This window comes from Mesorhizobium sp. B2-8-1 (assembly GCF_006440955.1).
Taxonomy (GTDB): Bacteria; Pseudomonadota; Alphaproteobacteria; order Rhizobiales; family Rhizobiaceae; genus Mesorhizobium.
The window spans coordinates 1-57,671 of record NZ_VFTX01000006.1; the positions used below are offsets into that span (position 1 = coordinate 1).

Below are 57,671 nucleotides of genomic sequence, written 5' to 3' on the forward strand. Positions count from 1 at the left end.
GCCAGCATGATCGCGGCGATGGCGGTCGCCGCCGGGTAATTGTACTCCTCCAGCCGGATGACGATCAAAAGCGGCGCGATCTCGGACTTGTAGGGCAGGTTGCCGGCGATGAAGATGACCGAGCCGTATTCGCCGACGCCGCGCGCGAAGGCCAGCGCGAAGCCGGTGACGATGGCCGGCGCCAGGCCCGGGAACAGCACCCGGGTGACGATCTGGAAGCGGCTGGCGCCGAGCGTGGCGGCGGCCTCCTCCACCTCCTTGTCGATCTCCTCCATGATCGGCTGCACGGTGCGCACGACGAAGGGCAGGCCGATGAAGACCAGCGCGATGACGATGCCGAGCGGGGTGTAGGCGACCTTGAGCCCAAGCGGCAGCAACAGCTTGCCGATCCAGCCATTGGGTGCGTAGAGCGTGGTCAGCGCGATGCCGGCCACCGCCGTCGGCAGCGCGAAGGGCAGGTCGACCATGGCATCGACGATGCGGCGGCCGGGAAAGCGGTAGCGCACCAGCACCCAGGCGACCAGCGTGCCGAAGACGACATTGACGGCGGCCGCGACAAAGGCGGTGCCGAAGCTGATGCGGAGCGCGTTGATGGTGCGCCGGTCGGTGGCGATCGCCCAGAAATCGGTCCAGCCCAGCGCCGCGGAGCGCCAGATCAGCCCCGACAGCGGAATGAGGATGATGAGGGTCAGGTAGGCAAGCGAGAAGCCGAGCGTCAATCCGAAACCCGGAATGACGCTCGGCTGTCGAAATCGCCAACCCGCCCGAGCGGGTGCTGTGATCATATCGTCCTGAATATCGACTGCTTACTGGGGCTTGTAGATCTGGTCGAATATACCACCATCGCCGAAATGGTAAGGCTGTGCTTTCTTCCAGCCGCCGAATTGTGGGTCGTCGATGGTGACCAGCTTGATCGGCGGTAGCTTGGCCAGGTCCTCTGCCGACACCAGATCGGGCTTGGCCGGACGATAGTGGTTCTTGGCGATGATCGTCTGCGCTTCCTTGGAATAGAGCCAGCCCAGATAGGCTTCGGCGACCTTGCGCGTGCCCTTGGCATCGACATTGGCGTCGACCAAAGCGACCGGCGGCTCGGCTAGGATCGAGGTCGGGGGATAGACGATATCGAAATTTTCGGCACCGAACTCGTCGAGCGCTAGATAGGCCTCGTTTTCCCAGGCAATCAGCACGTCGCCCAGGCCCTTTTGCGCGAAGGTCACCGTCGAGCCGCGCGCACCGGTATCGAGCACCGGAGCGTTGGCATAGAGCTTGCCGACGAACTCCTTCGTCTTGGCCTCGTCGCCACCGTCATTGGCGTTGGCATAAGCCCAGGCGGCGAGATAGTTCCAGCGTGCGCCGCCCGATGTCTTCGGGTTGGGCGTAATCACCTGGACGCCGTCCTTGACCAGGTCGTTCCAGTCGTGGATGCCCTTGGGGTTTCCTTTGCGGACGAGGAAGATGATGGTCGAGGTGTAGGGTGCCGAATTGTTCTCGAATTTCGTGCGCCAGTCCGGATTGATCTTTTTCGACTTGGAGACGATGGCGTTGATATCGCCTTCGAGCGCCAGCGTCACCACGTCGGCGTCGAGGCCGTCGATCACGGCCCGGGCCTGTGCGCCCGATCCACCGTGCGACTGCTGTATGGTGACCGTTTCCCCTGTCTCGGCTTTCCAGTGAGCGGCGAAGGCCTCGTCATAAGCCTTGTAGAGCTCGCGTGTCGGATCGTACGACACGTTGAGAATGGTGGTATCGGCGAACGCGAAACCGAGCGTGCCGAACTGGACAGACGTGGCGACCAGTGCGCCGAGCAGTCTCCTGAAACGAGGTTTGGTCATTTCTGCCTCCGTTGAACCCGCGTCAAATCTACCGAATTGGTAGAATTTAGATGCATTAAATGTTGCCTTTTTTGTCGTTTTGGAGAAAATCTTGGACCTGATTTCGCGGTGCGGAGAAACATTTTCCCTCAAACGTCCGCTGGCGAATCCCCATCGACCTATCTAGGAACAAGCGGGGCCGAAGCAAGGCTGTGGCATTTGGTCGGCACGCTATCCGGCTGGACTGGGAAATCGAAGCGCTGCTTGGCGGAGGGATCGTGGTTCAGCGTGAAGGTGCCGCCATTCGCGTGCATAGTTCTTGAATCCGGCCGAGTGCATCGCGCCGAGCAGCAGCTTGCGGTTTGCCGTCGCTTCGCTTGCGGTACAGGAAAATTGTCCGTTCCGGCGTAACGGATATCCTGGCGATCGAGGGGCCGGCAACGCGGACGAAGTCGGCGGGCAGGGCGTCGGCGCGGGCTGGGAGGAGATTGCGGGTAAAGGAACTGGCGTCGCGAGTATTGTCGCGAGGCGCCGTACCTCAGGCGAAGAAGCGCAATCCCCTGAATCGCTTGCGCAATCTTATTCAACAAACACCTTCACACTTGCCGCGCGTCCCGCCGCATCGATTACGGTCAAGGTCGAGTAGCCGGTGCCGTCCGGTTGCCATGTCGCGGTGCGCCGGCGGTCGATGCCGGTCAGCGGCTTGCCGTTGGCCAGCCAGCGGAACGGCGCGCGCCCGCCTTGCAGCTTCAGTACCAGCGGCGAGGCGTCGGCCGAGTTGGTGGCGAGATCGACGCGGGCGCCGTCGGGCGGAAAGATAATGGTCGGCGCGGGCTCTGTGGGGGTCGAGGCCTGAACCAGGCCGTCGGACCCGGCGCCGAAGCGGGCAAGCGTCACAGGCAGGTCGTTACGTCGAGGAGTGAAGGCGCCGGGGGGCTTGCCCGGCAGCGGCACGGTGGCGAGACCCGAGCGGACAAAGCCCTCGAACAGAATTGGGGCTGCCGACACATAGCCGGACAGGCCAGGCACCGCGCCTGCATCGGCCCGGCCGACCCAGACGCCCAGCACGTAACGGCCGTCGAAGCCGACCGACCAGGCATCGCGGTAGCCATAGGAGGTGCCGGTCTTGTAGGCGATGCCGCGCTGCAATGCACCCTCGGGCGGCTTGACGCCCGACAGAATGTCCATGATTTGCCAGCTCGCCTGGTCATCGAGGATGGTCGCGGTGGTGCGCTCGGCATCGGCCGGCTCGGTGCCATCATGCAGCGTGTGCGTCTTGCCGCCATTGGCGAGCCCTGTATAGAGCTGGACGAGATCGCGCAGCGTAATCCCAACGCCGCCAAGGCCGATGGCCAGGCCCGGCGCCTCGTTGACCGGCAGGATCGGGTTTACCCCAGCCTGGCGGAATCGGGCCGTCAGCCGCGCGGGACCGACCGCGTCGAGCACGCGGATCGCCGGCACGTTGAGCGACAGTTGCAGCGCCTCGCGGATGCTGACGTCGCCCTGATAGCCCATATCGAAATTCTTCGGCCGGTAGCCGCCGAAATCGGCCGGGCTGTCCTCGATCAGCATTTCCTGCGCCACCAGTCCCTGTTCGAAGGCAAGACCGTAGATGAATGGCTTCAGCGTCGAGCCCGGCGAACGCACGACCTTGGTCATGTCGATCCAGCCGGAGCGGCTGGCGTCGAAGAAATTGGCCGAGCCGACTTCGCCCAGAATATCGCCGGTGCGGGAATCGGCCAGCACCATGGCGACGGAGAGACGCGCCCCAAGCTTGGCGGCGGCGTCGCGCGCTACCTGTTCCAGCCCTTCCTGGACGCTCTTGCGGATCGTCAGCTTGAGCGGCTGGCCGGGAACCGCCTTGGGCAGCATCGCATAGGCGGCGTGCGCGGCGAGCGCCGGCAAGCTACGGCGCAGGCCAGACACATCGTCGAGCGCGGCGCGCGCGGCCTCGCGTTCGCCAAGCAGGCCAGCCGAGGCCATGCGGGACAGCACGCGGTCGCGGGCGGCGTGCGCGATCGCGAGGTTGCGGTCGGGCCGGCGCTTCTCCGGCAGCTGCGGCAGGGCGACGAGAAGCGCGGCTTCCGAGACGGTGAGCCGCTTCGGCTCCTTACCGAAATAGGCGAGCGAAGCGGCGCGCACGCCTTCGAGATTGCCGCCATAGGGCGCCAGCGTCAGATAGCGTTCGAGGATCTCGTGCTTGGACAGCCGCCGCTCGATCTGGATGGCGCGCAGCATCTGCTTGAGCTTGGAGCCGAGGCTGCGGCTGTCGCGCGGCTCGATCAGGCGGGCGAGTTGCATCGACAGCGTCGAGCCGCCGGACACGATGTGGCCACTGGTGGCGAACTGGCCGGCGGCGCGGGCAAGCCCCAGCACATCGACGCCTTCATGGTTCCAGAAGCGCTTGTCCTCATAGGTGACCAACATGTCGACGAACTGCTTGTCGACCTGGTCGAGGCGGGTTTCGAGCCGCCAATAGCCGTCAGGCGTGGCGAAGGCGCGCAAAAGCTGGCCGTCGCGGTCCTGGACTTCCGTCGAGACGGTAAGCTTTTCAGGAAGCGGAGGCGGGAAGGCGCGGTCGAGCTGCCACAGGGTAGCGGCGGAAACAGCAATAACAGCCACCAAGGAGGTGCTAGCGATAGCCGCGCGGCGCAGGAATTTTCTTGAGGGCATGGCGCTGCCCCTCATCCGCCTGCCGGCACCTTCTCCCCGCATAGTGGCGGGGAGAAGGGAGCTGTCGCAATCGTCGGCGCCTTTTCTGTAACGTTGAAAATTGGCGAAAGCCTTGGTGCAGGCCCCTTTCTCCCCGTCACTAAACGGGGAGAAGGTGCCGGCAGGGCAATGAGGGGCAGCGCAAACTTCACGTTCATGTCCGCCTCGACACCTTACGGCGCCTTGACCTCCATCATGCCGGTGGCGGTACGGGCCGAATATTGCGGCCGGTACATATCCTCCACCGTTGCGGCCGGATGGGCGTAGATGCCCGGCGTCACGGCGCGCACGACATAGGCGAGCGTCAGATTGTGGTCGTGGTCGCCGTCGCTGGGGTTGAAGGCGGCGACGAAACGGTCGTCGCGGAATTCCAGATGCGCGGCGTCGGTCTGCGCCAGCCAGGAGAAGTTCGACAATTGCGCGCTGGAGACCAGGCCGGGATTGTCGATCTCGAAGCCGGCCGGCAAAAGGTCGGTAATCAAAAGGCGCGAAGGCCAGTTGTTCTGTTCGTTGACCTTGAGCACGACGACATAGCGTTCGTTCTGGGTTGCCTCCGTCACATTGGCTTCGGTGCCGTCGAGCTTGTAGTAGGTGCGCTCGATAGTGAAGCCGTCACCTCCCGCCGGCAAGGGCTGTACCGGCGACGCCACGGTGGTGACGACGGCCTGCAGCGGGGTCTTGCCGGTGTTGGCGATGGTGAGCGGGCTGTCGGCCAGATCACTGCCGTTGACCTGGCTGGAATAGCCGCCGGAATGCGGCGCGCCATTGACGGAAAGCGTGATCGAATCATTGCCTTCCTTCAGTGCCCGGGCCGCCAGCAGCATCCAGGATTCATCCTGGGTGCTGGTCCAGCGGACCTCGGCGCGTTGTTTGGTCACCAGCTTGATCAATTCCGGCACGATCGTCGGCGCCGGTTTTGATTCCGCCGCCAGCGCCAGCATCGCGGCGCCGTCCCGCAGCGCCGAGCCATAGTCCGACCGATAATAGTCATAGTCCGTGCTCGACTTGGCGAGCCGCAGCGCCGTCTGGAAGGTCGCTTCCGAACGCTGGGCGTCGCCATAGAGCGCCAGGCTCGCCGCCAGCTGGGCGACAGCCATCGGGCTGGTGAAGGCCTCGAGCTGGGTGTCCGCGTAATAGCGCAGATCGCCGATCGAGGCCTTCTTGTTGCGGGCGAGCACATAGAGCGCGTAGGCGATCTCGCTGCCGCGGTCCTGGACGTCCTGATCGTACCCAAGCGAGTTCTGAAGATTGCCCAGTGCCTGGTTCATGGCGAGCGCCGGCACGTCGTATTTCTGCTCGCGCGCCCTGGTCAGGAAGTCGGTGACATAGGCGTCGAGCCACAGATCGCCGGAGCCCGGGCCCCACAGGCCGAAGCTGCCGCCCGAAGCCTGGTGGCTCAGCACCTTGTAGATCGCGTCCTGGATGCGGCCACGCAGCTCGGGATCGCTCTCCATGCCGACGCCCGAGGCCATTTCGTTGACATAGAGCAGGGGCATCGCCCGGCTGGTGGTCTGCTCGGCGCAGCCATAGGGATAGCGGTCGAGCGTCATCAGGAGCGAAGGCACATCGAAGGCCGCCGCCTGCGAAACGCCGACACTGACCGAAGCGCCGTCGAGCAGGCTTGCCGCCAAAAGCTCCTTGTCGACGCGCAGCGCGCCGCCATCGCCCTTGAGGTCGACCACCATGCGGGTGGTGACCGGCAGTTGTGCCGGACGGACCGGCACGTAGAACGTCTGCTCGACCTTGGTGCCATCGGCGTGCGCTAGCTTGATGGTGAGCGAGGCATTGCCTGCCGTCTGTGCGATCAGCGGCACGGTCAGGGTCTGGCGCTTGCCCTGCGCTAGCGTCAGTTTCTGGGGCAGGGGCTTGTCGCCCGTCGAGAGGTCCCCCGTCGTGTCGATCGACAGCGCATAGTCGCCGGCCGGACCGTCGGTGTCCGCAATGTCGAGCCGCATGACGGCGGCGTCGCCGGGCGCCAGGAAGCGCGGCAGGCCGGCGGTGATCACCACCGGATCGCGCACGATCACGTCCGACTGGGCGTGGCCGACCGCTTCCTTGGTCCAGGCGACGGCCATGACGCGAACCGTGCCGTTGAACTGCGGAATATCGAAGTCGACGCGTGCTTTGCCGTCGGCATCGAGCTGCACCGGGCCGGAGAAGAAGGCGACCAGCTTTTCGGTCGGCGGACTGCCCTGCGCCTGCATGTTGGCGCCGTCGCCGCCGGTCCTGAGCTTGCCCATAGTGCCGAGAGAGCCGTCGATCAGGCGGCCGTAGAGATCACGGATTTCCATGCCCAGCATGCGCTGGCCGAAGAACCAGTTCTCCGGGTCCGGCGCCTTGTAGTTGGTCAGGTTGAGGATGCCGACATCGACAGCGGCGACAGTGACATAGGCATTGCTGCCCGGCTCCACGCCGGCGACCGCGACCGGGATCGACAGCTGTTGGCGCGGCATGGTCTTGTCCGGCGGGGTGAGGGTGACGGCAAGCTTCTTCGAGCCCGGGTCGACCTTCAGCCATTTCACGCCGATGGCGCGGGCCGGCATGCGGCTTTCCTGCGCGTCGCCAGGTCGGAACAGGGTTGCCGTGACATAGGCGCCGGCGCCCCAGTCGTCGCCGACCGGGATGTCGACCGTGCCCCCGCCGGCCGGCACCGACGCCGTGACGGTCTTCAACAGCTTGTCGGAACCGATGTTGACCAGAAGTTCGCCGGCAAAGTGCGGCGAGACTTTGAGCCTGGCCACTTCGCCGGCGGCATAATTGTCCTTGTCGAGGGCGATCTCGAGACCATCAGGCGTTTCGGTGGTGGTGGAGGAGACATACCAGCCGCCATCGAACTCATAGCTGGTCGCGGGTCCTTCCGGATCCGCCGTCTCGACCTCGAACCGGTAGCGGCCCCAGTCGACCGGGATCGACACTGTCGCCTCGCCATCGGCGCTAAGGTCGACCTGGCCATTGGCGATCGATTTGGTGAAGGTGACAGGTTCGTAATTCCATGAGTTGTTGGAGCGGTACCACTGGTAATTGCGCTCGACCTTGACCAGCGACCATTGCGCACCTTTCAGCGCCTCGCGCTTGCCGTCGGGGTCGACGGCAAGCAGGCTGAACTTCGCCGTGCCGCCCTGCGGCACCTCGTCGTCAGCGAAATCCGGCCGGATGCCGATCATGTGGCCTTGCGGGCGGATGCCGATATTAAGCGAGCGCTCGATTGCGCGGCCGCCGGTCTCACGCATACGGACCGTCACCTTGGCGTCGATGAGCTTCGTGGTCGACGGCAGTTGCTCGACGGAGACCGGGAAGGTCGCCTTGCCATCCTCGCCGACCACCGGAAGATCGGTGAACGGGGTGACGGTCGGTTCCGACGACTGCTCGTCGGCAAGGCCAAAGGAATAGCCGTTGAAGCGGTCCCAGTCACGCGCGGTCGACAGGGTCAGTTCGCCTTCGAGCGCGAGGCCAGCAGCCGGTGCGCCATAGAGAAAGCGGCCGTCGACGGTGATGTTGGCGGTTTCGCCCTGCGCGATCTCCTGCTTGTCGGCCTTCATGTCGAATTCGATGCGGTCCGGCACGAAATCCTCGACCAGGAACATCTGGCTGGCGACGGCCGGTTGCTTGGGATCGGTATAGATCGATACCGACCAGGTGCCGCGCATGGCGTTTGGCTGGAGCGGCAGATCGACGGCGTGCCCGCCGGCTGACGCGCCATCGCTGACGACGCGGCGATCCTCGACGCCGTCCGGGCGCGAGAAGATGAAGGTCAGCGGCAGGTTCTCGACCGCCTTGGCGGCGCCGTCACGGGCAAGAGCCGCAACATGCACCTCCTCGCCGGCGCGGTAGATGCCGCGCTCGGTCCAGGCGAAGACATCGAGCGCGCCCGGCGCTGCGCGTCCAGTGACGCCGCGGTCGGACAGGTCGAAACCGGCGCGGGCCATGTCGAGGAAGACAAAGTCGTTATCGCCCTGCCTGGCCATCAGCACGGCCGGCACCATGCCGCCGTCGCCGCGCGTCAGGCCGGGATTGAACACGGCATGACCATCGGCATCCGAAGTCGCGGTGCCGAGGATCTCGTTGTTGCGGGCAACCAGCGTCAGTTCGGCGCCCGTTATCGGCTTGGCGCTGCCCAGCGAACGGGCATAGACATTGAGCCCGTCCTGACCGGTATAGGTCGAGAGGCCGATATCGGAAACGACGAACCATTGCGTGGCCATCGAGTTGTAGTCGTCGCTCTTCTCGCTGACAGCCTGGGCAGTCAGCACATAGACGCCGGGCTTGCGCCGCGGCAGCGCCTCGTCGACCGGGAAGGAGGTGGTGACCTCCTTGTTCAGGTCGTTGGCGATGTCGAGCTGGCCTTCCCAGACCGGCTCGCCCATCTGCTCGGAAATGTTTGAGATGTCGTAGCTGTCGAGCTGATGCAGGAACTGGTAGCCGGACAGAAGCTGGGCCAGCGAGCGGTCGCCGATGCGATAGAGCTTCATCTCGGCGGCGTTCATGTTGACGGTGACGACGGGGATGCCGCGGCGCGCACCGGCCGGCAGCACGAAGCTGTCGCCGGTGAAGCGGGCCGAAGGCGCACGGTCCTGCACGTAGATCGACAGCACGACGGGCGCGGCGGTCACTTCGCCGATGGCGGCCGGCAGGCCGGCGCGGAAGGTCACGTCATAATGCTGGCCGTGTTCCAGTCCTTCGACGCAAATCTGCTTGTCCTTGGCTTCAACGCCTTTGGGCGGCTGGTTGTCGACGGTGACGAATTGTGCGTAATCGACGCCGGTCTTGACCAATTCCTCGGAGAATTGGGCGCAGATGCGCGGGGCGCTGGTGTCGGCATCGACGGTGTGGTCGATGACGCGGAAACCCTTGCGAGCCTTGAGATCAGAATAGTCGGCCTGGACCGCAGGCGAAGGTACCAGGGCAAGGCTGGCTTCATAGGCCTGCAGGGCGGGGCGATAGAGGTCGCGCTTGTCGAGGCCGGAGCCGATGAGCGCCAGCGTCTCCGCCCGCGTCCTGGCTGTACGCAGGAGCTTGTAGGCATTGAAGGCGGCCGAAGTACCGTTTGCCGGCAAGGTGGAGGCCTCGGATGTGTTGGCCGCCGGCTGCACGGCAAGCATTTCGCGCGCCAGGTTGAGCCAGAGCTGGCCATCGTCGGGCATGACAGAGACCGCGGCCTCGTATTTCTGCACGGCAGTGCGATGATCGCCGGTGAGCACCGCCTGCTCGGCCGCCGTGGTCAGCGCGGCCATGCCCTCGGTCGGCCTGTCATAGGCCGGGCCGAGCAGCCGGTTACGGTATTGCTGGGCCTGGTCAGCCATCCAGTTGGGGAAGAAGGCGAGTTCCGGCGGCGCGCCGATGTCGGGGTCGCCGTCGATATTGACGACCTTGCCCGCGACCGCGCCGTTGAAGGGCTTCAACTGGTTATAATCGGATTTGAGGAAGCACCATTTGGCCTTGGTGTTATAGGTGAAGGCGCGGCAGGCGGGATCGCCCAGGCAGGTGGTCTTGCATTGATCGAGCGTGACGTTCTGGTCGGACCGGAGGTCGAAACCGAAATAGTCGGAATTGTCGGTCGTTGCGACTCGCCGTGCTTCGGCCGCTTGCGCGACGTTACCCCAGGCCAAGACATTGGCCCAGGCGAAGAAGAGAAGGATCAGGAAAGACAGACGACGAGCCGCGCGCATTGCCATAACACCCTCCAGACAATTTGCAGACGTCCGGGCATGTTCAAGCTTCACTCAGGCTTGTCAACATGAGGACGCGGCAGGGTTCCGCCTGCCAACGGTTTCCTTTCCGGCCAACAGCCGGTAGTACCTCCATAGGACAGGGGATCACGCATTCTTGCGGCAACGCAAAAGGTGTGAATTCCAAGCCCGTCCTATTTCAGACAATTGGATTGTGGCCCCTTTACGAGCGCTTCAGAACTTCATTCCAATTTTAGGTTTGTAAAGTAGGTTGTCTTAATGCCGGCGTATGAAAGGCAGATGTCAGGGGGTACCGAGCCAAAGCGCGTGCTTTCGCGCGCGCTGCTTCTGGCCGTGATCTGCTGCTCCCTGATCGCCGGACTGGGACCGGCGGCCGCCTTCGAAATCTTCGGCATCAAGCTGTGGGGCTCATCGAGCGACGAGAATGCCGACATCGTCGATCCGATGCGCTACGCCGTGACCATCTCCGCGCCCGACGCCGACAAGGACCTGGTAAAAAAGCTCGAAAACGCCTCGGCGCTGAAGAGCGACGAAGATCATCCCGTCTCCGGCTCGCTCGGTCTGATGGCCAAGGCGCGTAGCGATCGAGAACAGCTTGTGGCGGCGCTCTACGCCGATGCCCGCTACGAAGGCGTCGTCACCATCACCATCGAGGGCAAGCCGCTGGACGAATTGCCGCCGGACGCCGAATTCAAGGGTCCGCAGCCCATTCCCGTGGCCGTCAACATCGCCGCGGGTCCCAAATTCACCCTCGGCGATATCCGGCTGGAGGGTGACGCCGCTGGACTGATGAGCGCCGATTACGGCCTGATATCAGGCGGCGACGCTGGGTCTGGCGCGGTGCTCAAGGCCGAGGCGCTGATCGTGCGCATGCTGAAGGAGCAGGGCAGGCCGCTGGCCGAGGTGACCAGCAGGCACATCGTCGCCGACCATGACACGTCGACCCTCGACGTGACGCTGACGGTTGCTGCCGGGCCAGTCGCCGGCTATGGCGCGACCACGGTGGAAGGCACCGAGAAGGTCGACCGCGACTTCACCGAATACATGACCGGGCTGAAACGTGGCCGGCAATACTCGCCTCAGGAGATCGACGATGCGCGCGACAGGCTGCTGGCGCTCGAGGTCTTCAACAGCGTGACTTTCAAGGAGGCCGACAAGCTCGATGCCGAGGGCAACATTCCGATCGGTGTCCAGGTCAGCGAGCGCAAGCCGCGTTATTTCGGGCTGGGCGGCACCTTCTCGAATACGGAAGGGCTGGGGCTGGAGGGGTATTGGGGCCATCGCAACCTGTTCGGCCGGGCCGAGAAGCTGCGCATCGACGGAGCCATCAGCGGCATCGGCAGCAATGACCTGTCCGAATTGAACTACAATGCCGGCATCATGTTCGAGAAACCCGGCGTGATCGGGCCGGCATCTAAATTCTTCGCCGGCATCAAGACCGTGCTCGAACATCCCGACGCCTACGACCATTTCTCGGTCAAGGGCAACACCGGCCTGTCCTATGAACTGACCAAGAACCAAACCGTGTCGGCCGAGGTCGCGCTCGACTATTCACGCATCCACGATTCCTTTGGCAAACATAAATACCTGATCGCCAGCATCCCGCTGCAATATGTCTATGACAACAGGGACGTCAGGCTGAACCCGACCAAGGGTTTCAGGTTGCTGGCCTATGCCGAGCCGAGCTACGACATATTGAGCGGTGCCGCCTTCCTCAAGCTGAAGGGCGAGGGATCGGCCTATCAGTCGCTGGATACCGCTTCGAAATTCGTGCTGGCGGAACGTGTCGCACTTGGCTCGATCGTCGGCACCAGCCTGCAGAACGTGCCTGCCGACCGGCGTTTCTATTCCGGCGGCGGCGGCTCGGTGCGCGGCTATGCCTATCAGGGCATCGGCCCCAAGGATTTCACCGGCCAGCCGATCGGCGGCCTGTCCTTCTTCGAGACCTCGGTTGAAATGCGTATCGCCATCACCGACACGATCGGCATCGTGCCGTTCGTCGATGCCGGCACGGTATCGACCAAGTCGTTCCCCGATTTTTCCGACGTCAAGGTGGGCGCCGGCGTCGGCTTGCGCTATGTGACGCCATTCGGGCCGCTGCGTATCGACGCCGCCGTGCCGCTCAACCGCGACCCAGGCGACCCTCATTTCGGCATCTATGCCGGCATTGGCCAAGCGTTTTGAACATGAAGACGGTCTGGCGCATCCTTCGCATTTTTCTCTACACGCTGCTGATCGTGGTAGCAGGCGCCATCGGCGCGCTTTTCGTGCTGACCAAGACCGAGCGTGGACGCGACAATCTCGCCGGCATCATTTCGCGCCTGGCCTCGAGCGACGAGCGTAAGGTCACCGTCAGCGGCATCGACGGTATCTGGTCGGGCGCGCTCAGTGTCGACCATGTCGTGCTGGAGGACCGCGAGGGCGCCTGGCTGGTGGCGCGCAAGGTGGCCATCGACTGGTCGCCGCTGGCACTGTTGTCCAAAAACTTCAGCGCCGACCGCATCGCGGCGGAGCGCATCGAACTTGCGCGTCTGCCGGTGGCCGGCACGCAGCAGCCGGCGCAAGGCGGCGCGACGACGCTGCCGGTTTCCATTGATATCAAGCAGATCGACTTGCCGGAAGTCGCGCTTGGCCAACAACTGGCCGGCAGCGGCATCGCCGAACTCGCCGCCAAGGCCTCGGTGAAGGCCGACGCCGCACCGCTGTCGGTCGAGACGGTGCTCAACATTACCCGCCATGACGGCAAACAGGGCAATGTCGACGCGCAGATCCATTTCGCGCCAGCGGACAACAAGCTCGACCTCAACCTCAAGGCGTCGGAACCGGCCGGCGGCATCATCGCCAATCTGCTCAATCTGCCGGACACGCCGCCGGTCGACATCGTCGTCTCGGGCACCGGCCCGCTGGCCAACTGGAGTGGCGTCGGTACCTTCCTTGTCGATCATCGGATCGTAACCCAGCTCACCGGCCGCCATCAGCTCACCGACAAGGGTAACTATCTCGAAGCCAAGGGCGACGGCGATTTCGCCCGCTTCCTGCCGGAGAACCTGAAACCATTGTTTGCCGGTAAGACCAGCTTCGATATGGCGGGCACTGCCACGACGGCGGGCGGGATCAGTGTCGACCGGGCCAACATCGACAGTGATGCCGTGCACGGCACCGCGACCGGTATCGTCGACCCCGCCGGAGCCAGCGATCTTTCGGTCGAACTCGCCGCCAAGGGGCCACCCGTGGTGGTTAGCGTCGGCAGCAAGGCGCAGCCGATCACGCTGGCGATCAAGAATGCCACCGCCCGGGCGTTCGGCGACGGCAAGGCGCCGGTCGTCGATATCGGCGCCTCCTTCGTTTCGATCGTCGTCGGCGGCACGCGGCTAGACGACCTGGCGGCGCAGATACACTCCGACGGTTTCGACATCCAGAACCGCACCGGGCCGGTTACCGTCAAGCTTGGGGCCGGTGGCCTGAAAACCGACGTCGCGACGCTGGCGCCGCTGGTCACTGGCAAGGTCGATGTCGGCCTGGCTGGTTCCCTCAGCAAGGACGCCATTGTCATCGATCAGGGCACGCTCCGGTCCGATGCGCTCAATGCCTCGCTGACGGCGACCGTGGCGCTCGCCGACCTGTCGATGCAGCTCAAGATGAATGCCGATGCCGTGGCGACCGCCTTCCCGCAGCAGATCGCCTCGGTGCTCGGCGGGCGGGTGAAGTTCTCGGCCACAGCGTCGCGCGATCCGCAGGGCTCGTTCGCCGCCAACTCGATCGAACTCACGTCCGGTTCGCTCAGCGCCAGCGGTACCGCCAGCATGCAAGGTACCGACATCCTGGCCGATATCAAAGGCAGGCTGGGGGATGTTTCGGTGCTGTCGCCGACGGTCGGCGTCCCGGTCGAGGGCGGTGTCGATTTCGCCCTGTCGGCAAGCGGCGCCATGACCGCGCCGGATTTCACGGTTTCCGCCAACAGCGATAGCCTGACGGCCTCGGGCCGCACGGTGAAGTCGATCAAGCTGACCGCGAGCGGCAAGGCCGACATTGCTAGCCCTTCCGCCAATGTTTCGCTGACCGGCGCCGTCAACGACCAGCCGCTCGACATCAAGGCGGCGCTGGTGACGAGCGAAGGCAAGCGCTCGATCAATGGCTTTGCGGTGTCGCTGGGTGACAACAAGGTGTCGGGCGATCTGGCACTGGATGACAAGTTCATGCCGCTGGGCACGCTCATTCTTTCCGCGCCTGCAATCGATCAGCTTGCGGCGCTGGCCGGCCAGGCGGTGACCGGCGACATCAACGGCACCATTCGCTTTGCCAAGAGTGGCGACGTGCCCTCCGTTGCCATTGACGCGAAGAGCACGTCGATCGCGCGCGGCGAGGTGACGGCCAGCACAATCGCCGTCAATGCCTTGATTGCGAACTATCTCAAGGCGCCGGCGATTTCAGGCTCGATCAAGGCCGATGCTGTAACGTCAGGGACCACCCAAGTCGGCGGCATCATCGTCGATCTGAGGCGCGACGGAGACTGGACGAATTTTGCCGGCGGCGCCACCGTATCCGGTATTCCAGCGAAGGCGGCGGGGCGCGTGAAGATCGCCGATGGCGTCACCAGCGTCGAGATCGCCTCGGGCGAGGCTACGATTCGCGGCATCAAGGCGGCAATTGCCGAGCCATCTATGCTCAGTATCGCCGATGGCACCACCAGCATCGAAAAATTAGCGCTCGATGTCGGCGGCGGCTCGGTGGCGCTGTCCGGTACCGCCGGCCAGACGCTCGATCTCGCGGCAAAGGTCTCCGCCTTGCCGGCTGCCCTTGCCAACGGCTTTTCGCCCGGCCTCGATGCCGCTGGAACGCTTGATGGCAGCGCTGAGGTAACGGGCTCGCCGTCGGCTCCGGACGTCCGGTTCAATGTGCAACTGGCCGGTGTCGAAACAAGCCAAACCCGCCAGACTGGGCTTGGGCAGCTCGCAGTCGACGCGGCCGGCCGCTACACCATGGCCGGCGGCGTCGTCCTCGACCACGCGACGCTCTCCGGTGACAAGGTTTCCGGTCAAGCTGCCGGCACGATCAATCCGAACGGCGCCAGCGATTTCGCCCTTGACCTCGTCTCATCCGGTCCAAGTCTGCCGCTCACGGTCGGAAGCGCCGAGAGTCCCATCAAGATCGAGGTCCGGTCGCTGTCGGCAAAGATGGCGGGCGAGAGCACGCGGGCCCGATTGGATATGTCCGCGATCCTGCCCTCGATCGCCACGAGACCGGCGAAGGTGGACGGACTGAGCCTGGCATTGCACTCGGATGCGTTCGATCTGAAGAACCGCGCCGGGCCGGTTTCGGGCACAGTTTCGGTGGATAGGGTTGGGCTCGACAATCCCACCATCGCGCCGCTGATCGCCGGCAAGGTCACGGCCGCGCTCAGCGGGCGCCTGTCAGCCGACGCTGTCGCCATCGACAGCGGCTCGCTCAAAAGCGACGCGCTCAACAGCCAGGTCGCCGGCCTGGTGTCGCTGCGTGACGGCGCCATCGACCTCAAGCTGAAGACGGATGCTCCATCGTCGGCCCTGCCGGCCGCAGCACGCGGCATGCTTGGCGAACGGGCGCAGTTGAGCGCCACGCTGAAGCGCGAGCCCAACGGTAATATCGCCATAGGCGGATTGACGCTGGCCTCCGGCGCGCTGACCGCACAGGGGCAGGCGAGCCTTGCCGACAATACGCTGGCCGCCGACATCAAGGGCGTGCTGGGCGATGTTTCGCTGCTGTCGAAGGATGCCAAAGGCGCTATCGCCTTTGCGCTGAATGCGCAGGGCCCGGCGACCGCGCCGGATCTGTCGCTGACCGTCGACAGCGACAAGCTTTCGGTGGCGTCGCGCGAGATCACCGGGCTCAGACTAACCGCCACCGGCAAAGCCGACGCGGCCAAGCCGGCGGCCAATGTGCAGCTGACAGGCAATGTCGCGGGCCAACCCTTGCAAGGCAGTGCGGTGCTGGCGACCGCGGACGGCAAGAGCGCCATCAATGGCCTGCTTTTGTCGCTGGGCCAAAACAGGATTTCCGGCGACCTGGCGCTGGACGACAAGTTCATACCCGAAGGCACGATCTCTCTCGACCTGCCCGATATAGGACCGCTTGCCGCACTGGCGCTGGAAAAAGCGGAAGGTGATGTGCGCGGCACGATTGCGTTCTCGAAGAACGGTGCCGCACCGCAGGTCGCCATCAAGGCTACGACCGCCTCGGTCACGCGCGGCGATCTTCAGGCGAAGGCCGTGTCGATCGACGCATTGATCGCCAATTACCTCGCCGCTCCGGTCATCTCCGGAAAAATCCATGCCGACACCGTCACGTCGGGCGGCACGGTGATCAGCGGCATCGATGTCGACCTGAAGCGTGACGGCGACTGGACCGGCTTTTCCGGCGGCGCGACGGTGAAAGGAATTCCGGCGAGGGCCGCGGGCCGCGTGAAGGCGGCAAACGGCACGACGACCATAGAGCTTGCTTCCGGCGAGGCGACCGTCCAAGGCATAAAGGCTGCCATCGCGCAGGCTTCGACCGTCACCATCGCCAATGGCACGACGACGCTGGACAGGCTGGTGCTCAACCTGGGCGGCGGCACGGCGACGGTGACCGGCAAGATCGGGCAGGCGCTCGACATCAACGCGGCGCTGGCGCGGGTGCCGATCTCGCTTGCCAACAGTTTTTCGCGGGGTCTCGATGCCGCCGGTTCGATTTCGGGCACGGTGAAGGTCACCGGGGCACCAGCCAGCCCCAGTGTGGCGTTCAACCTCGACGCTGCCGGCGTGCAGACTTCGCAGACCCGCGGCGCGGGGGTCGGTGCGGTGAGTGTCTCTTCCTCCGGCACCTTTGCCGGCAACAAGCTGACCTTCAACGCCAATGTCAGCGATGGGGCCGGCCTTGGTCTCAAGGGGGGCGGCACGGTGACGACATCAGGCACGCCGGCGCTCGCGCTTGACTTCAATGGCGCTGTGCCGTTCGGCATCCTCAGTCAGAAGCTCGCCGCGCAAGGCCTGTCGCTGACGGGGACCGCCAATGTCAATGTGCAGGTACGTGGTCCCGCGACATCGCCGGTCATCGGCGGCAGCATCAGCACGTCGGGCGCCCGCCTGCTCGACGCGCGTTCCGGGCTTGCGGTCAACGACATCGCAGCCGAAATTTCCATCGGCAATGGCGTCGCCAGGATCAACCGGCTGACCGGGACGCTGTCGACGCGCGGCAGCCTGTCGGCCAGCGGCACGGTCGGTATCAATCCGGCGCAGGGGTTCCCGGCCGACCTGTCGATCAAGCTCACCGACGGCCGCTACACCGATGGGCGGGTGGTCACCGCCAACCTTGGCGGCGACCTGACGATCAAAGGACCGCTGACGTCGGCACCGGTGATTGCCGGCACCGTCAACCTTGCCAAGACCGTGATCACCGTTCCGGACAAATTGCCGGGTTCGCTTTCGGCGCTCGATGTCAAACACAAGAACGCGCCCGGCGCGGTCAGGGCGCAGGACAAGGCATTGCGCCCGGCCACGACCAGCGGCAACACGGGTGGCAGCGGCCTTGTGCTGGATGTCACCGTCAACGCGCCGAACCAGATCTTCATCCAGGGCAGGGGCGTGGACGCCGAACTCGGCGGCTCGCTCAGGCTGACCGGTCCGGCCTCATCGCCGCAAGCGGTCGGCACTTTCACGCTGCAACGGGGGCGGCTGTCGATTCTCGGCAAGCGGCTGACCTTCACCGAGGGCACGGTCGGCTTTTCCGGCTCGCTGGTGCCCTATCTCAACCTGACCGCGACAACGACCACGAGCAGCACCACCGTCACCATCGTGGTGTCGGGCGAGGCGACCAATCCGAAATTCACCTTCACCTCGGTGCCGGCGCTGCCCGAGGACGAGGTGCTGGCGCAACTGATCTTCGGGCGGTCCATGTCGAACCTGTCGCCGCTGCAGATCGCGCAACTGGCCGAAGCCGCCGGGCAACTCGCCGGTGTCGGCGGCTCGACGTCGCTGCTGGAAAACCTGCGCAGCGCGATCGGCGTCGACGATCTCGATGTCACCACCGACGAAAAGGGCGGCACGGCGGTTTCTGCCGGCAAGTACCTCAACGACCGCACCTATGTGACGATCCAGAAAGGCGACAAGCCGGGCTCGGGCAAGGCCACGATCGACCTCAACGTGGGACGTGGCGTCAAACTGCGCGGCGAGGCGACGGACGCCGGCGAAGCCAAGGGCGGCATCTTCTACGAGAAGGAATATTGAAGCGGAGACTTGGGCTGGCCCTCATCCTGGCGAGGGCTGGTCCTGTCGCAAACCGCGCCAATGTCTCAGTTTAATCGCCTGAAGAGATTTAGTGGAAATCCGTCGCGCACTAGCAATTTTGCGCCAAGACTGTCGCTATCACGCGAACCGCTCCCCCTCCAAAGTTGCACATTCGTCAATATGTTCCCAACCATGCCGTCTTTGACATCATGGCCTGGATGCGGAATGTTAATCGGCGGAAAGCCAACAATGGGAGTTAGTCATGACAATCTACAAGAGTAATGGCGATAGCGTTCCGGATCACATCCTGGCCATGGCCGAAGAGGCCAAGTCGGGTAAGGTCGATCGCCGCGAATTCCTCGCGCTCGCCAGCGTCTTCGGCGCTTCGACGGCCATGGCCTATGGCCTTCTGGGGCTCGCCGCCCCGACGCCGGCCAAGGCCGAGGACGTGCAGGGTAAGAAAGGCGGCGTGCTCAAGGTGGCAATGTCGGTCAAGGATCCCAAGGATCCGCGCACGGCCGACTGGTCGGAAATCTCCAATGCCGAGAGGCAGGCGCTCGAGCCGCTGGTGAAATACACCCACCAGTACACATTCGCGCCCTATCTCCTGGAAAGCTGGGACATCAATGACGACGCCACCGAGTACACGCTGCATGTGCGGCCGGGCGTCGAATGGAACAATGGTGACAAGTTCACCGCCGACGACGTGATCTACAATTTCACCCGCTGGGCCGACAAGGCCGCGGAAGGCAACTCCATGCCGGGCCGTCTCGGCAGCCTCGTCGATGACAAGACCAAGAAATTGCGCGAAGGGTCGGTCATCAAGGTCGACGACATGACCGTCAAGCTGAAGCTCACCAAACCCGATATCGCCATCATCCCCAACCTGACCGATTATCCGGCACTGGTGGTGCACAAGAGCTTCGACGAGAAGGGCGCCAACTTCAAGAACTGCCCGATCGGTACGGGTCCGTTCGAGCTCGTCTCCTACGACGTCGGCCAGAAGGTCGTCTACAAGCGCCGCGAGACCGGCAAGTGGTGGCAGGGCGAAGCCTTCCTCGATGGCGTCGAGTTCATCGATTACGGCACCGATCCGGCCGCAACGGTTTCGGCCTTCGAATCGGGCGAAGTTCAGACCAACCATGAGACGACCGCCGACTACGTCAAGATCATCGCAGACGTCGGCGCACCGCCTTCCGAGGTCGTGACCGCCGCCACCGTGGTGTCGCGCTTCAACGTCAACGCCAAGCCTTATGGCGACCAGAAAGTGCGTCAGGCGATGTGTCTGGCCGTCGACAACTCGGTGGTGCTGCAGCTCGGCTACGGCAATGCCGGCACGCCGGCCGAGAACCACCATGTCGCGCCGATCCATCCCGAATATGTCGAGCTGCCCAAAATCAAGCGCGACATCGCCAAGGCCAAGCAGATGCTGACGGAAGCCGGCGTGATCGATTTCGAACACGAGCTGATCAGCAACGACGAGGACTACCATAAGAACACCACGGACGCGATCGCGGCCCAACTGCGCGAGGCTGGCATCAAGGTGAAGCGCACCGTGCTGCCGAGCTCGACCTTCTGGAACGACTGGACGAAATATCCGTTCTCGGAAACCAACTGGAACATGCGTCCACTTGGCATCCAGGTCATCGCCATCGCCTACCGCTCGGGTGAAGCCTGGAACGAGACGGCCTACGCCAATCCGGACTTCGACAAGAAGGTCAACGAGGCGCTCGGGATCGCCGACGCGGAGAAGCGCAAGGTGGTGATGAAGGACATCGAGCAGATGCTGCAGGATTCCGGCATCATCATCCAGCCTTACTGGCGCAAGCTCTACATCAACATCAAGCCCGAGGTGAAGAACCACTCGATGCACCCCACCTACGAGCACGACTTCGGCAAGGTCTGGCTCGATCAGGCGTGACCCACAGCCTGTCGGGAGCGGGGCGCCAGCGCCTTTCGCTCCCGCGGCATCGCCGCCGTTGCATTGGATGCAGCGGCGGCGTGACGTCACAAGGTTTTTGATACAGGGTTGAACCTATCTGACCCCAACCCGGCCGGCAGGGGGGTACAATGTTCTCATTCATCGCCAGACGCATCGGCACGATACTGCTCACGATGCTGTGCCTGACGCTGGTCGTCTTCTTCCTCGTCAATCTGGAACCCAACCTGAAGAAGCTGGCGATCAGCCAGACCGAGATGCACACCTCGGCCGAACAGCTGGAAAGCTGGCTGGTCAATCACGGCTACCGGCAGAACTTTTTCGTGCGCTACGGCCAGTGGCTCGGCGTCGTGCCCAAGCAGCCGGTAACCGATCCGGCGACCGGTAAGCCGGCGCAGCGCTTCTCTTTCTGCAATGATCCGGCCGAGCCGAAGTTCTCCGGCGTGCTCCAGGGTGATTTCGGCTGCTCGACCAAATTCAAGACCACGGTGGGGGCCAAGCTATTCCCTGCGCTCGGCGCCACGGGCATCCTGATGTTCTGTGTGCTGGCGGTGATGGTGCCGGTCTCGCTGCTGATCGGCATCCTGGCCGGCATGCGCGAGGGGTCGCGCACCGACCGGGTGCTGTCGGTCGCCTCGATCGCCTCGACGGCGACGCCCGAATATGTATCGGGCGTCATCTTTACCGTCATCTTCGCCTCCTGGCTTGGCTGGCTGAACGGATCCGCCGCATCGGCAAGCCAGGGCATCACCTTCTATAACTTCACGCTGCCGGTGATCACGCTGGCCATCTACGGCATCGGCTACATCGCGCGCATGACGCGTGCCTCGATGGTCGAGGTGATGACGCAGCAATATATCCGCACCGCCCGGCTGAAGGGTCTTTCCTTCAAAAGCGTGGTGGTCAAGCACGCGCTGCGCAACGCTCTGATCGCGCCCTTCACCGTGATCATGCTGCAGTTTCCGTGGCTGCTCACCGGCGTCGTCATCGTCGAGGTGATGTTCCGCTATCAGGGCTTCGGCTACACGCTGGTCGAGGCCGCAGGCAACAACGACATCGACCTTTTGCTCGGCTGCTCGCTGGTATCGGTGTTCATCGTCCTGATCACGCAGCTCATTTCCGATGTCGGCTACGCGTTCCTCAATCCGCGCATTCGGGTCCAGTAGGGGAGACGGCGCATGCAAGCCCAATATATCGGCGCCTCCACCGTCGTCCTCGAAGTGCTCTGGCGCTTCTGGCCGGTCTGGCTCGCGCTTCTCATCGTCATGGGCGCGAGCTTCCTCTACAAGAAGAAGCTGGCTCTCTACGGCCAACTGTTCGACAGCGGCGTCGGCATAGCGGGGGTGGCCATCTGCCTGTTCTGGCTGTTCACGGCGATCTTCGCCTCGACCATCTCGCCTTTCGATCCGCTCGGCCAGATTCCCATCATGAAGGATACACTGCCCGGAGCCATCGAACCGCAATCGGGCCTCGCTTATCTATTCGGTGGCGACAAGCTCGCCCGCGATGTCTTTTCACGCATGGTCTATGGCAGCCAGATCGTCCTGATCATCGCGCCGGCGGCGACCGGCTTCGCGCTCATGGTCGGCATCACGCTCGGCCTGCCGGCCGGCTATTATGGCGGCAAGATCGATACCGTTTTGTCGTTCCTGGCCAATCTCGTGCTGGCCTTCCCGGTTATCCTGCTGTTCTACCTCCTGGTGACGCCGGGCATCATGGACACGCCGATCCCCTACGCGCTGGCCGGCGTTTTCTTCCTGTTCCCGATTATTTTCTTCTGCGTGCTGTTCTGGACGCGCTACAAGAACCGTTCCGACCGGATCTACATCCTGCTCGGACTGACGCTGGTGGTCGGCGGCTGGATCTATGCCGGCCTAGTGTTCGATGCCGACCCGCTGAAGATCGTGCATATCGATCCCAACCAGCTCAACATCTTCGTGGCGGTGGTGTTCGCCTCCAGCCCGGGCGTGTTCCGCATCGTGCGTGGCCTGACCATGGATATCAAGACGCGGGACTATGTGGCGGCGGCCCAGACGCGCGGTGAGTCGCCATGGTACATCATGCTGTGGGAGATCCTGCCCAATGCGCGCGGACCGCTGATCGTCGATGCCTGCCTGCGCATCGGCTACACAACCATCCTGCTCGGCACGCTGGGCTATTTCGGCCTCGGGCTGGCGCCGGAAAGTCCCGACTGGGGCACTGCGATCAAGGATGCCAGCCGGCTGCTGCGTTCCTTCATCCACCCGGCACTGCCGCCGACGATCGCGCTGATGTCGTTCGTGCTGGGGCTAAACCTGCTCGCCGATTCCCTGCGCGAGCAATCGATGAAGGATTGATGGCGGGGTCCTCGACCCTACTTGCCCGGAAGAACCAAGGATTGGAGCGACCCATGAACGAGGCAGTTCGAAATCCGGCCAGGCCGAACAATGGGCCGATCATCGAGATCGAGAACCTGTCGATCTCCTTCTTCACCCGCAAGGGCGAGATACCGGCCGTGATGGATTTTTCCTGCACGGTCATGCCCGGCGAGGCGATGGGCATTGTCGGCGAATCCGGCTGCGGCAAGTCGACCGTGTCGCTCGGCATCATGCGCGACCTCTCCAACATCGGGAAGATTGTCGGCGGCAAGATCAAGTTCCAGGGCAAGGACATGGGCGAGCTCTCCGAGGAGGAGCTGCGCAGCATCCGCGGCAACAAGATCGCCATGATCTACCAGGAGCCGATGGCGAGCCTGAACCCGGCGATGAAGATCGGCCAGCAGTTAATGGAAGTGCCGCTGATCCATGACAAGGTGTCGAAGGAAGAGGCCTATAAACGTGCGCTCGAAATGGTGCGCTCGGTGAAGCTTCCCGATCCGGAACGCATGATGCGCTCCTATCCGCACCAGCTTTCGGGCGGCCAGCAGCAGCGCATCGTCATCGCCATGGCGCTGCTGTCGAAGCCGGCGCTGCTTCTCCTCGACGAGCCGACGACGGCGCTCGACGTAACGGTGGAGGCGGGCATCGTCGAACTGGTCAAGGGGCTGGGCGAGAAGTTCGGCACCTCGATGATCTTCGTGTCGCACAATCTTGGCCTGATCCTGGAGACCTGCGACCGCATCACGGTGATGTATTCGGGCGAGGCCGTCGAGACCGGCAAGATCAAGGACGTGTTCGACCGGATGCGCCATCCCTATACGCAGGGCCTTTTCCGCTCGATTCCACTGCCGGGCGCCGACAAGAACTCGCGGCCGCTGATCTCGATCCCCGGCCAGCTGCCCCTGCCGCATGAAAGGCCGAAGGGCTGTAATTTCGGTCCGCGCTGCCACCATTTCGTCGAGGGCGTCTGCAACGCCGCCGAAATCCCGATGATCGAAGTCGCGGGACATGAAGGTCATTTCTCGCGCTGCGTGCGCTTCAACGAAATCGATTGGGACGCCCTGCCGCCCGGCGCCAAAAAGGTCAATGAGAAGGTCGTGCCTGGCGCACCGGTACTCAAGATCGAGGACTTGAGAAAATACTACAAGGTTGGCGGCAGCGAGGTGTTCGGCTCAAGCGAGGGCCGCGTCGTCAAGGCCAACGAGACGATTTCGTTTACGGCGCGCGAATCCGAAACCGTCGCCATTGTCGGCGAATCCGGGTGCGGAAAATCGACGCTGGCCAAAGTACTGCTCGGGCTCGAGACGGCGAGCTCCGGCAAGGTCACGCTCGCCAACAAGGAAATCCAGTCGACCGGCATCGAGAGCCGCAGCGTCGACACGGTGTCGTCGATCCAGATGGTGTTCCAGAACCCGTTCGATACGCTCAACCCCAGCCATTCGGTCGGCTCGCAGATCATCCGCACACTGGAAAAATTCAACGTCGGCAAGACCGTCGCCGACCGGCGCAAGCGCATGCTGGAATTGCTTGACCTGGTGAAGCTGCCGCGCGCCTTCGAGAGCCGCAAGCCGCGCCAGCTTTCGGGTGGCCAGAAGCAGCGCATCGGCGTGGCGCGCGCCTTTGCCGGCGATGCCAAGGTGGTGGTGGCCGACGAGCCGGTCTCGGCGCTCGACGTGTCGGTGCAGGCGGCGGTGACCGAGCTGCTGATGGACATCCAGCGCAAGAACAAGACGACGATGCTGTTCATCAGCCACGATTTGTCGGTCGTGCGCTATATCGCCGACCGGGTCGTCGTCATGTATCTCGGCTATATCGTCGAGCAAGGTACGACCGACCAGATCTTCGCGCCGCCCTATCATCCCTACACCGAGGCACTGCTTTCGGCGATCCCGATCGCCGACACCAGCGTGGTCAAGAAGCACATCGTGCTGGAGGGCGACATACCCTCGGCAATGAACCCGCCGACAGGCTGTCCATTCCAGACGCGCTGCGGCTACAAGAGACTGGTGCCGGATAATCTCTGCGAAACCAAGGTGCCGCCGGTAAAGAACCTGGGCGGCGGGCACATGAGCCTGTGCTGGCTCTCGGACGACGTTCTGGCGACGATGGAGCCAGTGATCAAGTTCGACAAGCAGCATGCCGACCATGAGGGCGTGCCGGACGACGCGCCGCATGGGGCCGGCCCGGGCTTTGCCGGTCAGCCACCCAACCGACCACATGGCAAGACCGCCAGTGCGGAAGCCAGCGCGGTGGGAGAGGACGCCGAGGAGACAGAAGCCGTGTGGCGAGCCCGCCGCCACGAGGTGCGCGACGAGGTCTCCGAAACAGGTGCACCGGCGACCGATGCCAACGCGACCTCCGCGCCTTTCACGCCGAGAACGCTTGGCGAGGGCCGCCAGGCAGAGAATGCGCGTGTCGCACCAATTAGCGGCCGTGCGGCCAGACCAGGCGCGGCGCGTGATGGCGCGGCCGACAGGAACCGACCCGCCGGCATCTCCAAGCCTGCCAAGCCGGACGACTTGAAATTGATATCCGGCGTGGGTCCGAAGACGGAAGCCATCCTCAATGGCCTCGGTATCTTCACCTACGCTCAAATTGCCTCGTGGAAGAAGGCCGAACCGGAGTGGGTCGACGACCATTTGAGATTCCAGGGCCGCATCGAGCGCGAGGACTGGGTCAAGCAGGCGAAGGCGCTCGCCAAGGGCGGCGAGGCGGAATACATCAAGGTGTTCGGCAGGAAGCCGCGCTGACAGATGCTGTCGTTGTAGCGGGAGCCCTTTAGCTGCCGCACTGCCTTAGCTGTTCGGCATAGTCGCGGGCCATCTTGTCGGTGGCCCGGGCATAGCTCTGGACGCCGGAATCGCCACGATTGCCGCGGCCATAGGCGGTCCAGCCGAGATAATAGGCAAGGTAGAGATTGTAGGTGTCGTTGCGGGCGACGCCGTAGGTATCCGCTGTCTTGGAATGGTACCAGCCGACGAAATCGACGGCGTCGGCGAATTTGGTCCGGCGCGCCGCCCAGTTGCCGGTTTCGCTCTGATATTGCGACCAGGTGCCGTCCAGCGCCTGCGAGAAGCCGGTGGCCGACGAGACGTGCTTCCATGGGATGAAACCGAGCAGTTTGGTGCGTGGCGGCCGGGCGTTGCTCTTGAATCCCGATTCCTTGCGCACGGTCGCCATCAGCACGGGGACGGGCACGCCGTATTTCTGCTCGGCGCGTTCGGCGGCCGACTGCCAATTGTCGAACCAGCCGTCATTCTGGTCAAAGACGGCGCAGACATTGTTGATGTGGCTGGGGGCCGTCGCACAGGCCGAAAGTGCCAGCAGCATACCAACCGCTACAATTTTACTAAAACTCGACCTACGCATCGGCAGAGCAATAGGCTCAAATCATAAAGGGAATCTTGCTGCCCTCGTTAACGGGCCGCCGATGCGGGCGCTTCAGAAAAATGCCATATTGATCACCCGACATATCTTGTCGCTTTTCATAAATCGATATTTCGAAAATGCCGCCTCGGTTAAAATCGCGCCCGCAAACGGCGTATTTCTGACAGCTGGCGCGGTTTGCCGAGGCTTTGATGCCTGGCATGAACGAACCAAGACGCAAGCGCGGCGCCGAGCGCACCAGCAACCGGGGACCAGGGCCTATCCCGCAGCTGCCGGCGAGGCGGGTGACCAATCCTTATCCGCCGATGGCCTTGCTGTCGCCCGACCAGATCGAGGCGATCCACCAGGCGTCGATGCACATATTGGAGAATTTCGGCATCGAGGTGATGAGCCCGCGGGCGCTCTCGCTGTTCGAGCAGGCCGGTGCCAGCGTGGACCACGCGTCGGCGAACGTGCGCATTGACCGCGGCATGGTCGACGAGGCGCTGAAGACGACGCGGTCCAATTATTCCCTTACACCGCGCAATCCGGCCAACGCCGTTCATCTCGGCGGCAACACAATCAATTTCACGCTCGTTGCGGGGCCGCCCAATGTGCACGACATGGCGCGGGGCCGCCGCCCCGGCAATTTGCGCGACTATGCGGATCTGACCCGGCTGGCGCAGCATTTCAACTGCGTGCACATGCTCGGTAACCAGGTCTGCGCGCCGGTCGAATTGCCGGCCAATTCGCGCCATCTCGACACCTATTTCACCAATCTGACGCTGACCGACAAAAGCTTCCATGTCTCGGCGATCGGCCGGGGCAGGGCGCTGGACGGGATCGAAATGATGGCGATCGCGCGTGGGCTGACGCTGGACCAGTTGCGCGACGATCCCGGCATCGCCACCATCATCTCGGTCAACTCGCCGCGCCGTTTCGACGAGATGATGGCCGAGGGGCTGATGACGATGGCCGAATTCGGCCAGTCTGTGGCAGTCACGCCGTTCACGTTGATGGGCGCGATGAGCCCGGTGACGCTGGCGGGTGCGCTCGCGCAGCAGAATGCGGAAGCACTGTTCGGCGTAGTCCTGACGCAACTTGTGCGTCCGGGCGCGCCGGTCATGTATGGCGCCTTCACCTCCAATGTCGACATGAAGTCGGGCGCGCCGGCCTTCGGCACGCCTGAAAACACCAAGGCCAACATCGCGTCGGGGCAATTGGCACGGCGTTACGGGCTGCCCTACCGGACAACGCCGGGCTCGGCCTCCAACGCCGCCGATGCGCAAGGCGCTTACGAGACGTTGATGGCGCTGTGGGGCGCTGTGCTCGGCCACGGCAACCTCGTCTATCACGCCGCCGGCTGGCAGGAGGGCGGGCTGACGGCGTCGTTCGAGAAATTCATTATCGACGTCGAAATGATCCAGCACATGATGGAATTTTTGCGCCCGATCGTGGTCGACGAGGCCGAGCTTGCCGTCGAGGCGCTGGGCGCGGTGCCGACCGGCGGCCATTTCTTCGGCGAGCCGCACACGCTGGAACGTTATGCGACGGCCTTCTATCAGCCGATGCTTTCGAACTGGCAGAATTTTGAAGCCTGGCAGGAAGCCGGCGGCCTCGACGCAACCGCGCGCGCCACGCGGTTGTGGAAGAAGGCGCTCGAAGACTATGTCGAGCCGCCGATGGACGTCACCGTGCGCGAAGCGCTGGAGGCCTACGTGACCAAGCGCAAGGAAGCGATTGGGGCGGGCGAGCCGTGATGCGCCACGAACGTCCCGTTTTGAATCATCTAGCCCATCCAACTCACTGATATCAGAGAAGAACCCATGAAATCGCATGCAAAGGTCGTGGTCATTGGCGGCGGGGTTGTCGGGTGTTCCGTGCTGTTCCATCTCGCCCGCCATGGCTGGACCGACGTCGTGCTTCTGGAGCGAGACGAGCTGACTTCAGGCTCGACGTGGCACGCGGCCGGCGGCATGCACACGATCAATGGCGATCCCAACGTCGCCAAGCTGCAGAAATACACGATCAACCTCTACAAGGAGATCGAGGAGCTTTCCGGCCAGGCGACCGGCGTGCATCTGACTGGCGGCGTGCTGCTGGCGGCGACCGAGGCGCGGCTCGACTGGCTGCGTGGCGTCGTCGCCAAGGGTCGCTATCTCGGCATCGATCTCGAAGAAATCTCGCCGAAAGAAGCGGCCGAACTGATGCCGCTGCTCGACCCCAAGCAGTTCGTCGGCGCTGTCCGCAACAAGGAAGACGGCCATCTCGATCCCTCCGGCGTCACCCATGCCTATGCCAAGGCTGCGCGTAAGCTGGGCGCCGAGGTCGAGCGCTTCACCAAGGTCGAGGACATCGTGCGGCGTCCCGACGGGTTGTGGCGCGTCATCACCAACAAGGGCGAGGTCGTGGCCGAGCATGTCGTCAACGCCGGTGGCCTTTGGGCGCGCGAGGTCGGCCGCATGGTCGGGCTCGAACTGCCGGTGCTGGCCATGGAGCACATGTACCTGATCACCGAGGACATGCCGGAGGTCGCCGCCTGGAACGCCAAGACCGGCACCGAGATCATCCACGCCGTCGATTTCGACGGCGAGCTCTATCTGCGCCAGGAGCGCGGCGGCATGCTGATGGGCACCTATGAGAAGGCCAACAAGGCATGGTCCGAGCACCAGACGCCGTGGAATTTCGGCCATGAATTGCTGGAGCCGGACATCGACCGCATCGCGCCGTCGCTGGAAGTCGGCTTCCGGCATTTCCCGGCCTTTCAGAACACCGGCATCAAGCAGATCATCAACGGACCCTTCACCTTCGCGCCTGACGGCAACCCGCTGGTCGGGCCGGTGCGCGGTTTGCCGGGCTTCTGGGTGGCCTGCGGCGTCATGGCCGGTTTCAGCCAGGGCGGCGGCGTTGGGCTCGCGCTGTCCAACTGGATGATCGAGGGCGATCCCGGCGCCGACATCTGGGCCATGGACGTGTCGCGCTATGGCGACTGGGCGACGATGGCCTACACCAACGCTAAGGTGCGCGAGAACTATTCCAGGCGCTTTTCGATACGCTTCCCCAATGAGGAATTGCCCGCCGGACGGCCGCTGAAGACCACGCCGGTCTATGACCTGCTGTCGGCCAAGGGCGCGCAATGGGGCGTGTCCTATGGGCTGGAAGTGCCGCTCTGGTACGCGCCCGAAGGCGTCAAGGACGAGTTCTCGTGGCGTCGCTCGAGCGATTTCGCGCATGTCGGCAGGGAGGTTGCAAACGTTCGCGGGGGCGTCGGCATCGCCGAGATTTCGAATTTCGCCAAATACGGCGTGACAGGCGAGGGGGCTGCTGCATGGCTCGACCGGCTGCTCGCCTGCAAGCTGCCGAGGCCAGGCCGCATGACGCTGGCGCCTATGCTGAAGGAGGACGGCAAGCTCATCGGCGATTTCACGCTGGCCAATCTCGGCGGCGAGGAGTGGTTCATCGCCGGTTCCGGCATTGCCGAGCAGTACCATATGCGCTGGTTCGAAAAGCATCTGCCCGCGGATGGTTCTGTCCGCATCGAGGCTTCGGGCGCGAAACTCACCGGCCTTGCCGTCGCCGGGCCGAAGGCGCGGGACGTGCTGGCCAAGGTCACGCGGACGGACGTCTCGAACGCCGCCTTTCCCTTCATGGCCATCGGCAAGATGGATATCGGCATGGCGCCGTGCCTGGTAGGCCGCGTCAGCTACACCGGTGATCTCGGCTATGAAATCTGGGTGGCGCCGGAATATCAGCGCGCGGCGTTCCAGGCGCTGATGGCGGCGGGCGAGGAGTTCGGCATTGGCCTGTTCGGCTCCCGTGCGCTGAACGCACTGCGGCTGGAAAAGAACTATGGCTCGTGGGCGCGCGAATACCGGCCGATCTACGGACCGCTGGAGGCAGGGCTCGATCGCTTTGTCGCCTATGGCAAGGAAGCCGATTTCATAGGCAAGACCGGGGCGTTGGCAGAGCGCAAGCAGGGCGGCAGGCTCAGGCTGCGCGCCTTCATCGTCGAGGCTGCCGACGCCGATGTCATCGGCGACGAGCCGATCTGGTTCGGCGGCACGGTGCGTGGCTGGGTGACGTCAGGCGGCTATGCGCATCATTCAAGGAAATCGGTGGCCATGGGCTACGTGCCGAAGGAGATCGCCGAGGAGAGCGAAGGCTTCGAGATCGAAATCCTCGGCAAGCGCCATGCCGCACGCATGCAGCCGGTGCCGCTGTTCGACGCCAATTTGCAGCGGATGCGGGCGTGAACAATCCGCATCCGGCTCGCATCAGGCAGCGCGGCGATTGTCGAGCGCAAAGGCGCCAGGGCCGGCGAAGAACAGATAGAGGAAGATGAAGCAGAACGAGATCGCCAAATCGCCGCCATTGTTGACCGGGAAGAAGCCGCGCGGCATGTGCGCCATGAAATAGGCGATCGCCATCTCGCCGGCCAGAAGGAAGGCGACTGGGCGGGTGAACAGCCCCAGCGCGAGCAGGATGCCGCCGGCGAACTCGAGAATGCCGGCTGTCAAAGTCAACCCGCTGAGGGCGTGGGGTTCGGCGCTTGCTGGGAAATTGAACAGCTTCTGGCTGCCATGCTCGATGAACTGCAGCGCGGTCATGATGCGCAGAACGCCGAGCGCCTGTGGCTGGTATCGGGCCAAGCCTTCAAAAAGCGCCATCTGAAACTCCGTTTTCACCCCCCAGGTCCGGCCTAGATTATCGCCCCGAGATGGACCATTCACTTCCCGCTACCGGACATCAACAATCGGTGATGCGAGATGTTCCGCAACGCATCGATATTTTCTCCCTAAGGTTGCATTATTATCCCTCTGGTTGTATCGATCTGTAGATAGTTGAAATCGTTTGGGGGTCTCTCGCCATGAAAAAAGTCGTCATCAGCTTTTTCGCAATCCTTGCAGGTACCAGCTTCGCGATGGCCGGGGATGCCGGCTGCGAGGCTTTCAAATGGCCGGTAATGCGCGAGCAGGCGCTGTTCGCCGCGCCTCCTTCTGCTGCGTCGGGGACGACGCTGGCGGTCGGCGCTGCCGCCGATCTGGTTCTGGTGCCGGCCGAGACAGCGGAATTCGCCCTCCCGCCGGAACGTGCCCCGGCGCCTGGCACGTTCGGCGCTGTCGCCAGCATGGTTGTGCCGCCGGAAGGGGGCATCCAGATAAGCCTGTCGGGCGAAGCCTGGATCGATGTCATTCAAGACGGCCATACCGTGAAATTGGCCGGCTACAGCGGGGTCAAGACCTGTCCGGACATTCGCAAAAGCGTTCGGTTCAAGCTTGCGCCCGGCCCGGCCACCGTCCAGTTCAGCGGTGCAAAAAAGGCAGGCCTGAAAGTCGCGGTGCTGACGCCGGAATAGCTCGGCGCCAAGCGAGGACACGGCCCTCAATCTTACGATCAAAGGCCGTCCTCCTGTGCGACGTTGAGCCCCTTACCGTCCGGGCGCCATCAAGGCGAAATGGGCGCCTTGCGGATCCTGGCACTGCACGATCCAGCTGCCGCCGGGGACCTCCATCGGGCCCATTAGGATCTTGCCGCCATTGTCGGTCACCTGTTTTGCCGCCGCGTCGATGGCGGTTACGTTGAAATAGAACTGCCAGACCGGCACCGGGATCTGTTCGGGTTTGTTCATGATGCCGCCACCGGATTCGGGGCCGGCCGCGAAGGTTTGATAGGTTCCCATCGGCCCCATGTCGAAATCGCCGGCATTGGTCCATCCGAACTGGCTGGAATAGAAGTCGAACGCGGCCTTCCAGTCGGTTGTGTAAAGCTCGTGCCAGCCGATATGGCCCGGCGTGCTGGCCGGCACGACCGGCTGGTCGGGCCCGTTCGGCTGCAGGAACATGAAGGTCGCGCCTTGCGGATCGGCGACGACGGCAAAGCGGCCGACGCCCGGAATGTCGTCGGGCTGGCGATGAACGGCGCCGCCGGCTTTCTGCAGCGACGCCGTGGCAGCATCGACATCCCTGGTGTGGATATAGCCAAGCCAGGCGGGAGGCATGCCCATCTTGGCGGCATCCTCAGGCATCGTCATCAGCCCGCCGACGCCACGCTCGCCGACATTCATGACGATGTAGCGCGGCATGCCGGGAGCCTTGTCGAAGGCTTGCGCGGTCCAGCCGACCACCTTGGTATAGAACGCCTCGGCGGCGTCGAGGTCTGATGTCATCAATTCGTACCAGAAGAAGGGCATTGGGGATTTCGGCATCGTCGGTCTCCTCACCTTTTGCGTCGATCGTCCTTCGATCCATCATAGGACGATCTTCGAGACGGAAATCCGACAGCGGAGGAAAAATTGCGGCTCGACAGGCATGCCATGATTGCGGCCTGCCGCTTAGCGGACCGTCCTTCCTCGAAAGTTCGACATTCGCGCATTATGATATTAAACGTGAACCAAATTATCATGTTTTATTCGAGCCTTTTCAGAGGCTTATGTAGAAAATTGACCAATTGATAAAAAAATAAAACGTGCTAGCCTTCCCTAAAACGAAAACAAGGGGAACTGACGATGGCAGAAGGCCAGTTCAGGGAAGGCATTGCAGGCGGCCGGCTGCCTGCCGATCAGTATGCGGACAATTTTTCCGACCTGCATCCGCCGCTCGATCACCACGAGGCGCTGGTCGAAGCGGACCGCTGCTATTTCTGCTACGACGCGCCGTGCATGAACGCATGCCCGACCTCGATCGACATTCCGCTGTTCATCCGCCAGATCTCCACGGGCAATCCGATCGGCTCGGCCAAGACCATTTTCGACCAGAACATTCTGGGCGGCATGTGCGCCCGCGTCTGCCCGACCGAGACGCTGTGCGAGGAGGTCTGCGTGCGCGAAGTGGCGGAAGGCAAGCCGGTGCAGATCGGTCGGCTGCAGCGCTATGCCACCGATATCGCGATGAGCGAGAACAGGCAATTTTATCCACGTGCCGCACCGACAGGCAAGGCGGTCGCCGTGGTGGGCGCCGGGCCGGCCGGCCTTGCCGCCGCACATCGGCTCGCCCGCCATGGCCACGACGTCACAATCCTGGAAGCGCGCGCGAAGGCGGGCGGGCTCAACGAATACGGCATCGCCGCTTATAAGAGCGTCGACAATTTCGCCCAAGCCGAGGTCGAGTACGTTACCTCGATTGGCGGGATTGATATCCAGAACGGTAAGGCGCTCGGCCGCGACTATCAGCTCTCCGACCTGATCCGCAATTATGACGCGGTGTTTCTGGGCATGGGGCTCGGCGGCGTCAATGCGCTGCGCGCCGATGGCGAGGCCGCCGTGGGCGTCACCAACGCCGTCGAGTTCATCTCCGAGCTGCGCCAAGCCAGCGATCTCTCCGGCCTGCCGGTCGGCCGCCGCGTCGTCGTCATCGGCGGCGGCATGACGGCGATCGATGCCGCGGTGCAGTCGAAGCTGCTTGGCGCCGAGGAGGTGACGATCTGCTACCGGCGCGGCCAGGAACATATGAATGCTTCCGAATTCGAGCAGGACCTGGCGGCCGCCAACGGCGTCGTCATCCGACACTGGCTACAGCCGAAGCGGGTGATTGCCGAAGGCGGCAAGGTCAATGCCATCGAGCTTGAATACACCGCCATGAACGGCGACAGTCTTGCCGGCACCGGCGAGACGCTGACCCTCGTTGCCGACCAGGTGTTCAAGGCGATCGGACAGAGTTTCGTCCCCGCTGCGCTCAACGGCAGCGGTGCTGCGATCGAGCTCGAGGCCGGGCGCATCAAGGTCGATGCGGAAGGGCGCACCTCGCTGGCCAAGGTCTGGGCCGGCGGCGACTGCATATTCGGTGGCGACGACCTGACCGTTTCGGCCGTGGCGCAAGGGCGTGATGCGGCGGAATCCATTCACCGGGCACTGACCTCGAACGGGAGGGCATGAGCATGGCAGATATCAGGAATAATTTCGTCGGCATCAAATCGCCCAATCCGTTCTGGCTGGCCTCGGCGCCGCCGACCGACAAGGCCTACAATGTCGTGCGCGCCTTCAAGGCCGGTTGGGGCGGTGTCGTCTGGAAGACGCTGGGCGAAGAGGGCCCGCCGGTGGTCAACGTCAATGGCCCACGCTACGGCGCGATCTGGGGCGCCGACCGCCGTCTGCTCGGCCTCAACAACATCGAGCTGATCACCGACCGCGACTTGCAGACCAATCTGCGTGAGATGAAGCAGGTCAAGATGGAGTGGCCCGACCGGGCGCTGATCGCCTCGATCATGGTGCCTTGCGTCGAGGAAAGCTGGAAGGCGATCCTGCCGCTTGTCGAGGAAACCGGCGCCGACGGCATCGAGCTCAATTTCGGCTGCCCGCACGGCATGTCGGAGCGCGGCATGGGCGCCGCCGTCGGCCAGGTGCCGGAATATATCGAAATGGTTGTGCGCTGGTGCAAGCAGTACACGCGCATGCCCGTCATCACCAAGCTGACGCCCAACGTCACCGATATCCGCAAGCCGGCGCGAGCAGCACATGCCGGCGGCACCGACGCGGTGTCGCTGATCAACACCATCAACTCGATCACCGGCGTCGATCTCGACAGCTTCGCGCCGATGCCGACCATCGACGGCAAGGGCTCGCATGGCGGTTATTGCGGCCCTGCGGTGAAGCCGATCGCCATGAACATGGTGGCCGAGATCGCGCGCGACCCCGAAACGCAGGGGCTGCCGATCTCCGGCATTGGCGGTATCACCACCTGGCGCGACGCTGCCGAGTTCATGGCGCTCGGCGCCGGAAACGTGCAGGTGTGCACGGCCGCGATGACCTACGGTTTCAAGATCGTGCAGGAGATGATCGCCGGTCTCGAAAACTGGATGGACGAGAAGGGCCATCGCTCGCTCGACGACATCATCGGCCGTGCCACGCCCAATGTCACGGACTGGCAGTATCTCAACCTCAACTATGTCGCCAAGGCGCATATCGACCAGGATGCCTGCATCAAATGCGGCCGCTGCCACATCGCCTGCGAGGACACCTCGCATCAGGCGATCACCAGCATGGTCGACGGCGTCAGGCATTTCGAGGTGATCGAGGCCGAATGCGTCGGCTGCAATCTTTGCGTCAATGTCTGCCCGGTTGACAACTGCATCACCATGGAGCCGCTGGCCGCCGGGGTGATGGACCAGCGCACCGGCATGCCTGTGTCGCCGGTCTACGCCAACTGGACCACGCACCCGAACAACCCAATGGCCAAGGTGGCGGCGGAGTAGGGCGGAACAATCAAGGAAAAAGCGGCGTCCTCGGGCGCCGTTTTCATTTTGCTATTGCAGATAAAAGATATCCAGGATATAATTTATCCATGTATTGGAGATTGGTATCATGAAACTCGGCGATGGCGTCGAAGCGGCCATCCACTGCGCGGCGACGCTGGCTGGCGTCGATGGCGACAGCACCATGCCAGGTGCGGCCCTGGCGGAGGCGTTTGGCCTGTCGCCGAGCTATCTCCTGAAACATCTCAACATGCTCACCGCTGCGCGCATCCTGGAATCGGTTCCGGGACCAGCGGGCGGCTACCGGTTGGCGAAACCGGCCGAACGCATCACGCTGCTGGATATCGTGCTGGCGGTCGAAGGGCGCGAGCCGGCTTTTCGATGCGGCGAAATCCGCCAGCGCGGCCCGACGAAACTCGATGCGTCAGCCTATGTCAGGCCGTGCGGCATCAATGCTGCGATGCTGAAGGCGGAGCGCGCCTATCGCGCGGCGCTGGCCGAGGTCAGGCTGTCCGACATCGTGGCGGACTTCATGAAAGGCGCCGATCCGCGGTCGGTCGCGGCAAGCTGCGCTTTCACCGAGCGCCACCAGCGGCAGCAGAAATCCAGTTCAACCAAGCAAACATGAAAGGAAAGATGATGAGACAGAGGCTCCAGTTCTTCGCCAAGGCGCCCGAGATCATGAAAGCGGTGTCGGCGCTCAACAAGGCGGTCGACGAATGCGGGCTCGAGGAAAGCCTGCTGCACCTGATCAAGCTCAGGGCCTCACAGATCAATGGCTGCTCCTTCTGTGTCGAGATGCACAGCCGCGAGGCGAGGCGCGATGGCGAGACCGAACAGCGGCTTTATCTGGTTTCAGCCTGGAAGGAATCGCCGCTGTTTTCGGAGCGCGAGCGCGCCGCTTTGGCCTGGACCGAGGCCGTGACGCTGATCGCCAACAATGGTGTTTCGGACGAACTCTATGCCCGCACGCTGGAACATTTCTCGGAAGAGGAACTGGTCAAGCTCTCCGTGGCGCTGGGCATGATCAACACCTGGAACCGGCTTTGCATTCCGTTCCATGCCATTCATCCGATGCCTGCCGCCAAGGCCGCCTGATTGTTTGATCACGATCGGAGCGCCGCCAAGGGAGGCGGCGCTCCCATTATTTCAAAGGGAGAGGGTTTGATGCTTGCCGAATTTCGTAGGGAGAGGGTTTGATGCTTGCCGATTTGCCCGCCGCCTTGTTGGTTCTCGGCCGGCTGTTGCTTGGCGGCGGGTTTGTCTTCGCCGGCCTGCGCAACATCCAGAACGCGGGCTTCTTGACGGGGCTGATGGCCGCGCGAGGCGTGCCGCAGGCGCGGCTGGCACTTTGGGCCGGCATCGTGTTGCAGATCGTCGCCGGCGTGCTGGTGGTGACGGGCTTCTGGACCGCCACTGCCTGTGCGGTGCTGGTGCTGTTCCTGATCGTCGCCACGCCGATGTTCCACAATTTCTGGGACCATCAGGGACAGGAGCGTGCGTCGCGTATCAATGGTTTTGTTGGCAATGTCGCGCTGAGCGGCGGTTTCCTGACGCTGATCGCCCAATCGCTTTGACGGTTGCAGCTAGGCCGCGAACCGCAAACCACCATCGCAGGTTAATACCTGGCCGGTCATGAAGCCGTTGGAGACGAGGAAGGCTATGGCCGAGGCGACGTCCTCGGCGCGGCCGATGCGGCCGACCGGCGTCTTGCCGGCATAGTCGGCAAAGATCGCCTGCCGCTGCTCGTCCGGCAGAAAGTCCCACCAGGGCGTGTCGATGACGCCGGGCGCCACGACGTTGACGCGCAGCGGCTTCAGCTCGACGGCCAGGATCGGTGCCACCGTCAGGAGCATGCCATTGACGGCGCCGATGCCGGCGACGCCCGGCGTGGCGAGCTGGGCGGATACCGCCGAGATGAAGGTGACCGATCCTGATTTGTCCAGCGTTGGCAAGGCCGCCTGCAGGCAGGACAATTGCGGCCGCACCTTTTCGTCGACGCCGCCAGCGATATCGGCAAGGTCGAGTGTTTCGAACGGGCCAAGGCCCTTGCCGCCGCTCGCGGCCAGAACGAGATGGTCGAACGGGCCGAGACGCTCGAAGAAGTGGCGCACTTCATTCGGCTTTGACGCATCGAATGCCGCCTTGTCAGCGGCGCCACCGAGACTTTTCCATGCGCTGACGAGCTTGTCCTGATTGCGCCCGGTGATGGTCACCTTCATGCCGGGGCCGAGCAGTTTGCGCGCCGTCGCCAGGCCGATGCCGGACGAGCCGCCGATGACGACTGTGTGTTCGATCTTGTCGGTCATGAATGTTGTTCCTTCGATGTTGCCTGGCCGACAAGGTCCAGGCTCAAGACTCGCAATTGCTGTCTTGCCGTTGCGTCGTAAGCCTGGGCGTCGGCGCGGGATTCGCGCAGGCCGTCGAAATAGAGGCCGCTGCGCGCTTCGAGCGCGGGGGAGGTGGCGAGATTGACAATGGCCTCGGCGCCGGTCTCCACCGAGCTCCATGGCGTGACGCCTGCCTGCCGGACCATCGTGGTGTTCATGTAGCTCGCCGGGTGCAGGGCGTTGACGGTAACCCCGCTGCCCTTGAGCTGCTCGGCGAGATCGATGGTGAACAGGATCTGCGCCAGCTTGCTCTGGCAGTAGGCGCGCACGCCGCTGTAGCCATGGGTAAGCATGACGTCGCTAAAGTCGATGGCCTGCTGGCCCGCCGAGGCGACGTTGACGATACGCGCCGGCGCGCTGGCCTTCAGCAGGGGCAGCAATCCCTCCGTAAGCAGGAAGCCGGCGAGATAGTTGACGGCGAAGCGCAGTTCATAGCCGTCGGCGCTGACCTGCCTTTTGGCGTTTTGGCCAGCCGTGCCGACACCGGCATTGTTGATGAGGATGTCGAGCCGAGCGGTTTTTTCACGCACGGCCTCGGCGAGCCGGCGCACCTCGGCCAGCGAGGCGAGGTCGGCTGCGAAGAACTCGGCCTTGCCGCCGGCCGCCTCGATGTCCGCGACCGTGGCCTTGCCGCGCGCCGCGTCGCGTCCGTGCACCAGCACCCGGGCGCCACCTGCGCCCAGCCGTTGCGCGACGACCCGGCCGACACCGTCGGTCGAGCCGGTGATCAGGATTGTCTTGTCTTTCAGGTCCATGTTTGAGCCTCCATTCGTTGCTCTCGACAGAAGATGGGGCAGCGGGTGCGCGCCAAACAGTTCAAACTTTATCCTGGTATCGGTACTGCTATAATAGGGTCATGGATGCTCCTTCTCATTCCGCTGAAGACAGCCGCCGGCGCGAGCTCGGCGCCTTCCTGCGCTCGCGCCGCGAGAGGCTTTCGCCACAGGCCGCCGGCATTGCCTGCGGCGCGCGGCGGCGCACGCCGGGCCTGCGGCGCGAGGAGGTGGCGATGATCGCCGGTGTCGGCACCACCTGGTACACCTGGCTGGAACAAGGCAGGGATGTCAGGCCCTCGGTGGAGGTGCTGGCGGCGCTCTGCGAGGCGCTGCGCCTCGACGCTGTCGAGAAGCGGCATTTGTTCATCCTCGCCGGCCGCCAACAGCCGGAGCGTCGTGGGGCAACGCCCGAAAAGGTCGACGGGCCGTTGCTGCACATGCTGCAAAGTCTTGTGCTGCAACCCGCTTATGTGGTTGGCCGGCGCTGGGACGTGCTCGCCTGGAACCCGGCAGCCGTCGCGGTGTTCGGCGATTATGGCTTGCTGGAAGGCGACGCCCGCAACATCGTCCACATGGTGTTTACAAGCCCGCAGCACCGTCGCCTGCTCGTCGACTGGGAAGAGCTTGCTCGCGTGGTGCTCGCTTCGTTTCGCGCCGAAAGCGCCAAATATGTCGGTGATCCCGATTTCGACCGGCTGATCGCGCTGATGATGCGCTCGAGCCCCGAGTTCCGCGATTGGTGGCCCCGACGTGACGTAGCGCGAAAGCTGACGGGTCTGAAGCACGTCCGCCATCCGACGGCCGGCGCCATGGCCTTCGAGCATATGAGCCTGTCGATTGACGATGGATCCGACATGCGGCTGGTCGTCTACACGCCGCTGGCCGAGCAGAACTCGATCGCCAAGCTGCAGAGCTTGCTTGATGCACTGCCGGCCGAGCGGCGCAGCGCCTGAGCCTTCAGGGCAGGGTCAGGCCTTCGGCTTCAACCCGTCGAGAAATAATTGCTCCAGGAACCTCGCTGCGTCCTCGAAGCGGCCGTCGCCGCCACGGTTCGGGCCGAGCACGGCGCGGACCTGGACGTCGAAATCGGCATAGTGCTGGGTCGTCGCCCAGATCGAGAAGATCAGGTGCCAAGGATCCGTCCTGGCGATCTTGCCGGCGCGCATCCAGCCCTTGATGACGGTTGCCTTCTCGTCGACCAGCGTCTTCAGTTCGCCGGTCAGCAAGGGCATGATGCGTGGTGCGCCCTGCAGAATCTCGTTGGCGAACAGCCGGCTCTCGCGCGGAAAATCGCGCGCCATTTCAAGCTTGCGCCTGATGTAGCTCCTGAGCTCGGTCAGGGGATCGCCGATGTCGTCGAGTTCCCTGAGCGGCGCCAGCCATGTGTCGAGCAGGCGCTGCATCAGCGTCTCGTGAATGTCTTCCTTGCGGCGAAAGTAATAGAGCAGGTTGGGCTTCGACATCCCAGCGGCTTCGGCGATCTGGTCGATGGTCGAGCCGCGGAAGCCATTGGTGGAGAACACCTCGAGCGCGGCTTCGAGAATGAGTTCGCGCTTCTCCTGCTGGATGCGGGTGCGGCGAGGGGCTTCCGTGCTGGTGTTCACCGTTGCGCGCCCTCGTGTTGAAAGCGGTCTGGCCCAATTCTCTGGACCAGTTTTTCCCCGGCCTGTGGAACGCACTTCAGGAGCCGCATTTCCGCTAGTAATCCCTTGACCGCCGACAGGGCGGTGCTAACGTTTGTCCAATCGGTCAAAAATTTGCGTAGCACGAAAGCGCGGCAAAGACCAAGCGTTGGACGTACCGAAACAGGTTACAAGGGGAAGTCTTGGTCATGTCCAACCGGCTGAAAGTCACGCCGAACGATCTCAGTGCATTCTGGATGCCGTTCACGGCAAACCGGCAGTTCAAGCAGGCGCCGCGCATGTTCGTGTCCGCCAAGGACATGCACTACACGACCAGCGACGGCCGCAAGGTGCTGGACGGCACCGCCGGCCTCTGGTGCGTCAATGCCGGCCATTGCCGGCCCAAGATCACCGAGGCGATCCAGCAGCAGGCCGCCGAGCTCGACTACGCTCCGGCCTTCCAGATGGGCCACCCGATCGTGTTCGAACTGGCCAACCGCCTGGTCGACGTCGCGCCGAAGGGCATGGATCACGTGTTCTTCACCAATTCCGGTTCGGAATCGGTCGAGACCGCGTTGAAGATGGCGATCGCCTATCACCGCGTGAAGGGCGAGGGCTCGCGCACCCGTCTGATCGGACGCGAGCGCGGCTATCACGGCGTCAATTTCGGCGGCATCTCGGTCGGCGGCATCGTCACCAACCGCAAGATGTTCGGCACGCTGCTCGGCGGCGTCGACCATATGCCGCACACACACCTGCCGGAGAAGAACGCCTTCTCCAAGGGCGTGCCGGAACATGGCGCGGAGCTGGCCAACGAGCTGGAGCGCATCGTTGCGCTGCATGACGCCTCGACCATCGCGGCCGTTATCGTCGAGCCGGTCGCCGGCTCCACCGGCGTCATCCTGCCGCCCAAGGGCTATTTGCAGAAGCTGCGCGAAATCTGCACCAAGCACGGCATTCTGTTGATTTTCGACGAGGTCATCACCGGTTTCGGCCGTCTTGGCGCGCCGTTCGCTGCCGATTATTTCGGCGTCACGCCTGATATCATGACCACCGCCAAGGGCGTCTCCAACGGCGTCATCCCGATGGGCGCGGTGTTCGTGAAGAAGGAAATCCACGACGCCTTCATGACCGGCCCCGAGCACATGATCGAGTTCTTCCACGGCTACACCTATTCGGGCAATCCGATCGCCTGCGCCGCGGCGCTCGGCACGCTCGACACCTACAAGGAAGAGGGCCTGCTCACCCGCGGCGAGGAACTGGCGCCCTATTGGGAAGACGCGCTGCATTCGCTGAAGGGCGAGCCGCATGTCATCGATATCAGGAACATCGGCCTGATCGGTGCGATCGAGCTGGCGCCAATTGCCGGCAGCCCGACCAAGCGGGCCTTCTCGGCCTTCGTCAAGGCGTTCGAGCGCGGCGCGCTGATCCGCACCACCGGCGACATCATCGCGCTGTCGCCGCCGCTGATCATCACCAAGGGCCAGATCAACGAACTGATCGATCATGTGCGTGAGGTACTGAGGTCGATCGATTGAAGAACTGGGCGCGGATATCCCTCCCCCTCGAGGGGAGGGTGGCCGCGAAGCGGTCGGGTGGGGTCGGTGCGACGGGGTGCCGACCTGATCTGTTGCCGCGAGGCTGCCGTTGATGCCCCGCACTCGCGTGAGCTACGAAATGCGCCAAAAGGCGCGCGCGCTTCGAGTTCACGCAACCAGGGGTGAATCCTTGCTCTGGTATGAACTGCGCGAGCTGAAATCGGCCGGCATCAAGTTTCGTCGTCAGTGTCCGATCGGGCCTTATATCGTTGACTTTGCCTGCCTCGCCGTGAAGCTGATCGTTGAAGTTGATGGCGATCTGCACGAACACGAGAAGGGCAAGCGGCATGATGCCGTTCGTGATGCCTATCTGCGCTCGCTCGGCTTTGATGTCTTTCGCGTCGATGAGCCCGATGTCATAAACAACCCTTGGCATGTTGCGCAGGTGGTCAAAGGGAAGGTCGAGCGCATGTCCGGCGACCCCACCCGACCGCTTCGCGGCCACCCTCCCCTCGAGGGGGAGGGGAACGCCACGCAATTGGAGAGGTTTTGAATGGCCGCACCCGGCGAGAATCTGCGAATCAATTCAGACCGTTTGTGGGATTCCATCATGGAGATGGCGAAGATCGGCCCCGGCATTGCCGGTGGCAACAATCGCCAGACCGTGACCGACGAGGACGGCGAGGGCCGGCATCTGTTCAAGCGCTGGTGCGACGCGGCCGGGCTCGAAATGGGCGTCGACGAGATGGGCACCATGTTTGCCAGGCGCGAAGGCGCCGATCCCAGCCTGCCGCCGGTCTATGTCGGCAGCCATCTCGACACGCAGCCGACCGGCGGCAAGTATGACGGCGTGCTCGGCGTGCTCGGCGGCCTGGAGATCGTCCGCTCGCTCAATGATCTCGGCATCAAGACCAAACATCCGATCGTGGTCACGAACTGGACCAACGAGGAGGGCTCGCGTTTTGCCCCGGCGATGATGGCGTCCGGCGTGTTCGCCGGTGTGCTCGACCAGACCGACGTCTACGAGCATACGGACAAGAACGGCAAGAAATTCGGCGAGGAACTGGAGCGTATCGGCTGGAAGGGCACGGAGAAGGTCGGCGATCGCAAGATCCACGCCTTTTTCGAACTGCATATCGAGCAAGGGCCTATCCTCGAGGACGAAGGCATCGACATCGGCGTCGTCACCCATGGACAGGGGCTGAAATGGCTGCAGGTGACGCTGACCGGCAAGGAGGCGCATACCGGCTCGACGCCGATGCCCAAGCGCCGCAATGCCGGGCTCGGCATGGCGCGCGTGATCGAACTGGTGCACGAGATTGCCATGGACTACCAGCCGGACGCCGTCGGCGCGGTCGGCCACATGGAAGTCTATCCGAACTCGCGCAACATCATCGCCGGGCGCACGGTCTTCACCATCGACATCCGCTCGCCGGAGAAGGAAGTGCTCGACGCCATGGATGGGCGCATCCGCGAAGGCATCGACACGATATGCGAGGCGCTCGACATCCAGTACAAGATCGAGCAGGTCGGCCATTTCGATCCGGTCACCTTTGACAAGGGCTGCGTCAAGGCGATCCGTGATGCCGCCGACCGGCTCGGCTACACGCACCGCAACATCGTCTCGGGCGCGGGCCACGACGCCTGCTGGATCAACCGCGTCGCGCCGACCGCCATGGTGATGTGCCCCTGCGTCGACGGTCTCAGCCACAACGAGGCCGAGGAGATCTCCAAGGAATGGGCGGCGGCAGGAGCCGACGTGCTGTTCCATGCCGTGGTGGAGACAGCGGTCATCGTGGAGTAAGCTGGAAAGCTGGATTTCCAAACGCTGCTCGCAAGAAGCGCGAAGGAACAAGGGAACGAGAAAAATGACCAAAGTCATCAGAAACGGCACCATCGTTACCGCCGACCGCACATGGAAGGCCGACGTGCTGATGCAGCACGGCAAGATCGTCGCCATTGGCTCCGACCTACACGGCGACCATGAGTTCGACGCCACCGGCTGTTATGTCATGCCAGGCGGTATCGATCCGCATACCCATCTCGAAATGCCGTTCATGGGCACCTATTCGGCCGACGATTTCGAGTCCGGCACGCGCGCGGCACTAGCCGGCGGCACGACGATGGTGGTCGATTTCTGCCTGCCGTCGCCGCAGCAGTCGCTGCTCGAGGCCTTGCAGATGTGGGACAACAAGACCTCGAAGGCGTCCTGCGATTATTCCTTCCACATGGCGATCACCTGGTGGGGCAAGCAGGTGTTCGACGAGATGGCCACCGTCGTCGACAAGGGCATCACCTCGTTCAAGCATTTCATGGCCTACAAGGGCGCGCTGATGGTGGACGACGACGAGATGTATGCGTCGTTCCAGCGCTGCGCCGAGCTCGGCGCGCTGCCGCTGGTGCATGCCGAGAATGGCGACGTGGTTGCGGCGCTCTCGCAGAAGTTGCTTGCCGCCGGCAACAATGGCCCGGAGGGGCACGCCTATTCGCGCCCGCCGGAAGTGGAAGGCGAGGCGACCAACCGCGCCATCATGATTGCCGACATGGCCGGCGTGCCGCTCTACGTCGTGCATGTTTCCTGCGAGCAGGCGCACGAGGCCATCCGCCGGGCGCGTCAGAAAGGCATGCGGGTGTTCGGCGAGCCACTGATCCAGCACCTGACGCTGGACGAGAGCGAGTATTTCGACAAGGACTGGGACCATGCGGCGCGCCGCGTGATGAGCCCGCCCTTCCGCAACAAATTACACCAGGATTCGCTGTGGGCCGGCCTGCAGGCGGGATCGTTGCAGGTGGTGGCGACCGACCACTGCGCCTTCACCACGGACCAGAAGCGCTTCGGCGTCGGCAATTTCACCAAGATCCCGAACGGCACGGGCGGCCTCGAGGATCGCATGCCGGTGCTGTGGACCAGGGGCGTCAACACCGGGCGGCTGACGATGAACGAATTCGTCGCCGTAACCTCGACCAACATCGCCAAGATCCTCAACATGTACCCGAAAAAGGGCGCCATTGTCGAAGGCGCGGATGCCGACATCATCGTGTGGGACCCCAAGCGCAAGAAGACGATTTCTTCGAAGAAGCAGCAGTCGGTCATCGACTACAATGTCTTCGAAGGCGTCGAAGTGACCGGCTTGCCGCGCTTTGTCTTCTCGCGTGGCGAATTGTCGATCGAGGAGACCGAGGTGAAGGCCAAGCCTGGCCATGGCCAGTTCGTCGGCCGCGAGCCGAACGCGGCGGTCAACCGGGCACTGTCGACCTGGAAGGAGATCACCGCGCCGCGCAAGGTGGAGCGGACAGGCATTCCGGCGACTGGGGTTTGAGTTTGCGCAGCTCGAAAAGCGCCAAGAAACTGATGATCGCCGACAAGGACGGCACCGTCTGCGGGGAAGTTTCCCGGTGCCGATGATTGCCGAAGTTGGTGCTGCCCCTCATCCGCCTGCCGGCGCCTTCTCCCCGTATAGGGACGGGGAGAAGGGAACTGAACGCAATCTTGGCGCCCTTTCCGGCAACGCTGGAAATTGGCGAAATCCTTCGCGAAATCGTCCTTCTCCCCGTCCCGATACGTGGAGAAGTGCCCGGCAGGGCGATGAGGGGCAGCGCAAACCTCAAGCAATTGGCCGATGGGCGCCTAGCCCCGCAAGGCCGGCTTCAGGCGACCAATGCATCCAGTTCCGGCAGCAGGACGACGCTTTCCTGCTCTTTGGGATCGGTGCGGGCAATGACGGCCGAAGACGGGGCCCCACTCAGATTGGCGGGCAGATGCGGCACGCCGGCCGGAATGTAGAAGAGGTCGCCGGCTTTGGCGACGATGTGGTTCTCAAGCCGGTCGCCGTACCAGGTATGGACCTCGCCGGAGAGCACGTAGATCGCCGTTTCATGGTTCTCATGCAGATGCGCCTTAGCGCGGGCGCCGGGCGGCATGGTGAGCACATGCATGCAGATACCAGATGAGCCGACCGACTCGGTGGCGATACCGGCGAAATAGGTCAATCCCTGCTTGCCTTCATAAGAGCTTTCAGGGCGGATAAGATGGCAAGTGGGTTGAGGCGACATCGGGGAAACTCCGGGCGTCGAATGAGTGGAACAAGACCAATGGGACTGGGCGAGTGGAAAACAACATCGCGATAAAAGCAATCGGAATCGGGCCGGCACTAAAGGGGCAGGAACAGGCAGGCCGCGGCCGATGACGGGGATTTCGCCAGCCGTCGTCGCGGCAAGCAAGCTTGGCCTGACCTTCCAGACCAATGACGGGCCGGTACAGGCGCTGTCCAATGTCGACCTGACCATCGGCAAGGGTGAGTTCGTTTCCTTCATCGGGCCGTCGGGCTGCGGCAAGACGACCTTGCTGCGGGTCATCGCCGATCTTGAGAAGCCGACCTCGGGGACCATTTCGGTCAACGGCATGACAGCAGAACAGGCGCGCGAGAAACGCGCCTACGGCTATGTCTTCCAGGCCGCCGCCCTGTTTCCCTGGCGCACCATCGAGCGCAACGTCGCGCTGCCGCTGGAGATCATGGGTCTGTCCGGGGCGGAGCAGGGAGAGCGGATCAGGCGCACGCTCGATCTCGTCAACCTTTCCGGCTTCGAGAAGAAGTATCCTTGGCAGCTTTCCGGCGGCATGCAGCAGCGCGCCTCGATCGCTCGCGCGCTCGCCTTCGATGCCGACCTTCTGTTGATGGACGAGCCGTTCGGCGCGCTGGACGAGATCGTGCGCGACCATCTCAACGGGCAATTGCTGCAATTGTGGGCGCGCACCAACAAGACCATCTGCTTCGTCACGCACTCCATTCCCGAGGCGGTGTATTTATCGACGCGCATCGTCGTCATGTCGCCGCGCCCGGGCCGCGTCAGCGACGTCATCGAATCGACGCTGCCGAAGGAGCGGCCACTCGACATCCGCGAGACGCCGGAGTTCCTGGCGATCGCCGCACGGGTGCGAGACGGCTTAAGGGCAGGGCACAGCTATGATGATTGAGCGGGGGCAGGATGGACTCGCGGCAGCGCCCCGAAAGGCGCCTCCACCTCACGAAGGAGCGGCCACCTACGCCTTCGTCATTCTAGGGCGGAGTAGCCGCGAAGCGGCATACGTAGACCCTAGGATCCATGCCGTGACGCCTGCCGAAAGGCGCAAACAGTCGAGAATATTCGGCAGGCTAAGCGGCGCGGAGGGAGCCATATTCCGAATGGTCGCGGAGCGGAGAGGTAACGGCATGGATTCTAGGGTCTGCGCCGCGTCGCTTCGCTCCTTGCTTCGCCCTAGGATGACGAAGGCAAGGGCCCCCGACCTCCGCTTCGCTCCGGCCACCCTCTCCCCGGTGGGGAGAGGAGAAGGGCGGCGCTAGATGGACACCTTCCGCTCAAAGGTCATCCCGGTAACCTCCATCCTCGCCGGCATGGTCGTACTCTGGTACGTCTTCGCCGTCATACTCAACACGCCGTTCCAGCGCGATCTCGACCAACGTGCCAACGAAACGCCCGGCACCGTCGAGTTCATCGGCAAGACGCTCTCGCAGCCGAAGCCGACGCTGCCGGCGCCGCACCAGGTGGCGGTGAACTTTTTCGAGAACACGTTCCTGCGCAACGTCACTTCGAACCGCAGCCTGGTCTACAATGCCTGGGTGACGCTGTCCTCGACGCTGCTGGGCTTTGCCTTCGGCACGGCGCTCGGCATCATCATCGCGGTGGGCATCGTACATGTGGCGACGCTCGACCGCAGCCTGATGCCATGGATCATCGCCTCGCAGACCATCCCGATCCTGGCGGTGGCGCCGATGATCATCGTGGTGCTGGCGGCGATCGGCATCACCGGCCTGATCCCGAAGGCGATGATTTCGACCTATCTGTCGTTCTTCCCGGTGACGGTTGGCATGGTGAAAGGCCTGCGCTCGCCCGAGATCATGCATCTCGACCTGATGCACACCTACAATGCCAGCCGTGCACAGACCTTCTGGAAGCTGCGCGTGCCGGCCTCGGTGCCGTTCCTGTTCACCTCGATGAAGGTGGCGGTGGCGGCCAGTCTGGTCGGCGCCATTGTCGGCGAACTGCCGACGGGCGCCGTCGCCGGCATCGGCGCCAAGCTGCTCGCTGGCGCCTATTACAGCCAGTCCATCGACATCTGGTCGGCGCTTGTCGCGGGCTCGATCGTGGCCGCGCTGCTGGTCATGGTGGTCGGCATTGCCGGGCGCCTCGTCGACCGCGCCATGGGCGGGAGGCCGGCATGAACCGGCTGAAGCCTTCCTGGCAGGCTGTGCTGGCCATCGTGCTGTGCCTGATGGCGGTCGCACTCGGCGCCATGTCGAAGCCGGAAGCGGCGGCGCTAGCGGACCCGACAACCAGCGCCAACTATCCCTATCTCGGAACGAAGGGCCTGATGTTTGGCCTTGCCATGCTGACGGCCCTGGTCTCGATGATCAGGATTTCGCGCTTTGTGGAAGCGGTCGTACTGTTCGTCGGCGCCCACCTCGTCGCCTGGCTGCTGATCTCAGGTATCGCTGGTTTCGAAGGCACGGCACTGGCGCCGTATTTCGTGCTGCTCACGGCCGCCTGGCTGCTTGGCTGGCGCTGCGTCGCGGTGCTATCGGGACTGCACCCCACCGCAAGCTGGATGCGCACGGCGCTGCGCCTGATCATCCCCGCCATCTTCGGCGCCTGGATCCTGATCATCTGGGAAGCGGTGACGCGTGGCGCCGGCATCCCGTTCATCCTGTTGCCGCCGCCGAGCGCCATCGGCGCGCGCATCGCCAGTTCGCTGCCGATCCTTGGCGCCGATGTCCGGCAGACCATCTTCAAGGCTGTTATCTTCGGCTATATCGTGGGCAGCGGCGCCGGCTTTGTCACGGCCATTCTCGCCGACCGGGTGCCGTTCCTGCGGCGCGGCCTGCTGCCCATCGGCAACATGGTCTCGGCGCTGCCGATCATCGGCGTGGCGCCGATCATGGTGATGTGGTTCGGCTTCGACTGGCAGTCCAAGGCGGCTGTCGTCATCATCATGACCTTCTTCCCGATGCTGGTGAACACCGTCGCCGGTCTGGCCGCGTCCGGCCATATGGAGCGCGACCTGATGCGCACCTATGCGTCGGGCTACTGGCCGACGCTTATCAAGCTCAGGCTGCCGGCCGCCGCTCCCTTCATCTTCAACGCGCTGAAGATCAACTCGACGCTGGCGCTGATCGGCGCCATCGTCGCCGAGTTCTTCGGCACGCCCGTCGTCGGCATGGGCTTCCGCATCTCGACCGAAGTCGGACGGATGAACATCGACATGGTCTGGGCCGAAATCGCAGTTGCAGCCCTTGCGGGTTCGGTCTTTTATGGTGTGGTCGCTCTTGTCGAAAGAGCCGTCACGTTTTGGCATCCCTCTGTCCGTGGTGGATAGGGGCGGTGGGTTTGGGCACTAACTCCAGAGGGAAAAAATGAAAAGACTGATTGTTCCTGTACTGGCCGGCGCGATGTCGCTGGCCGCGTTCCAGGCAATGGCCGCCGACAAGGTGACGTTGCAGCTGAAATGGGTCACGCAGGCCCAGTTTGCCGGCTATTACGTCGCCAAGGCGAAGGGCTTCTACGAGGCCGAGGGTCTCGACGTCGACATCAAGCCGGGCGGTCCCGACATTGCGCCCGAGCAGGTGATCGCCGGCGGCGGCGCCGATGTCATCGTCGACTGGATGGGCGGCGCGCTGGCAGCCCGCGAAAAGGGCGTGCCGCTGGTCAACATCGCCCAGCCGTTCAAGAAGGCCGGCATGGAACTGGTCTGTCCGAAAGACGGCCCGATCAAGACCGAAGCCGACTTCAAGGGCCACACGCTCGGCGTCTGGTTCTTCGGCAACGAATATCCGTTCTACGCCTGGATGAACAAGCTTGGCCTCAAGACCGATGGCGGCCCGGACGGCGTCACCGTTCTCAAGCAGAGCTTTGACGTGCAGCCGCTGATTCAGAAGCAGGCGGATTGCATCTCGGTCATGACCTACAATGAATATTGGCAGCTGATCGACGCCGGCTACAAGCCGGAGCAGCTCACCGTGTTCAACTACTCGGCGATGGGCAACGACCTGCTCGAGGACGGGCTTTATGCCTCGGAGGACAAGCTCAAGGATCCGGCCTTCGAGGACAAGATGGTGCGTTTCGTGCGCGCCTCGATGAAGGGTTGGAAATACGCCGTCGACAACAATGACGAAGCGGCGGAGATCGTCATGGATGGTGGCGGCCAGGACGAGAATCACCAGAAGCGTATGATGAGCGAAGTCGCCAAGCTCATCGACAATGCCGACGGCAAGCTCGACCCGGCGACCTATGAGCGTACCGCCAAGGCGTTGCTCGACCAGAAGATCATCACCAAGGAGCCGAAGGGCGCCTATACCACCGCGATCACCGACAAGGCGATCAAGTAGGCCTCAAAGCGGCCTCGTGACGGGGCTTGATGGACGATGTTGGAGGGGCGGGCGACCGCCCCTTTTTCATGCGGCCAAATCACAAAAGCGTGTGCCTGGATACATTGGGGCGGCCGAGCGTTGCGTCGGAGGCATGCGCGTGCGGGGAGCCACGGCGGATGCTACAGCCAATCGGAGGTTCTTCATGCGCACACAGACCGTCTTGCCGACGCTTTCGGCGCTGGCCATTTCGACCGCTTTCCTGTTCGCGTCGCCGGCCCTGGCCGACATGATGAAGTTCAAGGCGACGCTCGATGGCAGCCAGCAGAGCCCACCCGTTACCACCAAGGGCAAGGGAACCGCCACATTCACCTTTGACACCGCCAAGAAGAAACTCAGTTGGAACGTCAAATACTCCGGCCTCAGCGGGCCGGCGACGGCCGCACATATTCATGGCCCGGCCGCGAAGGGGGAAAATGCGGACCCCGTAATCCCGTTCAAAAAACTCAAGAGCCCGATCAAGGGATCGGCGACATTGACCGATACGCAGGTGACCGATCTGGAAGCCGGCAAATATTACGTCAACATACACACCGCGGCCAACAAGGACGGCGAGATCCGCGGTCAGATCGAAAAGGCGGCGGCGTCGATGTAACGCGACGTCGCTCGGGGCGCGCGCCCGTATTTGCTTGCGAAAGCTTTGCGGGACAGCGCCGCCCTTTCTCCTGCCGGAAACCGACTTTCAGGCCTTGTCTCTTATCTGCGTCATCGTTCGGGTCGGGGTGATTGCCTCCGGATCGAGCCGGATTTCGACGATTGCCGGCTTGCCGCTGGCGCGAGCACGCTCGAAGGCAGGGGCGAAGTCGGCGGTTTTCTCCACCGTTTCGCCATGGCCACCATAGGCACGCGCCAGGGCGGCGAAGTCCGGATTCTTGAGGTCCGTGGCCACCACCCGCCCGGGGTATTCACGCTCCTGGTGCATGCGGATGGTGCCGTAGATGCCATTATTGACGACGATGACGATGATCGGCAACCCGTATTGTACGGCGGTGGCGAATTCCTGCCCGTTCATCAGGAAGCAGCCGTCGCCGGCGAAAGCGACTACGGTGCGATCCGGATAAAGCGCCTTGGCCGCTACCGCCGCCGGCGTTCCGTAACCCATCGAGCCTGAGGTCGGCGCGCCCTGTGTGGCAAAGCGGCGGAAGCGATGGAAGCGGTGCACCCACGTGGCGTAGTTGCCGGCGCCGTTCGTCAGGATGGCATCGTCGGGCAGCACCGTTTCGAGATAGGTCATGATCGGCCCCATCTGGACGGCGCCCGGACCGCTTTCCGGCGGCGTCGACCAGTCGAGATAGGCGGCATGCAGCTTTGCCGTCTCCGCCGCCCAGCCCGGCGATGCCGGTCCCTTCCGTTTGGCGAAGGCGCGCACGAAGGCGGCGGGCGAGGCATTTATCGCCAGCGTTGGACGGTAGACGCGGCCTAGTTCGCCGGCATCGGGGTGGACATGGACCAGCGTCTGGTCAGGGTAGGGGCTCTTCAGCAGCGTATAGTCCGAGGACGGCATCTCGCCCATGCGGCCGCCGATCAGCAGCACCAGATCGGCCTGCTTGATTGCTGTCGCCAGCTTCGGGTTGATGCCGATGCCGACATCGCCGGCATAGTTCGGGTGCAGATGATCGAACAGCATCTGGCGGCGGAAGGAGCAGCCGACCGGTAGCGACCACGTCTCGGCGATGCGGGTGATTTCCTGAACAGCCTGGAAATCCCAACGTGTGCCGCCCAGGATCGCGATCGGTCGTTTGGCGGCATTGAGCAGCGCCTCGAACCGGTCGAGTTCGGCTTCGGCGGGGCTGGTCTCGACCGGGGTGTAGGCGATCGCGGCCGGTGCATCGACGACACTGGTCAGCATGTCTTCCGGCAGCGAGATGACGACGGGACCTGGGCGTCCGGAGGTCGCCACGGCAAAGGCGCGGGTGACGAATTCGGGAATACGCGACGCATCGTCGATCTCTACCACCCATTTTGCGATGTCGCCAAAGAACCTGACATAGTCCACTTCCTGGAAGGCCTCGCGCTGCTTGGCGTGGCTGGCGACCTGGCCGATGAACAGGATCACGGGAACTGAATCCTGCATGGCGATATGGATGCCGGCGGAGGCATTGGTGGCGCCGGGGCCGCGGGTGACGAAGCAGATACCGGGTTTGCCGGTCAGGCGGCCTTGGCAGTCGGCCATCATGGCGGCGCCACCCTCCTGGCGGCAGACGATGGTGCGGATCGCCGAATCGTGCAGCGCGTCGAGCACCGCGAGGTAGGATTCGCCTGGCACGCAGAAGATACGGTCGGTGCCGTTGGCCTCGAGCGCGTCGACGATCAATTGTCCGCCGGTTTTCATTTTGCTCTCTCCAGTTCGGCAAGGATTTCGTCAGTATGTTCGCCCAGGCGGGGCGAGGGGCGCTCATAGACGAGCGGTGTTTCGGACATGATCATCGGTGCGCGAACCGAGGGCAGAAGATTGCCATGGCCGTCGTCGAGATCGAGCCGCATGCCGCGCGCGATCGCCTGCGGGTCGGCGAACATCTGTCCGATCGTGTTGATCGGGCTCGCCGGCACGCTGGCCGCTTCCAGCTTGGCCAGCAGCGGGTCGCGATCCTTGGTCTTCAGCGCCTCGACGATCCGCTCGCGTAGCGCCGCCCGGTTGGCGACGCGGGCCGGATTGGTGGCGAAATCGGGATTGCCGGGCAATTCGTCCAGCCCGACCACCGCGCAGAACCTGGCGAACTGGCCGTCATTGCCGACCGCCAGGATGATGTGACCGTCCCGGACCGGCAGCACCTCGTAGGGCGCGATGTTCATATGCGCGTTGCCCATCTGCACAGGCGACTTGCCGGAGACGAGATAGTTGAGGTTCTGATTGCCGAGCGCCGAGATCTGGGTGTCGAACAATGCCATGTCGATGTGCTGGCCTTCGCCGGTTTTTTCGGCGTGGCGAAGTGCCGCCTGGATGGCGATGACGGAATAGAGGCCAGTGAAGATGTCCGAGATGGCGACGCCGGCCTTCTGCGGCTCGCGTCCCGCCTCGCCGGTGATCGACATCATGCCGGCCATGCCCTGGATGATGAAGTCGTAGCCGGCGCGCGGCGCGTAAGGACCGTCCTGGCCGAAGCCGGTGATCGAGCAATAAACGAGGCGCGGATTGATCTTGCGCAGGCTCTCATGGTCGAGCCCGTATTTCTTCAAGCCGCCAAGCTTGAAGTTTTCGATCAGCACGTCAGACGTTGCCACCAGCCGGCGCACGGTTTCGGCGCCCTCCGGTGTCGAAAAATCGATGGCGATGGAGCGCTTGCCGCGATTGCAGGAATGGTAATAGGCGGCCGACAGGTTCTCGCCATCCTTGCCCATTACGAAGGGCGGGCCCCATTTGCGGGTGTCGTCGCCGCCGTCAGGGCTTTCGACCTTGATGACGTCGGCGCCGAGATCAGCAAGCAACTGCCCGGCCCAAGGCCCGGCAAGGATGCGGGCGAGTTCGACGACGCGGACGCCTTTCAGCGGGGGCTCAGCCATAAATCACCAGAATTGGTCGGAACCGAAGCCTTTATCAACAGAGATTGCCGCTGTCACGGCTCTTGCAATGGGCCAACGCTTCATCGCGTCAGGATCGTCTCGGCCCATGCCGCGAAATCGTCCATGACGATGTCGCGATTCACCTCGTTCAGGCTTTCGTGGCGGGTCTCGCTGTAAACCTTTGAAACGAGATTCGAAAAGCCCATTTTGCGCATGCGTCCGGCAAGCTGGATGATCCCTTTGCCATAATCCGAGGCAGGGTCTTTTTCGCCCCCCACGACGCTGAGGGACAGGTCGCGCCGAACGCCGGCAAAAGCTGCGTCCCTGCCGCCATTGAGCGCCATCTGGACGACATCGCGCCACATCGACACTGAGGCGCCCCAGCCGCATAGCGGGTCGGCGATGTATTTGTCGACCTCGGCCCCGTCGCGTGACAGCCAGTCGAACAAGGTCCGGTGGTTGGGCACCGCCTTGCCCCAGGCCTGGAAGGTGAGTTTCGGCAGCAGGCGCGATGGGACGTCCGAGCCGAGCCGCATCCTTTCCCATGCAAGGATGCCGAGCGCCACCTGCCCGAGCAGGCCAGCTGAAAAATTGCCATTCCAGATGGCGGCGGCGTGAACGCGGTTCGAATGGGCCAGGAGAAAGTTCAGCGCCACGGACGCGCCCATCGAATGGCCGAACAGGATGACGGGCAGGCCCGGCTGCTCCCCGGCGATGAGATCATGGATGGCGCCGACATCGGCGATGACCTTGGCGGGGCCGTCCTCATGCGCGAACCTGCCCAGCGGTGCGTCGGGCGCCTTCGTTGCGCCATGGCCGCGATGATCGTGAACATAGACGCTAAAGCCGCGCGCGCCCAGGAAATCGGCAAAACGATCATAGCGCGCCGCATGTTCTGCCAGACCGTGATTGATCTGGATGACGGCGCGCGGATGGCCGTCGGCCTGCCGGACCAGAAGATTGAGGTCGGCGCCGGTCGGCGAACGGACCATGCGCTGCTGGCTGAATGACATTCAGTGATTTCCACCCTGGCCCGCCTCGGTGGCGCCGGCCTTGTTTGCGCCGGGGCCGGTTCAGCGTCAATCCGCCATTCCGGATTTCTCGCGATGATGTTTCTTGCATCTGGCCGGTGGAATATCGCAATTCTGACATGGAGACAGCTTCAGTCTGTCGCCCACCTTTTTCATCCAGGGATTCCCCATGCGCATTGCTGTTGTTTTCGGATTGGCCATGTTGGCGGCATCGTTAACGGGTGCGGCCCATGCCGACGTCAGGATGAGTGGCACCTTCGTTGCCGACGCCTCCTGTCCGGCGACGCAAGCCATCAAGAACGGCAAGAATCCCGGCAATGTCTCGACTGATGCCGGACAGAGCTATCAACTGCTGGCGGGCAACAAGGATGCGCCGACGCACTATCTCATTCTGGTGCCGGGCGCAGATCCGGATCGGCGCTGGGTGAAGGTCAGTTGCGGACATCTCTCCGGCAGCAGCGCAGCAACGCTGCCGGCGACCCCCGGCGGGCCGGGCAAGCCGGCGGCGTCAGGAAAACCCGAATATGTCTTCGCGCTGAGCTGGCAGCCGGCTTTTTGCGAGACCAAGTCCAGCAAGAGCGAATGCAAGGCACAAAACCCGAATGAATTCGATGCCAGCAACTTCACCTTGCACGGCCTGTGGCCTCAGCCGAACGGGAACTTCTATTGCCAGGTACCGGCCAGCGACAAGGCCAACGACAGTCCGGCGCACTGGAAGGATCTTCCGCCTGTCGATTTGGACGCCGGCACGCGCGCGGAACTCGACAAGGTTATGCCGGGCACCGCTTCGCAGTTGGAGCGGCATGAATGGATCAAGCACGGCACCTGCTACGGCAAGAACCAGCAGGAGTACTTTTCCGACGCACTCGGCCTGATGCGTGCGGTGAACGGCTCAGCGGTGCGCGATCTCTTCGCCAAGAACATCGGCGGCAAGCTGACGGCGGATCAGATCCGCGGCGCCTTCGACCAGGCCTTTGGCGCCGGCGCCGGCGATCGCGTGCGCGTCTCCTGCGTCATCGATCCGTCGAGCGGCCGGCGGCTGATCGGAGAGTTGACGCTTGGCCTTGCCGGTCCGATCGGCCCAAACAGCTCGCTCAAGGACCTGCTGCTGGCCTCGGTGCCGACCAACAAGGCCGGTTGCCCGACCGGAACCGTCGACGCAATCGGGTTCCAGTAGGTCCTGAGCTCATTCCAGCCGGCAGGCAGGCCGGGGCGCCAACGCCCGTTGTTGTGCGGCCTGTGATCGGTTCGATGCGGCGAAAGCGATTGCCGTTCGGCTCCGCATCGCCTACATAGCGGCCAACCTCCATTCAGATCGACAAATCAGTCAGTTTTTCAGGGAAAGCGCGCGTGGCACGCCAGTTCATCTATCACATGTCAGGCCTGTCAAAGGCCTACGGCACCAAGAAGGTGCTCGATAACGTTCATCTGTCCTTCTACCCGGACGCCAAGATCGGCATTCTCGGTCCTAACGGTTCGGGTAAGTCGACCATCCTGCGCATCATGGCCGGGCTCGACAAGGAGTTCCAGGGCGAGGCGTGGCTGGCCGAAGGCGCCACGGTCGGCTACCTGGCGCAGGAGCCGCAGCTCGACAACAGCAAGACCGTGCGTGAAAACGTCATGGACGGCGTCGGCAGGAAGACCGCCATCATCGAGCGCTACAACGAATTGATGATGAACTATTCCGACGAGACGGCAGACGAGTCGGCCAAGCTCCAGGACGAGATGGATCGGCTCAACCTTTGGGACCTCGAGCAGCAGGTCGAGATGGCGATGGACGCGCTGCAGTGCCCGCCGGCCGATTCCGAGGTGACCAATCTGTCGGGCGGCGAGCGCCGCCGCGTGGCGCTGTGCCGGCTGCTCCTGGAACAGCCCGACCTGCTTTTGCTCGACGAGCCGACCAACCATCTCGACGCCGAGACCACGGCGTGGCTGGAAAAGCACCTGCGCGACTATCCGGGCTCGGTGCTGATCATCACCCACGACCGCTACTTCCTCGACAACGTCACGGGATGGATCCTCGAGCTCGATCGCGGCCGTGGCATCCCTTACGAGGGCAACTACACCAAATATCTCGACGCCAAGGCCAAACGCCTGATCCAGGAAGGCCGCGAGGACGACGCCCGCCAGAAGTCGATCTGGCGCGAGCGTGAGTGGATCCAATCCTCGCCGAAGGCGCGCCAGACCAAGTCCAAGGCCCGTATCAAGGCCTATGAGGAACTGGTCGAGCAGTCGCAGAATCGCAAGCCGACCGACACGCAGATCGTCATTCCGTCGGGCGAGCGCCTCGGCAATGTCGTCATCGAGGTTGAAGGGCTCACCAAGGGCTTCGGCGATGAGCTTTTGATCGAGGACCTGTCGTTCAGGCTGCCGCCGGGCGGCATTGTCGGCGTCATCGGCCCGAACGGCGCCGGCAAGACGACGCTGTTCAAGACCTTCACTGGCCAGGAAAAGCCTGATGCGGGGTCGATCCGCATCGGCGAGACGGTCAAGCTCGGCTATGTCGACCAGAGCCGTGACGCGCTGGACCCGAACAAGACGGTGTGGGAAGAAATCTCCGGTGGCGCCGAAGTCATCAAGCTTGGCAAGCACGAGGTCAACAGCCGCGCCTATTGCTCGTCCTTCAACTTCCGTGGCGGCGATCAGCAGCAGAAGGTCGGCAACCTTTCGGGCGGCCAACGCAACCGCGTACATCTGGCCAAGATGCTCAAAGGCGGCGGCAATGTGCTTTTGCTCGACGAACCGACCAACGACCTCGACACCGAGACGCTGAGCGCGCTCGAAGACGCGCTGGAAGCCTATGCCGGCTGCGCTGTCATCATCAGCCACGACCGCATGTTCCTCGATCGCATGGCGACCCACATGCTCGCCTTCGAGGGCGACGCGCATGTCGAATGGTTCGAAGGCAATTTCGAGGAGTATGAGAAGGACAAGCTTCGCCGCCTGGGCGCGGAGGCGGCGGCCCCGCACCGCATGACGCATAAGAGGCTGACGCGGTAAGGGCCGTTATTGCAGTGGCGGTTCCGGGTCGGCGACGACGGGATCGTCATCCAATTGGGATAGCCGGCTTGTCGCGCCGGTCATGGAAGGTGGCA

The 57,671-nt window shown here is 63.4% G+C and carries 40 protein-coding genes and 1 pseudogene; 26 read left to right on the forward strand and 15 right to left on the reverse strand.

All coding sequences use genetic code 11. The annotated features are described in order from the left end of the window. From cysT to FJ428_RS16805, 4 genes are all read right to left on the reverse strand, one after another. Positions 1-785: sulfate ABC transporter permease subunit CysT (cysT, locus tag FJ428_RS16780; RefSeq protein ID WP_140879839.1), on the reverse strand; the 785-nt coding region annotated here is incomplete at its 3' end. Between the two features lie 21 nt (positions 786-806). Continuing rightward, a complete protein-coding gene (locus tag FJ428_RS16785) occupies positions 807-1,832 on the reverse strand; it encodes a sulfate ABC transporter substrate-binding protein (RefSeq protein ID WP_140521250.1) in 1,026 nt (341 codons plus the stop codon). Between the two features lie 558 nt (positions 1,833-2,390). Beyond that, the gene (pbpC, locus tag FJ428_RS16795; RefSeq protein ID WP_140879840.1) at positions 2,391-4,484 is read right to left on the reverse strand and encodes a penicillin-binding protein 1C; all 2,094 of its coding nucleotides are present in this window, start codon (positions 4,482-4,484) and stop codon (positions 2,391-2,393) included. 212 nt (positions 4,485-4,696) lie between these two features. Then, positions 4,697-10,195, reverse strand: a complete 5,499-nt coding sequence (locus FJ428_RS16805; protein ID WP_140879841.1) for an alpha-2-macroglobulin family protein — start codon at positions 10,193-10,195, stop codon at positions 4,697-4,699. Positions 10,196-10,468: 273 nt separating this feature from the next. On the opposite strand from FJ428_RS16805, the gene FJ428_RS16810 reads away from it, so the two are divergent. The 6 genes and pseudogenes from FJ428_RS16810 to FJ428_RS16835 all read left to right on the forward strand — a co-directional run. Beyond that, positions 10,469-12,394, forward strand: coding sequence for an autotransporter assembly complex family protein (locus FJ428_RS16810; RefSeq protein ID WP_140879842.1), 1,926 nt, complete (start codon positions 10,469-10,471; stop codon positions 12,392-12,394). A 2-nt stretch (positions 12,395-12,396) separates the two neighbouring features. Next, on the forward strand, positions 12,397-18,450 hold the full coding sequence (locus tag FJ428_RS16815) for a translocation/assembly module TamB domain-containing protein (RefSeq protein ID WP_140879843.1): 6,054 nt from the start codon (positions 12,397-12,399) through the stop codon (positions 18,448-18,450). A gap of 262 nt (positions 18,451-18,712) precedes the next feature. Next, positions 18,713-20,371, forward strand: coding sequence for an ABC transporter substrate-binding protein (locus FJ428_RS16820; RefSeq protein ID WP_140495085.1), 1,659 nt, complete (start codon positions 18,713-18,715; stop codon positions 20,369-20,371). Between the two features lie 149 nt (positions 20,372-20,520). After that, positions 20,521-21,555 carry an ABC transporter permease gene (locus tag FJ428_RS16825; protein WP_140521245.1) on the forward strand — a complete coding sequence of 345 codons (1,035 nt, stop codon included), beginning with the start codon at positions 20,521-20,523 and terminating at the stop codon, positions 21,553-21,555. A gap of 12 nt (positions 21,556-21,567) precedes the next feature. After that, on the forward strand, positions 21,568-22,725 hold the full coding sequence (locus FJ428_RS16830; protein ID WP_140495091.1) for an ABC transporter permease: 1,158 nt from the start codon (positions 21,568-21,570) through the stop codon (positions 22,723-22,725). Positions 22,726-22,778: 53 nt separating this feature from the next. Continuing rightward, positions 22,779-24,980, forward strand: a pseudogene (locus FJ428_RS16835) (ABC transporter ATP-binding protein); the annotation flags it as partial. 544 nt (positions 24,981-25,524) lie between these two features. Here the strand turns inward: FJ428_RS16835 and FJ428_RS16840 are convergent. Both FJ428_RS16840 and FJ428_RS16845 read right to left on the reverse strand, forming a co-directional pair. Further along, on the reverse strand, positions 25,525-26,115 hold the full coding sequence (locus FJ428_RS16840) for a transglycosylase SLT domain-containing protein (RefSeq protein WP_140521244.1): 591 nt from the start codon (positions 26,113-26,115) through the stop codon (positions 25,525-25,527). Between the two features lie 16 nt (positions 26,116-26,131). After that, positions 26,132-26,335, reverse strand: a complete 204-nt coding sequence (locus tag FJ428_RS16845; RefSeq protein ID WP_140557465.1) for a hypothetical protein — start codon at positions 26,333-26,335, stop codon at positions 26,132-26,134. Here FJ428_RS16845 and FJ428_RS16850 point away from each other — a divergent pair. Together FJ428_RS16850 and FJ428_RS16855 are read left to right on the forward strand one after the other, a co-directional pair. Then, entirely contained in the window at positions 26,334-27,872 is a 1,539-nt protein-coding gene (locus FJ428_RS16850; protein ID WP_140495097.1) for a trimethylamine methyltransferase family protein, read from the forward strand. The two genes, FJ428_RS16845 and FJ428_RS16850, sit on opposite strands and share 2 nt — an antisense overlap. 66 nt (positions 27,873-27,938) lie before the next feature. After that, complete coding sequence (locus FJ428_RS16855) at positions 27,939-30,365, forward strand: FAD-dependent oxidoreductase (protein WP_140879845.1); 2,427 nt, start codon at positions 27,939-27,941, stop codon at positions 30,363-30,365. A 21-nt stretch (positions 30,366-30,386) separates the two neighbouring features. Here FJ428_RS16855 and FJ428_RS16860 read toward each other — a convergent pair whose 3' ends face one another. Next, a complete protein-coding gene (locus FJ428_RS16860; protein ID WP_140516674.1) occupies positions 30,387-30,779 on the reverse strand; it encodes a DoxX family protein in 393 nt (130 codons plus the stop codon). A gap of 200 nt (positions 30,780-30,979) precedes the next feature. Here FJ428_RS16860 and FJ428_RS16865 point away from each other — a divergent pair, with 200 nt between their 5' ends. Beyond that, on the forward strand, positions 30,980-31,468 hold the full coding sequence (locus FJ428_RS16865) for a hypothetical protein (RefSeq protein WP_140664791.1): 489 nt from the start codon (positions 30,980-30,982) through the stop codon (positions 31,466-31,468). Positions 31,469-31,540: 72 nt separating this feature from the next. Here FJ428_RS16865 and FJ428_RS16870 read toward each other — a convergent pair whose 3' ends face one another. Continuing rightward, positions 31,541-32,317: a VOC family protein gene (locus tag FJ428_RS16870; RefSeq protein WP_140516670.1), complete on the reverse strand. Its 777-nt coding sequence runs from the start codon at positions 32,315-32,317 to the stop codon at positions 31,541-31,543. Positions 32,318-32,617: 300 nt separating this feature from the next. On the opposite strand from FJ428_RS16870, the gene FJ428_RS16875 reads away from it, so the two are divergent. From FJ428_RS16875 to FJ428_RS16895, 5 genes are all read left to right on the forward strand, one after another. After that, a complete protein-coding gene (locus FJ428_RS16875) occupies positions 32,618-33,982 on the forward strand; it encodes an NAD(P)-dependent oxidoreductase (protein ID WP_140495107.1) in 1,365 nt (454 codons plus the stop codon). Positions 33,983-33,984: 2 nt separating this feature from the next. Further along, the gene (preA, locus tag FJ428_RS16880) at positions 33,985-35,298 is read left to right on the forward strand and encodes an NAD-dependent dihydropyrimidine dehydrogenase subunit PreA (protein WP_140495109.1); all 1,314 of its coding nucleotides are present in this window, start codon (positions 33,985-33,987) and stop codon (positions 35,296-35,298) included. Between the two features lie 109 nt (positions 35,299-35,407). Next, positions 35,408-35,926 carry an Rrf2 family transcriptional regulator gene (locus FJ428_RS16885; protein WP_140623098.1) on the forward strand — a complete coding sequence of 173 codons (519 nt, stop codon included), beginning with the start codon at positions 35,408-35,410 and terminating at the stop codon, positions 35,924-35,926. Positions 35,927-35,937: 11 nt separating this feature from the next. After that, on the forward strand, positions 35,938-36,396 hold the full coding sequence (locus tag FJ428_RS16890; protein ID WP_140495113.1) for a carboxymuconolactone decarboxylase family protein: 459 nt from the start codon (positions 35,938-35,940) through the stop codon (positions 36,394-36,396). 101 nt (positions 36,397-36,497) lie between these two features. After that, the gene (locus tag FJ428_RS16895) at positions 36,498-36,875 is read left to right on the forward strand and encodes a DoxX family protein (protein WP_140675430.1); all 378 of its coding nucleotides are present in this window, start codon (positions 36,498-36,500) and stop codon (positions 36,873-36,875) included. Between the two features lie 9 nt (positions 36,876-36,884). On the opposite strand, the gene FJ428_RS16900 is transcribed toward FJ428_RS16895, so the two are convergent. Both FJ428_RS16900 and FJ428_RS16905 read right to left on the reverse strand, forming a co-directional pair. Next, positions 36,885-37,607, reverse strand: coding sequence for an SDR family oxidoreductase (locus FJ428_RS16900; RefSeq protein ID WP_140516664.1), 723 nt, complete (start codon positions 37,605-37,607; stop codon positions 36,885-36,887). Beyond that, entirely contained in the window at positions 37,604-38,443 is an 840-nt protein-coding gene (locus tag FJ428_RS16905) for an SDR family NAD(P)-dependent oxidoreductase (protein ID WP_140557471.1), read from the reverse strand. Before FJ428_RS16905 ends, FJ428_RS16900 begins: the two co-directional genes overlap by 4 nt. A 101-nt stretch (positions 38,444-38,544) precedes the next feature. Here FJ428_RS16905 and FJ428_RS16910 point away from each other — a divergent pair, with 101 nt between their 5' ends. Then, a complete protein-coding gene (locus FJ428_RS16910) occupies positions 38,545-39,417 on the forward strand; it encodes a helix-turn-helix transcriptional regulator (protein ID WP_140495117.1) in 873 nt (290 codons plus the stop codon). A gap of 15 nt (positions 39,418-39,432) precedes the next feature. Here the strand turns inward: FJ428_RS16910 and FJ428_RS16915 are convergent, their stop codons facing one another. Further along, a complete protein-coding gene (locus FJ428_RS16915) occupies positions 39,433-40,068 on the reverse strand; it encodes a TetR family transcriptional regulator C-terminal domain-containing protein (RefSeq protein ID WP_140495120.1) in 636 nt (211 codons plus the stop codon). 227 nt (positions 40,069-40,295) lie between these two features. Here FJ428_RS16915 and FJ428_RS16920 point away from each other — a divergent pair, with 227 nt between their 5' ends. From FJ428_RS16920 to hydA, 4 genes are all read left to right on the forward strand, one after another. Beyond that, positions 40,296-41,624, forward strand: coding sequence for an aspartate aminotransferase family protein (locus FJ428_RS16920; RefSeq protein WP_140521238.1), 1,329 nt, complete (start codon positions 40,296-40,298; stop codon positions 41,622-41,624). A gap of 139 nt (positions 41,625-41,763) precedes the next feature. Beyond that, the gene (locus FJ428_RS16925; RefSeq protein ID WP_224680270.1) at positions 41,764-42,177 is read left to right on the forward strand and encodes an endonuclease domain-containing protein; all 414 of its coding nucleotides are present in this window, start codon (positions 41,764-41,766) and stop codon (positions 42,175-42,177) included. Beyond that, positions 42,178-43,428 carry a Zn-dependent hydrolase gene (locus FJ428_RS16930; protein ID WP_140623102.1) on the forward strand — a complete coding sequence of 417 codons (1,251 nt, stop codon included), beginning with the start codon at positions 42,178-42,180 and terminating at the stop codon, positions 43,426-43,428. It begins immediately after the preceding gene. A 64-nt stretch (positions 43,429-43,492) separates the two neighbouring features. Then, positions 43,493-44,944: a dihydropyrimidinase gene (gene hydA, locus FJ428_RS16935; protein ID WP_140557476.1), complete on the forward strand. Its 1,452-nt coding sequence runs from the start codon at positions 43,493-43,495 to the stop codon at positions 44,942-44,944. A 328-nt stretch (positions 44,945-45,272) separates the two neighbouring features. On the opposite strand, the gene FJ428_RS16945 is transcribed toward hydA, so the two are convergent. Continuing rightward, positions 45,273-45,677, reverse strand: a complete 405-nt coding sequence (locus FJ428_RS16945) for a cupin domain-containing protein (RefSeq protein ID WP_140495129.1) — start codon at positions 45,675-45,677, stop codon at positions 45,273-45,275. A 130-nt stretch (positions 45,678-45,807) separates the two neighbouring features. On the opposite strand from FJ428_RS16945, the gene FJ428_RS16950 reads away from it, so the two are divergent. The 5 genes from FJ428_RS16950 (at position 45,808) to FJ428_RS16975 (ending at position 50,639) form a co-directional block, all read left to right on the forward strand. Next, a complete protein-coding gene (locus FJ428_RS16950; protein WP_140495131.1) occupies positions 45,808-46,599 on the forward strand; it encodes an ABC transporter ATP-binding protein in 792 nt (263 codons plus the stop codon). A gap of 367 nt (positions 46,600-46,966) precedes the next feature. Continuing rightward, on the forward strand, positions 46,967-47,845 hold the full coding sequence (locus FJ428_RS16960) for an ABC transporter permease (RefSeq protein WP_140516658.1): 879 nt from the start codon (positions 46,967-46,969) through the stop codon (positions 47,843-47,845). Continuing rightward, positions 47,842-48,996, forward strand: coding sequence for an ABC transporter permease (locus FJ428_RS16965; protein ID WP_140580026.1), 1,155 nt, complete (start codon positions 47,842-47,844; stop codon positions 48,994-48,996). Before FJ428_RS16960 ends, FJ428_RS16965 begins: the two co-directional genes overlap by 4 nt. Before the next feature lie 37 nt (positions 48,997-49,033). Continuing rightward, on the forward strand, positions 49,034-50,005 hold the full coding sequence (locus tag FJ428_RS16970) for an ABC transporter substrate-binding protein (RefSeq protein WP_140495139.1): 972 nt from the start codon (positions 49,034-49,036) through the stop codon (positions 50,003-50,005). A 184-nt stretch (positions 50,006-50,189) separates the two neighbouring features. Further along, complete coding sequence (locus tag FJ428_RS16975) at positions 50,190-50,639, forward strand: CHRD domain-containing protein (protein ID WP_140557483.1); 450 nt, start codon at positions 50,190-50,192, stop codon at positions 50,637-50,639. An 87-nt stretch (positions 50,640-50,726) separates the two neighbouring features. On the opposite strand, the gene FJ428_RS16980 is transcribed toward FJ428_RS16975, so the two are convergent. From FJ428_RS16980 to FJ428_RS16990, 3 genes are all read right to left on the reverse strand, one after another. After that, positions 50,727-52,376 carry a thiamine pyrophosphate-binding protein gene (locus FJ428_RS16980; RefSeq protein WP_140879846.1) on the reverse strand — a complete coding sequence of 550 codons (1,650 nt, stop codon included), beginning with the start codon at positions 52,374-52,376 and terminating at the stop codon, positions 50,727-50,729. After that, a complete protein-coding gene (locus tag FJ428_RS16985) occupies positions 52,373-53,545 on the reverse strand; it encodes a CaiB/BaiF CoA-transferase family protein (protein WP_140664775.1) in 1,173 nt (390 codons plus the stop codon). Before FJ428_RS16985 ends, FJ428_RS16980 begins: the two co-directional genes overlap by 4 nt. Before the next feature lie 80 nt (positions 53,546-53,625). Next, the gene (locus tag FJ428_RS16990; protein WP_140672409.1) at positions 53,626-54,558 is read right to left on the reverse strand and encodes an alpha/beta hydrolase; all 933 of its coding nucleotides are present in this window, start codon (positions 54,556-54,558) and stop codon (positions 53,626-53,628) included. Between the two features lie 187 nt (positions 54,559-54,745). On the opposite strand from FJ428_RS16990, the gene FJ428_RS16995 reads away from it, so the two are divergent. Both FJ428_RS16995 and ettA read left to right on the forward strand, forming a co-directional pair. Continuing rightward, positions 54,746-55,753: a ribonuclease gene (locus tag FJ428_RS16995; RefSeq protein ID WP_140623110.1), complete on the forward strand. Its 1,008-nt coding sequence runs from the start codon at positions 54,746-54,748 to the stop codon at positions 55,751-55,753. 173 nt (positions 55,754-55,926) lie between these two features. Then, the gene (gene ettA / locus FJ428_RS17000) at positions 55,927-57,576 is read left to right on the forward strand and encodes an energy-dependent translational throttle protein EttA (RefSeq protein ID WP_140495150.1); all 1,650 of its coding nucleotides are present in this window, start codon (positions 55,927-55,929) and stop codon (positions 57,574-57,576) included. Positions 57,577-57,671: the final 95 nt, after the last annotated feature.

Excerpts from the sequence above, each read along its gene's own strand:
- FJ428_RS16830 (WP_140495091.1), top strand. The coding sequence starts at position 21,568 with ATGCAAGCCCAATATATCGGCGCCTCCACCGTCGTCCTCGAAGTGCTC.
- pbpC (WP_140879840.1), bottom strand. The coding sequence starts at position 4,484 with ATGCCCTCAAGAAAATTCCTGCGCCGCGCGGCTATCGCTAGCACCTCC.
- FJ428_RS16875 (WP_140495107.1), top strand. The coding sequence starts at position 32,618 with ATGGCAGAAGGCCAGTTCAGGGAAGGCATTGCAGGCGGCCGGCTGCCT.
- FJ428_RS16865 (WP_140664791.1), top strand. The coding sequence starts at position 30,980 with ATGAAAAAAGTCGTCATCAGCTTTTTCGCAATCCTTGCAGGTACCAGC.
- FJ428_RS16905 (WP_140557471.1), bottom strand. The coding sequence starts at position 38,443 with ATGGACCTGAAAGACAAGACAATCCTGATCACCGGCTCGACCGACGGT.
- FJ428_RS16785 (WP_140521250.1), bottom strand. The coding sequence starts at position 1,832 with ATGACCAAACCTCGTTTCAGGAGACTGCTCGGCGCACTGGTCGCCACG.
- FJ428_RS16945 (WP_140495129.1), bottom strand. The coding sequence starts at position 45,677 with ATGTCGCCTCAACCCACTTGCCATCTTATCCGCCCTGAAAGCTCTTAT.
- FJ428_RS16870 (WP_140516670.1), bottom strand. The coding sequence starts at position 32,317 with ATGCCGAAATCCCCAATGCCCTTCTTCTGGTACGAATTGATGACATCA.
- FJ428_RS16885 (WP_140623098.1), top strand. The coding sequence starts at position 35,408 with ATGAAACTCGGCGATGGCGTCGAAGCGGCCATCCACTGCGCGGCGACG.
- preA (WP_140495109.1), top strand. The coding sequence starts at position 33,985 with ATGGCAGATATCAGGAATAATTTCGTCGGCATCAAATCGCCCAATCCG.
- FJ428_RS16890 (WP_140495113.1), top strand. The coding sequence starts at position 35,938 with ATGAGACAGAGGCTCCAGTTCTTCGCCAAGGCGCCCGAGATCATGAAA.
- FJ428_RS16845 (WP_140557465.1), bottom strand. The coding sequence starts at position 26,335 with ATGCCAGGCATCAAAGCCTCGGCAAACCGCGCCAGCTGTCAGAAATAC.
- FJ428_RS16850 (WP_140495097.1), top strand. The coding sequence starts at position 26,334 with ATGAACGAACCAAGACGCAAGCGCGGCGCCGAGCGCACCAGCAACCGG.
- FJ428_RS16930 (WP_140623102.1), top strand. The coding sequence starts at position 42,178 with ATGGCCGCACCCGGCGAGAATCTGCGAATCAATTCAGACCGTTTGTGG.
- FJ428_RS16965 (WP_140580026.1), top strand. The coding sequence starts at position 47,842 with ATGAACCGGCTGAAGCCTTCCTGGCAGGCTGTGCTGGCCATCGTGCTG.
- FJ428_RS16860 (WP_140516674.1), bottom strand. The coding sequence starts at position 30,779 with ATGGCGCTTTTTGAAGGCTTGGCCCGATACCAGCCACAGGCGCTCGGC.
- FJ428_RS16990 (WP_140672409.1), bottom strand. The coding sequence starts at position 54,558 with ATGTCATTCAGCCAGCAGCGCATGGTCCGTTCGCCGACCGGCGCCGAC.
- FJ428_RS16820 (WP_140495085.1), top strand. The coding sequence starts at position 18,713 with ATGACAATCTACAAGAGTAATGGCGATAGCGTTCCGGATCACATCCTG.
- FJ428_RS16995 (WP_140623110.1), top strand. The coding sequence starts at position 54,746 with ATGCGCATTGCTGTTGTTTTCGGATTGGCCATGTTGGCGGCATCGTTA.
- FJ428_RS16855 (WP_140879845.1), top strand. The coding sequence starts at position 27,939 with ATGAAATCGCATGCAAAGGTCGTGGTCATTGGCGGCGGGGTTGTCGGG.
- FJ428_RS16925 (WP_224680270.1), top strand. The coding sequence starts at position 41,764 with ATGCGCCAAAAGGCGCGCGCGCTTCGAGTTCACGCAACCAGGGGTGAA.
- FJ428_RS16980 (WP_140879846.1), bottom strand. The coding sequence starts at position 52,376 with ATGAAAACCGGCGGACAATTGATCGTCGACGCGCTCGAGGCCAACGGC.
- FJ428_RS16805 (WP_140879841.1), bottom strand. The coding sequence starts at position 10,195 with ATGGCAATGCGCGCGGCTCGTCGTCTGTCTTTCCTGATCCTTCTCTTC.
- FJ428_RS16900 (WP_140516664.1), bottom strand. The coding sequence starts at position 37,607 with ATGACCGACAAGATCGAACACACAGTCGTCATCGGCGGCTCGTCCGGC.
- FJ428_RS16950 (WP_140495131.1), top strand. The coding sequence starts at position 45,808 with ATGACGGGGATTTCGCCAGCCGTCGTCGCGGCAAGCAAGCTTGGCCTG.
- FJ428_RS16985 (WP_140664775.1), bottom strand. The coding sequence starts at position 53,545 with ATGGCTGAGCCCCCGCTGAAAGGCGTCCGCGTCGTCGAACTCGCCCGC.
- FJ428_RS16895 (WP_140675430.1), top strand. The coding sequence starts at position 36,498 with ATGCTTGCCGATTTGCCCGCCGCCTTGTTGGTTCTCGGCCGGCTGTTG.
- FJ428_RS16970 (WP_140495139.1), top strand. The coding sequence starts at position 49,034 with ATGAAAAGACTGATTGTTCCTGTACTGGCCGGCGCGATGTCGCTGGCC.
- FJ428_RS16975 (WP_140557483.1), top strand. The coding sequence starts at position 50,190 with ATGCGCACACAGACCGTCTTGCCGACGCTTTCGGCGCTGGCCATTTCG.
- FJ428_RS16960 (WP_140516658.1), top strand. The coding sequence starts at position 46,967 with ATGGACACCTTCCGCTCAAAGGTCATCCCGGTAACCTCCATCCTCGCC.
- FJ428_RS16910 (WP_140495117.1), top strand. The coding sequence starts at position 38,545 with ATGGATGCTCCTTCTCATTCCGCTGAAGACAGCCGCCGGCGCGAGCTC.
- FJ428_RS16825 (WP_140521245.1), top strand. The coding sequence starts at position 20,521 with ATGTTCTCATTCATCGCCAGACGCATCGGCACGATACTGCTCACGATG.
- FJ428_RS16810 (WP_140879842.1), top strand. The coding sequence starts at position 10,469 with ATGCCGGCGTATGAAAGGCAGATGTCAGGGGGTACCGAGCCAAAGCGC.
- hydA (WP_140557476.1), top strand. The coding sequence starts at position 43,493 with ATGACCAAAGTCATCAGAAACGGCACCATCGTTACCGCCGACCGCACA.
- FJ428_RS16840 (WP_140521244.1), bottom strand. The coding sequence starts at position 26,115 with ATGCGTAGGTCGAGTTTTAGTAAAATTGTAGCGGTTGGTATGCTGCTG.
- FJ428_RS16815 (WP_140879843.1), top strand. The coding sequence starts at position 12,397 with ATGAAGACGGTCTGGCGCATCCTTCGCATTTTTCTCTACACGCTGCTG.
- FJ428_RS16920 (WP_140521238.1), top strand. The coding sequence starts at position 40,296 with ATGTCCAACCGGCTGAAAGTCACGCCGAACGATCTCAGTGCATTCTGG.